The organism is Alteromonas sp. RKMC-009 (assembly GCF_003584565.2).
Taxonomy (GTDB): domain Bacteria; phylum Pseudomonadota; class Gammaproteobacteria; order Enterobacterales; family Alteromonadaceae; genus Alteromonas.
The window spans coordinates 2,768,232-2,825,902 of sequence record NZ_CP031010.1; the positions used below are offsets into that span (position 1 = coordinate 2,768,232).

Below are 57,671 nucleotides of genomic sequence, written 5' to 3' on the forward strand. Positions count from 1 at the left end.
ACATTGCCATGACAGAGCTTTTCGGCGCGTTTCCACAGGAATTTTACGCCGGATATAACCAGACATGGCCACTGGATAAAGGTTACCGGAACAGAAAGCACATCTATAATCTCTATCATTTGCTCAATCATGCATTACTTTTTGGCGGACACTATATACAATCGTGCAAAGAACAAATTTCCGCTATCCGGCAACCTGTTGAGTAATGCCAAAGACACTCCTGACATTCCTGAAAATACTGCTGTCTGTTATCGCCGCCCTGATTTTGAATGGCTGCGGGCTGGCGCCCCCGCTGACGACGGACCTTGAAGAATACGCCTCCCGCCTGGCACGGGTGCTGGATAGCAGCTTCCCTGATGTGGGATCTGACACAACGCTACCCTATCCTTCCCGGCAAACGTTGTTTAATCCCCTTGAAGAGGCTGAAATAACCTTACCCGATTTTTATTCTATTCAGTCCTGTGAATTAGGTACGCTGGTAGCAGAACGGAACACCACGCTTGGAAAACAACAGGATGCCGCTGCGAGCTGGGTATATGAATCCGCGCTGGTAACGGCGCTGGAAAATTGTGTCAGAAAACTAAAACAAACGGATGAAAACCCGTCACTTGCCAACCGGCTGGATGAACTTCGGGCAATGAAAGCAACACAACTGCAGAAAGTGTGGGCGAACCTGATCCAAACCAGTACCGAAACCCGCCAGGCGCTCTCTCAGAGCAAGGAATTGATAACCGCCGGTAATAACCGCGATGCCGAAAGCGGTATTAATGCTCTGGCCTGGTTAACAACCCTGCCTGATGCAGGAAATGTCACATCAGAACAAATTAACGGGCAACTTAAAATTCTGGAATCATCCCGCATTCCGGCCAAAGTCTGGAAATCTCAAAAAGTCTTCTCGGCACATTTATCTGCCCTGAACCGCTTACTCCCCGCTCCTCTGGCAGACATTAACTGTGATAACGGTAAAGCCTCTGAACAGGCAGAAATACTCAGAAATGTTTTTTATCTGTTCTTCATTGAACGCATACAACCTGCCGGCAGTCAGTTAAATCAGTACATGTATAAACTGCAGCCAACCCTGAACACGCTTCAGGCATCCCCTTATTTGTCTGAGGCATTCAAAGACTATTTAACTGAGCGTGAACTGGAGTTCCGGCAATACCGTGAGGTGATGGCAGAACATATCGGATTGTGGCAGCACTTCCTTGGACGGTGCAATTTATCGCCACAGGCGGGGTAATGTTACAGGGAATAAGTGTTCATCAGTCACTGTGGCGAAGACAGGTTAATTTCAGGCTTAACTTGCTGTACAACAAAAATGCCTTTGTCGGGTATAAACTCAAAGTCCGGCACCGGCAGATTGTCCGCCGCCTTTGTGACATAAACAACCCAGTATTCCACGTGAGGCGCATGACGGTCGGAATAAAATCCTACGCCGATAAACTGCTGTTCCCGATAAAAATCAAGCTCACCGAGCAGATGTTGCCGGTGAGACTTTGAGCCTTTAAAAGCACGCCAAACAGAATCCGGTGTCGTGTAGCCGCCGGCAATAGCTTCCACCTGATTACCCATAACACCGCTGTAATAGCGTGGCAGCGGAAAACCGATTTCCCGCAAACGGCTGTTAGGACTGCCTCCCACATTGTGCATGACCATACCAACCTCAGCCATGACCCGGGCTTTATCATCTGCGGCCTGAGCAAGCAGCGGATGACATTGAATGGAAGCGCGCTGCTGTAACGGATCCTGCTGTATGAGTTTTGCCAGAGCAATGGCCTGCGGGCTGAAGCCACAAGCCGTTACATCGTTTTCTGCAGTTTCCTCTGCCGGCATAACAGCAAAGGGCATGAGTAACATGGTAAGGAAAATTGACCTGAATATTTGCAATGCACTTCCTTATGAAAAGCCCATAAAACGGCGAAGCGTATCGCCTAACATATCGGGTCAGCCAAATCAGTCAAGCCTGAACGTCGAAAAACTAATGGCAGAGACGGGGCTGCCCTGGCTTTACATCCGCTGTTCTGTTGATACTTCAACACTTTCTGTTACACCACCACCTTCAATATTAAGCCACATCTGGCCATCCTGAACGGTAACCTGAATTTGCATTGAACGCTGAACTGCGTTTGCAAGCCTGGTCACCACAGATTCAGGCAAGGTGAAAACAGATAAATTTTTCCGGCTCTGAAGTTTGTTTTGCTCTTTTTTCCACCACACTTCGAAACTGTTATCGGCGCAGGCGTAAATAAGCATTTGCCGGCTCTGATTACAGCCTTTTTTAATCCGTTGTTCTGAGGGCTGGCCCAGTTCAATCCACAGTTCAATTTCATCACTCAGGCTTTTTTGCCACAAATCAGGTTCATCATCATCAGATAAGCCTTTGGTAAATTGCAGCCGCTCATGGGCATTGGCGATAAATGCAATGATACGCAACATCATACGTTCATCGTTTTCAGAGGGATGACGGGCAATGGTCAGGTTGTGGTCGTTATAATAGTTGCGGTCCATATCCGTTATGGATAGTTCTGCTTTGAAGATAGTCGCTTTCAGTGCCATGGGTTTTCCGGATAATCTGACGATGCCGGCAGCAAAATCACAGACTGCCAGACAATAATTTCCAGCTATCTTAACAGCTTATCCCGTTGACAGTGTGACTTCTTTAACACGTCCTCAGGGAGGAGAAATCACCAGATAAGATCCAAGACCAATGGTGAAAATAAAGCTGCCCCAAATCGCATGCTCAACAACGACAACCGGTGTAGAACGCGTCTGCATATACCGGTAACCAAACAGCGCACCACCGAACCACGAAAGTATCATGGCAATCCAGTTACCATAAACCAGATGCACCAGTCCGAAAACGAAGGTGCTGATCCCCCAACGCATCATCTTTGACGGCAAAATGGTCTTATAACGATGAAAAAAATACGTGCGGAAAATTATTTCCTGAGGGATCACCGAAACGATGGGATAGATCAGTAATGTCAGCATCCATAATTCAGGTTCGTTCAGGGGCCATTGCAGAAACAGTTCCGGCTTTATCAGATAAACCAGTGCGCCCAGCAGGCAGGCCCAGGGAATGAACAATTTTAATGTAGTACGAAGGTGGGTGAAAAAATCCTGCCAGTGCCACAATCTGAAACGCTTGAACTGTTTATCTGCGAGCAGTACCGCAAGGCAGGCAACACCGGTGAGTCCCAACAAAGGCATAAGGTATCCGGCGACCTGATTAACCCAGTAGGCAATTGCCAGCGGTAACATAAAGAACAGCGCAATCATTTCCGCCCACAAACGCATCTGAAAAGCCCTTAACAAATTAATATGACAGTACCGTGACATTATAATGCTATTCGTCCCGTTATGGTGAAAAAATCAGCGTTTATTTATCAATAATTGGTATGAAAAAAAGACAGCAGAAACGAAAGAGGCCTGGCGGCATTCACACTATCATTGCCGGCAGCTCCCTCTGGGGAAAAGGATTGAATTGCTAAAAGGTTGGCTCTGAAGCAATTTTGCATTACCTTTGTCCCGGTAATGATTAGAAAAGAGCGGGTTAAATGGCATCGCCAAAAGATTTATTAGGCCTGATTGAGCAGCAATACCCTTCTCTGTCGCCTTCAGCCAGGCAGATTGCTGCCTACGTTCAGCAGCATCCCATCGCACTGGTGAGCAAAAGTACTGCTGAAATCGCCAGACTGAGCGGCACATCCAAAGCTACCGTCAGCCGTTTTTTCCGTCAGTTAGGGTTTGAGTCTCACCAGGACGTGAAAGACGCCATGCTGTCGATGCGTGAAAAAGGCCTGCCATTACCGCTGGATGAAAATCAACCGGATCATTATCAACAGGAAATCCGCAATTTAGCCATGACCTTCGACGGACTGAAACCGGACACGGTGGACCAGGTAGTGTCGTTGCTGGCAGATTCTGAACGAATTACGCTGATAGGTTACAGGAACGCCTACCCGCTGGCGCTGCATTTCAGACAGCAACTGAAACAGGTACGCAGCACAGTAAGGCTTTTGCCTCAACCCGGCCAGTCGCTGGGTGAAGATCTTATTGATATTCCGGAAAATGAAGTGGTGGTTTTGTTGGGCTTTCGCAGACGCACCCGTATATTCTCCCGGATTGTAGACGCGCTGAATGCCCACACCACCGTTTTGATCACCGACCCCACGGGCCAGGTGTATAACCAGAAAGTGTCTCATCTGCTGGTTTGCCATCCCGGCCAGCAACATGCCTTCGACAGCTATGCAGCACCTATGAGCCTGATCTCTTTTCTCGCGAACAGAGTATTTGAAAGGCTGGGAGATAAAGCTGTAAAACGCGCCGCCCGCATTGCCAGTATGTATGATGAGCTCGACGAGCTTGAACCTTAATGCGTTTTCAGTAGTCGAACTAAAATGCGACTAAATGCGTAAAAAAATCGTCATTTTAAATTGATTATTTTTTAACCTTTGTGACAGTATACAAATTACTGGTCTGATAAGGCGGTGCCGGCCGCATTTGAACAGTGTAAGGACAACTGGCAATTACCTGCGCACAACGGACGTGATAAACAGGAGTAACATGCAAACATCAATTATCCCTTTGGAAGAAGCTTCCAGTGTTCTCGCTTTCTGGTTCAACGAGCTGGAATCAGAACAGTGGTTCCGTGCAGATGAGGGGTTAGATAATTTAATCCGGTCCCGGTTCGGGAAAGTTCACAACGCAGCCGCAAACAGTGAATTATGGCCCTGGCGTGCAACACCGTCAGGCAGACTGGCCGAAATTATTGTACTGGATCAGTTCTCACGTAATATCTACCGTAACGATGCCCGCGCTTTCGCTTGCGACAGTATGGCGCTGGCCCTGTCCCAGGAAGCGTTGAGAGTAGAAGCTGATAAAGCACTTACCGTGGCTCAGAAGACCTTTTTATTCATGCCCTTTATGCATTCCGAATCACTGGCTATTCATGACATGGCCATGGAACTGTTTAATATAGACGGTCTGGAGCTGGAATTTGAATACGAGCAGGAACACCGGGATTTATTGCTAAAATTTGGCCGCTATCCGCAACGCAATAAAGCGCTGAAGCGCAAATCGACCAAAGAAGAAAAAGCATTTCTTAGCCAGCACTTCATCGAAGCCTGACGTAACGCAATCCGGATACAACAGACTTCATTCTGCTGTATCCGGCTTCCCTTTAACGGGTATAAGGTTCCACCGGTAAACCGGCCACTTTCCATGCATCGAAGCCGCCTTCAATGTGGACGACATCTTCAAACCCCATATCCATCAAAGTTGCTGTTGCCAGCGTGGAACGCCATCCCGACTGACAATACAAAACAAAGCGCTTACCACCACCGAATACCGGTTTGTAATATGGACTGTCCGGGTCGACCCAAAACTCCAGCATACCGCGGGGAGCGTGGATTGCTCCCGGGATCTGCCCTTCCCGCTCAAGTTCTCTGACATCACGAATATCCACCAGTACAACGTCCGCTTTGTACACTGTTTCATTTGCCTGCTCAGGGCTTATGGTTCCGATGCGCGCTGATGCGTCTTCCAGTAACGATTTAAAGCCTTTTTTTAATGCCATGTGCTTCACTCCTGAATGAAACCGTATAAACGGACGGATCATTTGTAATTCCTATGCCACACCAGTGTGAACATAAGTGTCAAACATACTGCAGCGCAGCATAATTTTACAAATTCATAACATAAATAGTCGCCATCAATATGAAAACATGTGGAAAAAAGCATTTGTTTCTATTGACAGAATGGTGAAACGATTGTTTCATAGAACAACGCAATCCGACCGTTCCAGTCATGCATACCACAACAAACCCGTTTATGACTTTACCGCAAAAGTCAGGTGCACCACTGTGCATACAAAATAATACCGCTGTGCCTCTTGCCAGCTATCGCCTTGCCGTTAAGGATCTTTTCCATATGGCAGGGCTTCCTACATCTGCAGGCAATCCGGACTGGCTGAGCAGCCACCCTCTTCCTTTAGCAACGTCGCCGGTGGTAACTAACTTAATTCAGCATGGTGCCAGGTTTGTGGGCAAAACGCTTACAGACGAGCTGGCTTACAGTCTGAACGGACAAAATAAGCATTATGGTACACCGGAGAACCCGGCGGCGCCGGACCGGCTGCCCGGCGGCTCCAGTTCCGGTTCAGCCACAGCGGTCAGCCTGAATCTTGCTGATATCGGGCTCGGTACTGACACCGGCGGATCCATTCGCGTTCCGGCCAGCTATCAGGGTTTATTTGGATTACGTCCTACACACGGTGAAATCAGCACTGACCACATGGTGGCGCTGGCGCCATCCTTTGACACCGTAGGTGTGATGACCAGAGATCTGACAACCCTTGAGAATACCGTTGCGGTGTTGCTTCCCCACCTTCATGACACCGAGACACTGCCACTAAGTCTGGTAACCAACCTGACAGACGGTTGCGGACATAGAGAAGCCATTCTGCAGTGGCATGAAACACAAGCTTCACTGCATCCTGAACTGTTTATGCCGCCCTGCGAACTGACCACAGAAGCCTGGCAGACCGGTGAAACATTCAGAGTCATTCAGGGTTATGAAATCTGGCAACAACACGGACACTGGCTGAGTAATAACCGGCCGGACATTGCATCGGACATTCAATTGCGTCTGAATAGTTGTGCTGCGTTAACCAGCCATGAAGTTAATGAAGCAAAACAGCGCAGAGACGCTTTCAATGCCTGGTTTTCAGAGGTGGTGTCAAACCGCATTCTGGTGATGCCGACAACCCCCGGCATCAGTCCGCTATTATCTACACCGGCTGAATCATTAGCCGGATACAGAAACCAGCTACTCTCACTGACATCCCTGGCAGGTTTAAGCGGATGTCCCCAGTTACACCTGCCTCTGTTCACTTTAAACAATGCTCCCTGTGGCCTTTCTCTTCTGGGCCCGCGGGGAAGTGACAGGCAACTGCTGAAGATTGCCCGTACCCTATTATCAGGAAAACAAGAATAATGACTAAAAATACAATGAGCGGATTCACTGCCCCTCACTATGCTGCAGCGCAGGTAGGGAATGCCATCCTTGAAAAAGGAGGCACAGCGATTGAAGCTATGGTAGCGGCTGCCGCCTCTGTTGCCGTTGAATACCCTCATATGAACGGCTTAGGCGGTGATGGTTTCTGGTTGATCAGCGAACCCGGCAAAGCGCCGGTAGGCATTGATGCAGCAGGCATTGCGGCAAAGCATGCAACGCCGGCGTTTTATAAAGGCCTGAACGCCATCCCTGAACGGGGAGGTAAAGCAGCACTGACTATGGCAGGCGCTGTATCAGGCTGGCAGAAAGCGCTTGAAATCAGCGCACAATGGCAAGCACCTTTACCACTAGGCACCCTGTTAGACACAGCTGTCAATCAGGCAAGCTGGGGCATTGAAGTCACTCAAAGTCTGAGTGATGCCAGCTTCAAAACCTTTGACACACTCGCCGGCGATCCGGCTTTCGATCAGTTTCTGATTAAGGGGAAGGCTCTTAAGAAAGGCAAGATAGTTAAATTGCCGAAACTGGCCGAAACCTTAAAGCATCTGGCTGAAGCCGGTCTCGACGATTTCTACCGGGGTGAAACCGCAGAAAAACTGGCTACCGATTTGCAGGCTGCAGGGTCTCCGGTCACCCTTGAAGACTTTCACAGCTATGAAGCGAAACGGGTCGAGCCCCTGAGTGTCACCACCTCGAAAGGGACTTTATACAACCTGCCTGCGCCTACACAGGGTATTGCTTCGTTACTCATTCTGGCGTTGTACGACAGGGTTTGGCAGCAAGGTTCTGATGATGCCGACATGGTGCATTTACTGATTGAATGTACCAAACAAGCTTTCATCAAACGAAACCGCTATGTCACCGATCCAAGCCGCCTCAGCGTTGATTTGCAGAGTTTGCTCTCGCCGGAATCGCTGCAAGATATGCAACAGCATATTCAACTGGAAAGTGCACAGGCCTGGCCACATCCGGCCATTCCCGGCGACACCATCTGGATGGGCGCATGTGACAGCGAAGGCCGGATGGTAAGTTACATTCAGTCCCTTTACTGGGAATTCGGCAGCGGTGTAGTCAGTCCGTCTACAGGCATAGTGTGGAATAACCGCGGGACGTCATTTTCTCTGGATGCCTCCAGTCACCAGTATCTGCAACCGGGACTGACCCCTTTCCATACGCTGAACCCTGCCTATGCAGAGCTCAACGATGGCCGGCGCATCAGTTACGGCACCATGGGCGGCGAAGGGCAACCGCAAACCCAGGCAGCGCTGTTTGCCCGTCACGTTTATCACAATCAGCCGCTGGATAAATCCATTGCACTGGGTCGCTGGCTGCTGGGCCGGACCTGGGGTGATGTGAGCCATAATCTGAAAGTTGAACGTGACGTTAACGACTATGTGGGCGAAGCCTTACGGTCCAGGGGACATGACATGGTTGTTGTTGAAGCCTGTAACGAACTGATGGGCCATGCCGGCGCAGTAGTCAGACATCCTGACGGCAGTACCGAGGCAGCCACCGATCCCCGCAGTGACGGTAAAGCCTTTGCTACGGCGTCATCTGTTTCAACAGCATCAGCCGGTCAGGGAGAAATATAAAAATGGAATTTATCAGTGAAAATTTAACCATTATTTTGGCCATGATGGGCACCGGTGTTTTCGCCGGAATACTGGCCGGGTTACTGGGTGTCGGAGGCGGCATTGTCATCGTACCGGTGTTATTTTTCCTTTATCAGGCGCTGGGAATAAGCGCTGATACTGCCATGATTGTGGCAACGGCCACATCACTGGCCACCATTGTTCCTACATCGGTCAGTTCAATTATGGCCCATAACAGGAAAGGCAATGTCGACTTTGAGTTACTTAAACACTGGGCAATTTTCATATTACTTGGTGTGCTGGCCGGCAGTTATCTGGTGACAAAAACCGACGGAAAATGGCTTGCCATGATGTTCGGTATCATCGCTACCCTGTCGGCACTGAACATGCTGATTGGTAAGAAAAATGCCATCGCACAATCGCTGCCCGGCAAGGGCGGTCAAAGTATTATGGCTACCTGTATCGGCTTTTTCAGCAGCATGGTTGGCATCGGGGGCGGCACATTAACCGTTCCCACTCTGACCTTTTGTAACTATCCCGCCCACCGTGCGGTAGGAACAGCCGCAGCAGTGGGTCTGATCATTTCTCTCCCCGCAGCGTTAACTATGTTGATTGTGGGTGAACGCCCTGCTGACGCACCGTTTGCCACTTTCGGGCTGGTTAACCTTCTTGGCTTCGCCTGTATTGTTCCCCTTACTGTGCTGTTTGCACCTGTTGGCGCAAGCATCGCGAACAAACTCAATCCTGCAATGCTGAAAAAAGTCTTTGCCCTTGTTCTTATCATCACCGGCGTGCGCATGCTCGCGCAGACGATTATCCAGGAATTCCTATGAAACCGTTGTCTCTCCCTCCCCGATTACTCATGGGCCCGGGCCCGATAAACTGCTATCCGCGTGTATTACAGGCCATGTCTACCCAACTGGTGGGTCAGTATGACCCTGTGATGACAGGCTACATGAACGAAGTGATGGCCTTGTACCGGCAAGTGTTTAATACCCGAAATAAACAAACGCTGTTAGTTGACGGTACGTCACGGGCCGGCATTGAGGCTGTGCTGGTGTCCTGTATCGAACCCGGCGATAAGGTGCTGGTGCCGGTATTTGGCCGCTTCGGCCACTTACTGGCTGAAATTGCAGAGCGGGCCGGCGCGGAAGTTCATACTATCGAAACGCCCTGGGGCACAGTGTTTGAACCTGAACAAATTGAAGCAGCTATTCGTGAAGTCCGCCCGAAAGTACTGGCAATTGTGCAGGGCGATACATCCACAACGATGTTGCAGCCACTGGAGCATTTAGGCGAAATTTGCCGGAAATACGATGTACTGTTCTACAGTGACGCCACCGCCTCGATTGGCGGCAACCCTTTCGAGACTGACGACTGGGGCTTGGATGCGGTATCGGTGGGATTGCAAAAATGTTTAGGCGGCCCGAGTGGCAGTGCACCTGTGACTCTGAGTGAAAAATACGTAGCCTGCGTGCGCAAGCGTCACCACGTCGAAGCCGGAATACGGGACAGTCATCATCAGGCGGCCAGCGGCTCCAGGATCCGTTCAAACTATTTCGACCTGCCTATGATCATGGATTATTGGGGGGAAGAACGCCTGAATCACCATACTGAAGCAGCATCAATGCTCTTCTGTGCCCGCGAATGTGCCGTGAATTTGCTGGAAGAAGGACAGGATCAGGTGCTTAAACGCCATCAACTGGCGGGTAACGCCATGCTGGCCGGCGTACAGGCAATGTCTCTGAAACCTTTTGGTGATTTGAAAAACAAAATGACCAATGTCGTCGGCGTGACCATTCCTGACAACGTGGATGGCGAAGGGATAAGACATACTTTGCTTAACACCTTTAACATCGAGATTGGCACCAGTTTCGGCCCTCTGAAAGGTAAAATATGGCGTATCGGAACAATGGGCTATAACGCCCGTGAAGATGCGGTCTATCACACACTTCAGTCTTTAGAAACCGTACTTCGCCGTGCCGGATTCGCCCTGCGACCGGGCGCCGCGGTAGACGCAGCCATGGACGTTTATGCAGGTCAGCAACATGTCTGAATATCAGAGTCTTGCACAACTTGTGATGGCCAGACTGGACGAACTCGGGCAAATCAGCCAGTCACCTGACTACCTGGACAGACGCTATCTGACAGCCGAACACCAGCAGGCAAACCGGCTTGTTGCCACCTGGATGAGTGAAGCCGGCATGATTACCTGGCAGGATGCTGCCGGCAATTTGTGGGGACGACTTGAAAGTTCAGTCCCCGATGCGCCACGGTTTATTATCGGCAGTCATCTGGATACGGTTCCTAATGGCGGCAAATACGATGGCATGCTGGGTGTCATTGCGCCTGTTGCCATTGTGCAAATGCTTCAGGGCACACAATTCCCGCTGCCGTTTCACCTCGACATAGTCGGTTTCGGCGATGAGGAAGGCACCCGTTTCGGTTCTACGTTACTGGGTAGCCGGGCACTCACAGGACAATGGCCGGACGCCTGGTCGAAGCTTAAAGACGAAAATGGCCTGAGCCTGCCGGATGCACTCCGGTCTTTCGGACTGGATTTCGACAATGTGAAGCAGGCAGATATTACCGCCAGCCGTCCGCTGGGTTATCTGGAGCTGCACATTGAACAGGGGCCGGTGCTGGAAAATGCCAATCTGCCGGTAGGTGTAGTAACCGCTATATCCGGTGCCCGCAGATTCAATATTGATGTTACCGGTATGGCGGGTCATGCCGGTACCGTGCCTATGAACATGCGACTGGACGCGCTGGCAGCTACCAGTGAAATGATTCTGGCCGTTGAAAGTCAGGCCAGGACTCACGGCGTCGTCGCGACGGTAGGAAAAATTGAAAACCGCCCGAATGGCGTAAACGTGATATCAGGGAGTACCCGTTTTTCACTGGATATCCGCAGTGAAGACGACAACCACCGTGATGCAGTGCTGGAACAAATCATGCAGCAATTTAATCAGATTGCTGCCCGCAGGAAACTGACTCTGCATGTCGAGCAAACCCATAGTGCCGGCGCCGTGCAGTGCGATCACCGGCTGCAGTCCATCTTAAAAACGGCCATCGGTGAATGCGGGATCCCCACCTTTTCTCTGCCATCCGGAGCCGGACACGATGCCATGGCAATGGCCCTTATGTGTCCTGTTGCCATGATGTTTTTACGCTGCGACAAAGGGATAAGCCATCATCCCGCGGAGTCCATTTTAACAGAGGATGTGGCAGTGGCGCTTGCAGCGTTACATGCAACCATTAAGCATTTAGCAAACTAAGATCTTTTGACCGTAAACCACGTTGGAGTGACGATGATTATTAAACGTATCTATAATGATGAAGAAGGGAAAAGTCACTTTGGAGAAGTGGAAATACCATTGTCAGACGGTGGCCCCATCGGCCTTTTATCTGAACGTTTTGACGCCGGTACTGTGATATTCAGGGAAACCCCCGCCGATTACGATTTTAAATGGCACCCTGCCCCTGCGCGGCAACTGCTGTTTATCATTAAAGGTCGCGCAGAATTTAAAGTCTCCAACGGTGAGCGTCATGTATTCGGTGCAGGCGATGTACTGCTGCTGGAAGATACAGAAGGTGAAGGCCATTGCAGCCGCGCTATGTACAACGAAGTACGCCATTCTATTTTTGTCACCCTGCCGGATCATGTGACATTCTGATCGATGGATTATTAGTCGCAGGGCCCCGTGCAAAGATGAGAAATCGTGCCGGGGCTTTTTTATTCCCGCCCCGCTGCACCCGTACATGTCTTGAGCAGAGTAAACTCCCCAAATAAGAGCAAATTCACCAAACAAGTGCACCCGTTTTCCGTGCTTTTCCCCCTTTACCTGAATTGACTTATTAAATAAAAAATTTACTTATATTTTTCAATGAGATAAAAACTTACACCATAACATGACCACTTGGTCAGTTTATTGCAATCCTGTCATGCAAATTAACGCTCAATTACCGAGAATTTGCTACTGTGTTTCGTCGTTCTTATCACATTGTTTTTTGTCTGATTATTCTTCTGCAGGCAAACCTGTCTTTTGCGCAATCGTCCCCTGCGGACATGAACAACTGGTTCCGAAATTTTAAACAAACCGCTACGCCCGCAGAACTTTACCGCTTTCTTCATGCCATGCCCAAGGGCGGCGATTTACATCATCATCTTACCGGCGCTGCTTTTAGTGAGTGGTGGTGGGAACTGGCGACTGATACTGAGCGTAACGGTGGTTATGAGTACTTCACCCGAACCCGTCTGACATTATGTGATGGCTTCGACGCCAATGCCTTTTCACCGGCATCCCCTTACCTGCTGTTTAAAACCATACAGGCTTCAACGTTTGCATCCCTCAGTGAATGCGAAAAGAAAGGTTATACGCCCCTTGCTGCATTAACCGCCAGTCAGAAAGAAGCTTTCCTCGACAGCCTGCGACTGGATAAAGAGGGTGAAGGCCGTGATGAGTTCTTTCAGACCCACTGGCAACGGTTAAATGATCTGACCCGCAATCCTGTTCTGATCAGTGAATTATTGCTACTGAACATGGAAGCCTATGCCAGAGAAAATGTGCAGTATCTGGAAACGCAGGCCGGCGTGCACGGCATGCTCAAACCCGACGGGACCGGCTACTCTGCCGAAGAGGCTTTAGCCATTATGCAGGCAGCCCTTAGCAGTGAACGGGCTGTCAAAACCGGCGTGACAGTGAAATTTCAGTATGCGCTGCTGCGCTTTCTGCCCGACGCTGAAGACACCCTGAAGTCGCTTTACGCATTTGTCGACGCTCACCGGGATATCTACAGAGGCATTAACCTTGTCGGCCGTGAAGACAACGACAAAGGCTACCCCTTGCGTTTTCTGTCTGTCTTCCGGGCACTGCGCCAACAGTATCCTGCTATCCCGCTGTCAATTCATGCCGGTGAAGTGGATGAACCTAACCGCCATGTCCGCGATACGCTCTTACTGGGCGCTGACAGAATTGGCCACGGTTTAAATACCATTACCGATCCGGACACCCTGCTATTGATGCGCCACGGTCCTTACCTGATTGAAATTAATCTGATTTCGAATTTTTTACTTGAATATGTAAGCCAGTACAGCGAGCACCCCTTCGCCGAATATCTCCGCAGCGGTATTCCGGTTGCCTTATCAACGGATGACCGTGGTATGTGGGATTCTACGCTCACCGATGAATTCTATGTCGCCGTGTCTCAGTTTAACCTTTCATGGCAGGAACTGCGTGTTCTGGTAAATAACTCTGTTCAGTTCAGTTTCCTGACAGATGAAGAAAAGTCACCTCTGCTTAGCCGTCTAAACCAGCATCTGGATGCATTTGAGAAGAAAGTCATCGGTCAGCAAGCTTTGCCCGGCTATGCCGCACCCCGCCAGTTCATTTGCAAATTTGAACCACAAATATGCACGTCACCTCAAGGAGAGGACAGTGTCAGCAAACCCTGAATTGTTGTATGGTCTTGAAGACCGCCCCAACCTTCTGAAAACCTCCACGGCAGCATTTCAGCATGTCCTGGCGAGCTTTGTAGGGGTTATTACGCCCACACTGATTATCGCCGCAGCACTGGGTTTAGAATCACACATCCCGTTTCTGGTCAGTATGGCGTTGTTTGTCTCTGGCCTGGGAACGGTGATCCAGACCAAACGAATAGGCCGCATCGGCAGCGGACTGGTTGCCGTTCAGGGCACCAGTTTTGCTTTTGTCAGTGCGCTTATACTGGCCGGCACGACAGTGCGCAGCCGCGGGGGCAGCGACGATGAAGTAATGGCTATGCTGATGGGCATTTCTATGGCCGGCGCCCTGGTAGAAGTGGGCTTAAGCTTTTTTATTCACCGTCTTAAACGTCTGCTGAGCCCCGTCATCACCGGCATAGTGATTACATCTATCGGCTTGTCGCTGATTAAAGTAGGTATGACAGACCTTGCCGGCGGTTTCGGTGCCACTGATTTCGGTCAGATCAACCATGTTGGTTTGGGTTTATCCGTGCTTTTCATCATCATTTTCCTTAATGCATCATCGAACTTATGGCTGCGGCTAAGTGCTATTTTTATAGGCATGGCGCTGGGCACTTTGTGTGCGTGGAGCTTCGGCAATGTGTCATTTTCTCATTTGTCAGACCTGCCCGTTCTGGCGTTTCCGGCTCCTTTTCAATACGGTATTGCTTTCGACTTCAGCCTCTTCCTGCCCGTCGCGTTAATATACCTGTTCAGTGCCCTGGAAACCGCCGGCGATCTGACGGCTAACAGCGTATTTTGTAATCAGCCTATTAAAGGCCCGGTCTATATCAAACGTATTCAGGGCGGCATATTGGGTGATGGCATAAACTCAGTGCTGGCAGCCTGCTTCAACACATTTCCCAATACCACTTTCGGTCAAAATAACGGGGTGATTCAGTTAACCGGTATTGCCAGTCGACGCGTCGGCATTGCTATCGGCATTTTCTATCTGCTGTCAGGCATCTTTCCCGTTATCGGCGGAATTCTTCAGGCGATTCCCAAAGCCGTGCTTGGCGGCGCCACACTGGTCATGTTCGCTATGGTGGCAGTGGGCGGTCTGAAAATTCTGATGCAGCAAACTCTGAACAGACGAACCAGTTTGATAACAGCGTCGGCGCTGGGAATGGGTATGGGTGTAATGATGGTACCGGCGATGACGAATGGTTTTCCGGACTGGCTGGCAAACATCGTTGCCTCACCGGTCACCATGGCGGGGATCACTGCGGTATTTCTGGATGTGATTTTGCCGGAAACTGGCAAACCATTACCAAAAAAACACGTTTTTGACAATTCACCAAAAGAACAAAAGAAATTAGATCCCGATCTGGTGCAGAATACGCGCCTTTCGCACCATGAGGGTGCAAATTAACGCATCTGAAATCAATTTGCACGATAAATTTTCTGCCAAAATAATAATAACTAAAAAATAATTATAAAAATCATTAAGTTAAACCAAATAACTTTCTTGACCAATCGGACAACTTATTGGCACCTAATGTGCTTCTGCTGGTCTGGCAACGTTTAAGCCGCCCGTAGAGGCTGATTACTAAAACAGAGGAAAAACATGAAACACACTCTTTTTGCGGTATCTCCGCTTGCTAAAGCCATTGCATTTGGCCTGGTTTTAGCCCCGGCGTCGGTATTTGCTCAGGAAGCAAATACTCCTTCCGATGAAGAAGTTGAAAAAATTGAAGTGACCGGTTCACTGGGCAGCTTACCTGGCCAGGACGTTGAAGCCGTATTCGGTTTCGGTAAATCAATTTTAGAGACACCGCGTTCGGCTTCAACCATCAGCTCTGAGCAAATGGAGCGTTTCAATGTGTCAGACATTGATGAACTTGTGGCCTTCGCACCGGGTACATTTACCCAGTCATTCTTCGGTGTTGCAGGTTCACTGGATGTGCGTGGTAACCCCGGTGAAGCTTATTTCCGTGGCATGAAGCGTCTTGATAACCCGGGTAACTATCCTACCCCTATCGGTGCATCAAGCCGTATAGATATCGTTCGTGGTCCTGCTTCTCCCATCTACGGCCCGTCTAAAATTGGTGGTTACCTGAACTTTAACCCTAAATCAGCCCGTGCATCATCCGGCCAGTATCTGGATGCACCTACCGGCGCTATGTCATATACCCACGGAACATGGGATAAAAGCATTGTAACTGCTGAAGTTGGCGGTCCGGCTTCTATCGCAGGCAAAGAAATGGGTTATTACGTATATGGTGAAGTTGAGAATTCAGGAAGTTATTACGAAAACTCAGCCACAGATCAGTCTATCCTGCAGGCTTCATTCAACATTGATTTAACCGATAATCTGCGTGTTGAATTCGGTGGCATGTACCATAAGTACGATGGTAACCAGGTAGCAGGCTGGAACCGCCTGACTCAGGAGCTGGTAGACAACGGTACTTATATTACCGGTACTGCTCAACCTCTGGATACAGACGGTGACGGTTCTATCTCCCATGAAGAATACGGCGCAGTAAATCTGGCGGGTAACAGCTTCTTCTATGTACCGGCAGCTTCTTTCACTGATTCAGAAGCCACAGAGTTGATGGCGCTGGAAAACGTGGGTACTACCACACTAAGTGGTTCACAAACGCTGGTAGCGCCTGACGACCAGCTGGTCAATGAAGCCAACACCTTGTATTTCGATGTTATCTATTACGCTGACAGCTGGGAAATTAAGAACCAGTTTTTTTACGACGGCTATGACAACATCAACGAAAATGCCTACGGTTTCTCTCAATTCCACGACAGTTGGGTAATTGAAGACAAAGTAGTATTCTCTACGGAATATGAAACCAACTCACTGCTTGCACAGTTCCAGGTATCGCCTTCAATCCGCTATACCGACTTCCTGCACGGTGATGATTTCACTTATGAATACTTTAACCGTCGCGACCTGACCATGCCGTCTTCTGCACTGGACCGCCGTTTACTGGCAACCCGCAGTGGCATGAACTACGACAACTATGACGAAGGTAACTACCTGGACTTAGGTTTTGCAGCAATGACAGACCTGACCTGGGACTTCGGTCTGAACATCGTACTGGGTCTGCGTTACGATACCATTGATATCGAAAGTACGTCCCGCGAAGATCTGAAACTGCCTGCAGAACAGATTGTAGAAGGCAGCACTACACCAATCACTGAAGAAGAAACTGTTGATGGCGTGTCATGGAACACCAGTATCTCTTACACTACTCCATGGGGCCTGATCCCATACATTACAGTGGCTGAGCAGGCGACACTGGTTGCCGGTCAGGGTGCTGAAATTACTGTGGGTCAGCTTAACAATGCTGATGGCAGTGGTGCATTTGATACATCAGACCTGTTCGAATACGGTATTAAAGGTTCATTCCTGGACGACAGCCTGTACTTTGCATTGTCTGTTTATGAGCAGGAACGTACTGACTACAACAGCCAGGCCATTGTAACAAATGCGACAACTCATAACGAAGGTGTCGAGTTAGAACTGCGCTGGGTAGTAAATGAAAACCTGGTTGTTTCTGCCGGTTACACCAATGTTGAAGTTATCAACCTGACAGCCCGTGAAAATGGCAGCCAGTTTGGCTTCCTGGGTCTGGAAGACCTCACCGGTCTGGAAGATCCTTCACTGGTACTGGGCGGTAATGTTATCGGTCTGAACCTTGTGGGCGAAGGTACAAGTAATCCCAAAGCCAAGAAAGCCGGTATTCCGGATAACATCTACACACTGACAGCCACCTATGACTTCCAGAATGGTTTTGCCAGCAGTGTCAGCATCATTGATGCAGATGAAGCACCTTCCGGTTTCTCGGGTTCAGTGATGTTGCCGGCTTATACGCTGGTAAACGCAGGCCTGTCTTACCAGACAGAGCAATGGGATATCAACTTCACTGTTAAAAACTTAACGGATGAGCGCTACTTCCGCGCGAACTTCCCTGACCTGTTCGGTAGCCAAATCGTGTTACCTGAACTGCCTCGTCACTTCAACGTGAAGTTTGGTTATAAGTTCTGATCAAACTGACTCGTACCGCAACGGCATGCATTCGCATGCCGTTTTAATATGTGCAGTACCTTCAGTTTCATTCTGAGGCGATTGCTACATCAACAAGGAGCTATTTGTGAAAAATACTGTGTCAGCCATTCTTGGTTTCTGCCTGCTCAGTCTTACCACCCTCAGCCACGCTGCTGTACCGTTAAAGGTGAAAGCCGTGGTCGTTACGATGTTTGAAATCGGTGAAGACGAAGGTGATAAAGCCGGCGAATTTCAAATGTGGAAAGAACGTTATGGCCTGGATACCCGTTTTCCTTTCCCCCAGTCTTTCCACGACATCTACGCCAATGAAGACAAAGGTGTGCTTGCCATCGTAACAGGCATGGGCACTGCACGTGCTTCTGCAGCCATTATGGCACTGGGGCTGGACCCCCGTTTTGACTTAACCGAAGCCTACTGGCTGGTTGCCGGTATTGCCGGCATGGATCCAGAGGACGGTACAATCGGTTCCGCAGTCTGGACACGCCATCTGGTGGATGGTGATCTTGCCCATGAAATCGATGCCAGAGAAATACCTGCTGACTGGCCTTCAGGCTATTTCCCTTTATTCGCAAACGGCCCGCAAACCGATGCCGGCCGCCCGGCTGTTAACGGTGAAATGTACAAGCTGAATACCGGTTTAAGTGAATGGGCATTCAATATGACGAAATCGCTGAAACTTATGGACACTGAAGCCATGGCTGAATTGCGTGCACGTTATAAAAACTATCCCAACGCGCGGACCACGCCAAAAGTCATGATCGGTGATCATCTGGCGGCTTCCACTTTCTGGCATGGCAAACTGCTGAATGACTGGGCTAACGACTGGGTATCATTATGGACCCGTGGTGAAGGCAACTTTATGACTTCCGGTATGGAAGATACCGGCAGTTACCAGTCGATGATTTATCTGGACCGTGCGGGCAAAGCCGACAAGAACCGTATTATGGTGCTGCGCACAGCAAGTAACTTCACTATGCAGCCGGAAGGACTGACTGCCGCAGAGAATTTGGCGATGGAACGTGAAAACGGTGGCTATGCGGCGATGGTACCGTCACTGGAAGCGGCCTATCTTGCTGGCAGTACGGTGATAAATGAACTGGTTGAAAACTGGGATAAATATCAGAAACACATCCCGGGAGAATAAACGGCCCGCTAAACCCTGACGTCAGGCATTAAAAAAATGGCGCAGTCATGACTGCGCCATTTTTGATTGTTGATCCCGCTGACGTGCTACTGCACTGCTTCCACAGCATCATGCCAGTGAAGCTTTTCTTCCTCAGACAGGAAACTGGCTGTAAAACTGTTTTTCACCAGCTTACGTAACTGCTCTTCATTCATCCCCAGTGCAGATTCCAGGGCGTCAAAGTTCTCATTCATGAAACCACCGAAATACGTGGGGTCGTCAGAATTTACTGTTACCAGCAGTCCTTCTTCCAGTAACGACAGAATATTGTGCTTCGCCATATCATCTATGACACACAGTTTCAGATTGCTCAGCGGACAAACTGTCAGGGGGATTTGCCTGTGTTTGATGAGCGCCAGCAGCTCGTCATCTTCGCTGCACCGCACACCGTGATCAATCCTGTCGATATTGAGCAGATTGATAGCTTGCCAGATATACTCAGGCGGCCCCTCTTCACCGGCGTGGGCAACGACTTTAAAACCAAGAGAGCGGGCCTGACTGAAAACCCGTTCAAACTTTTCAGGAGGATGTCCCAGTTCTGAACTGTCCAGACCCACTGCATCAATATTGTCGTACCAGGGCTCTGCATCCTGCAATGTCTGAATGGCTGACTCTTCACTCAGATGGCGTAAAAATGAGAGGATAAGTTTCACACTCATTCCCCAGCCTTCCTGCGCCTCTCTGATGGCTTTCAGGAAACCCGTCATAAATGTCCGGTAAGATACATGACGTTCCGTGTGCGTTTGCGGATCAAACATGATCTCAGCATGAACAATGTTTTCTTCCTTACATTTCAGCAGGTATGCCATCATCAGTTGATAGAAATCGTCCTCAGTACGCAGCACATCCGCACCGGCGTAATACAAATCAAGAAAGCTCTGCAAGTCTGAAAACTGATAAGCAGCTTCGATATCCGCAACAGACTGATACGGCAATTCTACGCCATGGCGTTGTGCCAGCTCCCACATCAGAGACGGTGACAATGTACCTTCGATATGTAAATGCAGTTCTGCTTTAGGCAGAGCACGGATTAACGTTTTTAGCGACATAATGGATTTTCCTCTCCGTTGACACAACGGCAATGCACGGAGTATTTTTTCTTAGTGGTTTGCACCAAAATAACACACTATTGCACTCGTGGTGCAACTTCACCTGTTATCGTGACAGTATTGTATCTGTAACAACTGAAAATTTGCTACAATCCCGCCCCTTAAGTTTATGAAATGCCTGCTCCTTTCCGGCACCGCCTTCCATAAACTTCCGGCAAATCAATCACTGGCCGGACTGCACTACTGTATCAAGCTGAAAAGCAAGCACAAAACGAACCATTTCTGACTAAGTGGTCAGGATTTTGCTTTATCCGGCTTCAGATAATACGCATAAATAGAATAATCCGGGGAGACCCCATGTCACACGCTTTATTGGAACGCCTGTTTAAGCTGCAGGCACATGGTACAAATGTTAAAACCGAAGTCATCGCCGGTTTAACAACCTTTGCTGCGATGTCTTATATTCTGGTCGTAAACCCGGGCATTCTGGGGCTGAGCGGTATGCCCGTAGAAGGCCTTATTACTGTTACCGCCCTCGCCGCCTGTGTGGGTAGTTTGCTGATGGCTGCCATGACAAATTACCCGGTGGCACTGGCTCCCGGCATGGGCCTGAATGCGTTCTTCACTTTTACCATTTGTATGGGCCGTGACGTTCCCTGGGAAGCGGCGTTGGGTATCGTATTCTGGAACGGCATCTTGTTCCTTCTGCTCACCCTGACCGGCGTCCGGACGAAGGTTGCAGAGGCTGTGCCGCCCTCACTGAAAGTCGGCGTGCAGTGCGGTATCGGTCTGTTTATCGCTTTTATCGGATTAAAAAATGCCGGTCTGGTAGTGGATAATCCGGCGACGTTCGTCAGCTTAGGAGATTTATCCGACCCTGCTGTACTGCTTGCTTTTGCCGGTATTCTTCTGACCATCGTGGTAGTAATGCGCAACGTTACAGGGGGCATTCTGCTCTCTATCATTATTCTTTCCGTTGCCGGTACATTCATCCCCTCCGGTGACGGTTATCTCACTAACCATCCCGATGCTTTCTTTGGCATGCCGGATCCCATTGACGATACTTTCTTTGCTATGGATATCTGGTATCCCATCGAACATTTTGGTGAAACCTGGGACCTGATTTTTGCATTAATGTTTGTGAATATGTTCGACACCATCGGCACCCTCATCGGCGTGTCGCGACGTGCTAATCTGCTGGATGAAAAGGGCAAATTGCCTAAAATTGGCAGTGCGATGACCGCTGATGCGACCGCCAGTGTAGCCGGTGCAGCACTGGGTACATCACCGGTCACCAGTTATGTGGAGTCGGCTGCGGGTGTTTCCGCAGGAGGCCGTACAGGATTAACTGCCATCGTTACTGCACTGTGTTTTCTGTTTGCGTTATTCCTGACTCCGCTGATGAAAGTCATTCCTCTGATGGCAACGACACCGGCACTCATCATGGTGGGGATCCTGATGATGGATTCCATCCGCCAGCTTGATTTCGATGATCTCGGCGCTTTGGCAACCGCTTCCGTGGCCCTGCTGGCAATGCCGCTAACATTTAGTATTTCAGAAGGTATTGCATTGGGATTCATTACCTATGTGGTCACCATGGCCGGCAGTGGCAGATACAAAGAAGTGAGTAAAATAACCTATATTCTCGCGCTGGTTTTCCTGCTCAGATACATCTTTGATTTGAAATAAAAGAAATAAGGAGTCCCTCAGCGGACTCCTTTGTTTTTTCACCCCACCGTCGCGGGCAACGCGTTTATTCCATGTGCTTGTAGCCCATGCATTCCACTTCCAGCATAGCTCCCATCGCCAGACCGTCAGCGCCGAAAGCGCTGCGCGCAGGTAACTTGCCTTTTTCAAAGTAGGTAACGTATACCTTGTTAAAGTCTCCCCATTGACTGATATCGTCAATCATTACCGTGCATTTAAAAATATCATTCATTGTCAGGCCGGCAACCGCTGCTGCCGACTTAACATTATCCATGACCTGGCGGGCCTGAGCCGTCATGTTATCTGCCATCTTGCCTTGCTTATCCAGAGGTAGCTGACCGGACAGATACACGGTATTGCCCACCTGAGTGGCAACAGAAAAAGGCGCATCCGGCGATGATGAGGCAAAACGGGTGATACCGGCTGCCATGGAACTGGTTACCAGAGGAAGAGTGAGGAGTAAGGTGACCATACTGCGGGTTTTAAACATACATTTTCCTTGATGAGATAAAAGTGCTGCCAGCTTTTTATTAAACCTTATCTAAAAAAACTTTTAATTTTTGATAAGCCAAACTATGTTTAAAAGTTAACAACAGGGATACAAGTCAAACAGACAGGATTAATTGTGCAGTGCAAAAATCCGGGAGCCGGTCCACTCATCAAACGTGAACACTTTCCGTTTTTTATTCCGGCATTTTTATTGTTTCTTATCTGTTTACCATTCTTTGCACCGGCACAGGATGCAAAGATTGCGCCTGACTCCCATAGTCAGGATAAGCTGAAAATCGCCATCCTTCTTCCCAACGACACGCCATTCTGGATGCGCGTTCTCAGCATGACTGAGCAAGCTGCAGAAGATCTTGACGTCGAACTCATCGTTTACTCTTTCAATCTATCGCCGGAAAAAATGCGGCAAATGACCAGAGAAGCCCTGGACAGTGATATTGACGGTTTGATTTTTCAGGCCTGGGGTGATGCAGAAAAAGAGGTTCTGGCGCTGGCAGAAGAGCGTAAAGTTCCGTCTATATTGATAAATAACCGGATGCCGGACTCAACCCTTAAGCCACGAAAACAATTCAAATACTGGCTGGGCAGCATAACTGCGGATGATTATTCCATCGGAGAGCGGTTGATCAGTGGTCTGAGCCGCTTTACACATATTCACCGCACCGTAGACAGCCATAATGTACTCGCCATAGCCGGAGAGCCCGGCGATCCTTCCTCTACACGCCGCCTTGCAGGTTTACAGGCCTATGCAGACAGGCATCCTGAAATACAGCAGATTCGGGTTGAGTACGCTTACTGGAGTGAAGCCGAAGCCGGTGAAATTTTTGAGAAAGCCTGGATGGATAACCCGGATATCACAGAAGTGTGGTGTGTGAGCGATCTGATAGCAAAAGGCGTGGCGGATAAAATAGCTGAAATGGGGATCGCTGACCCGCCGGCAGTCGGCGGTGTCGACTGGGATACACCGACGGCTGACTATCTTGAATCGGGCCAGATAGTGGTCAGTATAGGTGGTCACTTTATGGATGGCGCCTGGGCAGTCGTGATGTTGCATGATTATCTTAACGGAGTGGATTTTGACAGCCAGAGAATTGAATTTGATTCTCTGATGATTACAGCGACACCGGATGATCTCACCCGTTACCTGCCCTTTTTTCAACTGCAACCGGACGGTATTCATTTTGACGGTCGCTCACTGATCAGAAACCCGCGCCTGATCAGCCACGATTTTACCCTCAGCGAGATCCTGAACACAGATGCTGTTTCAGAACCACTCCGGCTGACTGCACAGGAAAAAGCCTGGTTAACGGCAAATCCGGTGATAAACGTTGCCGGTGAAACCAACAATGTGCCATTCAATTACACAGATGAAAGCAACAACAGCACAGGTTTTGCCATTGAGTTGCTGCGCTATGTGGCCAGCCAGACGGGTTCGCAAATGAATATAATCCGCAGTGACAGCGCCGAATACCTCAAAGAGGCTACCGCTAAGGGGCAAATCCATATGATGCCGGTGATAAATCCAAAAGATACCCGGCCCGATAGTCTGCTGCTTTCCGACAATTATTTGTCTTTATCGCAGTATTTTTTTTCAAGACCCAATACAGCGCAAATAAGTCGTCTGCAGGATACCGGCAACCGCACACTGGCTGTACCTGAAGATGATGAGGTCCTCGCGGCCCGCGTATCCCTGATCCCTGAACTTCGCATTATCGAAGTGCCGGATTTAGAAGCAGCCATTATGGCTGTATCCTCAGGACAAGCGGATCTGCTAGTCAGCAATTATGCATCTGTAGCCTGGTATCTGGATAAACATTTTATTTCCAATATTAAAGTGAATGGTCTTCTGACTGAATATGGCAATGCAGAACTTCATATGGCTGCCGGTCCTGAGGCCGCGCCGTTTATGCAGGTTGTGAATAAAGCCCTTGCCACTATGCCAGCCAGTACGCGCAGTGCGCTGATTTATAAATGGCTGAGAGAAAACTCCAACGATTCATTTTATGCCGCAGAGCAAATCAGCCTGACAAGAGAAGAGCGTGACTGGTTAAAAACCAAAGAAACCATAAGACTAGGCGATGATTTTAAGACGCGGCCGTTAAGCTTCCTCAACAAAAACGGAGACTTCAGTGGTTTAAGTGCAGATTTCATCCGTCATTTTACCCGCCAGTTAGGAATACCGGCAGAACTGACGATAACTAAAACCAGTGTACCGGCAGAACAGCGTCTGAAAGAAAGGTCTCTTGACATCATGCCGGCTCTGATTAAACCTCTGCAGCCTGCCACAGATATCCTTTATACCGATCCGTACTTGCTTTTTCCTGTGGTCATAGCCACCAGCACCAGTCAACCGCCGGTAAACAACCTGTGGCAACTTGCCGGAAAAGAAGTAGGCATTATGAATAACCATCTTGCAGAGAAGCTGGAGAAAGAGCACGCAGACCTCACATTCAGGCGCTTTAAAACAACCGGTCAGGCGTTCTCTGCGCTCTCAGCCGGTAAGATTGATGCTGTACTGGGCAATCTTGCGGTGATCAGTGCAGCAGCGGCTGACAGCGAAAATCAAAGCTTTGCAATAACCGGAGCTACAGGTTATGCCGATGAAATAGTCATAGGCGTCAGAAGTGACTGGCCTGAATTTGTCAGCATGCTGAATAAAGCCATTGCCGCCATGGATATGCAGGAACGGGAAGCATTAAAAAATAAATGGCTGCGTGTGAACGTAGAGATCGGCACCGATACCCTGACCATTGTTATGTGGGCGCTGCCTGCCACTATACTGGCCTGCTCTGTCATCTTTTATATCTATTTGTCGAACCGCAGGCTGAGCCAGGCTAAAGCCCAGATATCTGCCAGAACGAAAGAGCTGGAGAATACGAATCAGTCTCTTGAAGACACACTGTCAGAACTGAAATTTTCACAAAAACAGATGCTTGAACAGGAGAAAATGGCATCGTTAGGCAGCCTGGTCGCCGGCGTATCTCATGAAATTAATACGCCCCTTGGCATATCGGTAACGGCAATCAGTCATGTTGAACACCTCCTTGCAGAACTCGAACAGCGTTTTGACAGCAACAAGGTGACCAAAACCTTCATGCAACGGTTTATCAAAGAAGCGCAGGAAGGCAGCCTTGCCACATCACTGAATTTATCCCGTGCCGCAAACCTGGTAAAAAGCTTTAAAAATATCTCCATGGACCACAATCAGGATTCGGTAAGAACCATTGACCTTGACCAGTATCTCAATGAAGTTCTCACCTCGTTACAGCCGCAGATCAAAAAGTCCGGTCATGAAATCGTGTCCGGTTGCGCTGAAAATATTATCAGTGAGACCAGACCCGGTGCCATCGCACAAATTCTGACAAATCTCATAATGAACTCCCTCACCCACGCTTTTTCATCCAATGAAAAGGGCATGATTACACTGCATGCCAGACAAATTGGAAGCACCATTGAGCTGATTTACAGTGATAACGGCTGTGGCATGAATGAAGAGCAGTTAAAGCGCATCTTTGAGCCTTTCTTCACCACCAAACTGGGTGCCGGCGGCAGCGGGCTTGGCGCCCATATTATTTATAATCTTGTCACCAATGCACTTCAGGGGACAATAAAAGTGGAAAGCTCTCCGGGTATGGGAGCCAAATTTGTGATTTGTTTTCCGGTCAGACTGAATCAAACAGATAACGGCGTCACAGACTGAAGCAGTAAGACGCCGTTATGCAGTCACAACACGTTAATCTCCGCTATACGGGAAGTGTGTTTGCCAGTGTTTTGCAATCTCTTCCCGCGTTGCCAGCCATACCTTGTCATGACTTTGCACGTATTCAATAAACCGCTTCAAAGCTGCCATACGGGCCGGACGACCCACGATACGGCAATGTAAGCCGATGGACAGCATTTTAGGCTGGCTGGCGCCTTCTTCGTAGAGAACATCGAAAGCATCTTTCAAATATTCAAAGAACTGCTGACCACTGTTAAATCCCTGCGGCGTGGCAAACCGCATATCGTTGGTATCCAGCGTGTAAGGCACCATCAGCAGCGGTGCACCGTTTTGGGTATCGTAATAAGGCAAATCATCCGCATAAGAATCTGCGCAGTAGAGAATATCGTCCCGCTCTGCAATCAGCTTTAACGTGTTGGGGCTGGTGCGGCCTGTATACCAGCCTGCAGGCTTTTTGCCGGTGAGTTTTTCATGCAGATTTACCGCATCTTCAATTTGCGCCCGCTCGGTTTCGATATCCATATCCTGAAAATGAATCCAGCGCATGGCATGACTGGCGATTTCCCAGCCGGCATTCAGCATTGCCTCAACCGCTTCCGGATGACGCTCCATGGCCATAGTGACACCAAATACAGTGACCGGTACCGCTTTTTCTGTCAGCAACCGGTGCAGACGCCAGAAACCCGCACGGCTGCCATATTCATAAAGCGATTCCATGCTCATGTGGCGGTCAGGATACGGCTGCGCACCGACAATTTCTGACAGAAAAATTTCTGAATGGGCATCACCGTGAAGCACACAGTTTTCACCACCTTCTTCGTAATTAAGAACAAACTGTACTGCAATTCTGGCTTTACCCGGCCACTGTGGATCAGGAGGATTGGCACCATAGCCTTTCAGATCACGGGGATAACTGTCACTAACGTCACTCATGCTGTCACAATCCTGTATTTTTCCGGTACCGTTAAACCGCAACCGGTCAACGTAACGGTTACCAGATGTCTGGTGGCTTCTTCAAAATCTGCTTTTTTCATTTTCGCGCCGCGAAGACGGGTAATTTGCGTTGAAAAGTCCGCGTAGTGCTGGGTACTCGCCCAGATATTGAAAAGCAGATAATGGGGGTCGATGGCCTGCATTTTCCCCTGCTCTGTCCAGGCTTTCAAAATAGCCACACGACCGGCCATCCAGTCGCTGTGTTCATCATCAAAATAGTGATTCAGGTTTGGCGCACCATTGATAATTTCCATGGCAAAAATCTTCGAAGCCAGCGGGTGTGTTCTCGATAACTCCATTTTTTCGGCAATGTAATCTGCCAGCATTTGCGCCGGATCATCATCTGCAGTGGCTTTATCGAAACTGGAATTCCATAACGACATGGTTTCCTTAAGGACTGCCAGATAAAGTTCCTGCTTGGACTTGAAGTAATACAAAACATTGGTTTTAGGGAGTCCTGCTTTATCTGCTACCTGCTGAACAGATGTCCCTCTGAATCCCTGAGCAGCAAATGCTTTCTCTGCTGCTGCCAGAATGATTGCCCTGTTACGGGCTCCCACACTGGCATCCACTTTTGATGCTTGAGTCATGACGCCTTTTTGTTCCTTTTGAAATGGTCAAACCTGACTATTCAGTCATAGTGCCACAGTTGCTTAAATCAGTGATAAATTTTTCATTTATAGAATATTCTTGCGCGTATAAAACATTGCGCATACATCTTGCAGCGATTTTCAAAACAAAGGTCAGACGGGCTTTGTAAGGGTGAGTGAAATGCTGCGCACTCATCTTTTAAACAGCTACTGAAGCGCAGTTGGTTAACAGAATCTGATTTTTAGCCGCTGACGACACGCTGATTAAAGAACAACCAACTTTGTAGGTGCGCACTATAAATGTGCACAAAATCGTGCAAATTGCACCGTAAAAATACACGCCACTCGCAATGGCCTTTTTTTAACATAAAAATCTGACCATATGGTCTACTTTTTAATTTAGAATACAGATATAGTAATGCATTCAAGCATTTTGAAATCTACATGGAGTTCGGTATGGTCCGTTTTCTGTTGAACAATGAACCTGTCGAATTGCAGGTGAGCAACCCGAATATGACGGTGCTGAATTACCTTAGGGAACAGCAACGAAAAACGGGGACAAAAGAAGGCTGTGCAGCCGGCGACTGCGGCGCCTGTACGGTAGTGGTAGCCAGTCCTTCCGACGATGGCAACAGCCTTAACTACACCACCATCAACAGCTGTATTGCGCTGATGTCTTCGCTGCACGGAAAACAGCTCATCACGGTAGAAGATTTAGCCTCTTTGCAAGCACAGCATCCGGTTCAGACTGCGATGGTGAACCATAATGGTTCCCAATGCGGTTTTTGTACGCCGGGTTTTGTGATGTCGGCCTTTGCTTTTTACCATTCTGATAATGCACCCGAACGGGAAAATGTGATAGATGCGTTATCAGGCAATCTTTGCCGGTGTACAGGTTACCGTCCCATTATTGATGCCACCATTGATGCCTGTTCAAATAAAACAGCAGACAAGTTCGATGAACAACAGGCAACCACCCTTGCCAGATTACAAGCGCTTAGCCGGGAAGACGTCACAGAGGACAGTCAGTTACTCATGCCTGAAACCCGCGAAGCATTGCAAAAAGCCATTGCAGACAACCCGGATGCAACGCTGGTTTCCGGCAGTACCGACCTGGCCCTTGAGATCACGCAAAAACATCAGTCTTTCAAAACACTCATCAGTTTAAGTCAGATGCGTTGCCTGCAGGAGGTGGACGTTTCTGAATCGCATATCATCATCGGCGCGGCTGTGCCTTTGTCGCGGGCAATGAAAACGCTGGTGAGCCACTATCCGGCATTAAAGGAATTATTCACCCGCTTTGCTTCTCTGCCTGTGCGTAATCAGGCAACCATGGGCGGAAACGTTGCTAACGCTTCCCCCATCGGCGATACACCGCCGCTGCTGCTGGCGCTGAACGCTGATATTGTAGCGGATAATGGCAGCGACACCCGCAGCATTCCGGCAAACGCCTTTTTTACCGGTTATCGCCAAACTGCGCTGCAGAGCAATGAATGGATCAGCGCCATTCATATCCCCTTACCTCAGCCGGACCAGTATCTGGCAGCGTATAAAATCTCGAAGCGCATGGAAGATGATATTTCTGCCGTGCTTGCCGTATTTAACGTGGGGATCAGCGATGGTGTGATCACCTCTGTTGCCAGCGGATTCGGTGGTGTGGCAGCCACACCTGTGGAATGTACAGCCCTGGCGGCGTCACTGGTGGGCAAGCCCTGGCGCGACGTACAAACACTCACAGAGGGAAGAAACCTTTTAACGCACGCTTTTAATCCTATTGATGATGTGCGCGCCACAGCAGCATACAGAAAACAGGTATTAGGCAATTTATGGCACCGGTTCTGGCTGGAGAATCAGCAAGACAACCTTATTCCGACGCGGGTGGTACATCATGCGTAAACTCATTCAAACCCCGGCGGTTGCAGACGCCCGTCAGGCACCGGCATCCAGTCCGTTAGGTAAAAACAAAGCGCACGAAAGTGCAGAACGCCAGGTAAGCGGTCAGGCAAGGTATGTGGACGATATGCCCGAACCGGCCAACACCGCGTACGCGGCCATCGGCGTAAGCAACTGCGCTGCCGGTGAAATTGAACATATTGATTTACAGGCCGTCCGTGACAGCGAAGGTGTTATTGATGTTATTACCGTCAGCGATGTACCCGGACATACTGATATCGCGCCGGTATTTGACGGCGATCCTGTGCTTGCTGACAAGCAAATCCTGTTTCACGGCCAGCCTGTTTTTGCAGTATTAGCCACAACTACGGAGCTTGCCCGGCGTGCAGCACTTAGGGGCACCATTACTGTGAAGCCGGGATCTGCTGTGCTGTCAGTGGACGAAGCCCTTGAGAAACAGTCCTTTGTACGCCCTACCCATGCTTTCGGTAACCCGGACGCCATTAATACGGTTAACGCTTCACCTTACAAAGTGTCCGGCAGCCTGAACATTGGGGGTCAGGAGCACATGTATCTGGAAGGTCAGGTCTCACTGGCTGTGCCGGAAGAAGAAGATCGCATGATGATCTACACCTCCAGCCAGCATCCCAGCGAAGTGCAAAAACTGGTGGCTGAAGTGCTGGGCGTAAAGCTGCACCGGGTCACTGTTGATATGCGCAGAATGGGCGGCGGTTTTGGTGGTAAAGAAAGCCAGGCCGCACAGTGGGCGTGCATCGCCGCTATTCTTGCGCAGCGCAATCAGCGCGCAGTGAAATGCCGCCTGCCCCGCTCTCAGGACATGTGTGTCACCGGCAAACGCCACCCCTTTGAAAACCACTGGCAAACCGGTTTTGATGAAGCCGGCATTATTCAGGGCGCGGACATCACTGTAAACGGCAATTGTGGCTACAGTGCTGATTTGTCTGATGCCATTGTCGACCGCGCCATGTTTCACGTAGATAACGGCTATTTTTTAGGTGACAGTCATGTTGTTGGTCACCGCCTGAAAACCTCTTATGTATCCCATACGGCTTACCGCGGATTTGGCGGTCCTCAGGGCATGATTGTGGCCGAAGCCATGATAGATAGCATCGCAAGAACCTTAAAAGAAGACCCGCTCACTATCCGCAAGCGTAATCTTTATGCCAAAGCGACGGGTAATATCACCCCTTACGGCATGGACATTGGCGATAATCTGCTACCGGAAATGATTGGGCAACTGGAAACATCCTGCGAATACTGGCAACGCAGAGAAACTATCACCAGTTTTAACCAGTCCAGTCCGGTGATAAAAAAAGGGCTGGCTCTGACGCCGGTGAAATTTGGTATTTCATTTACTGCCAAACACCTGAATCAGGCTGGTGCGCTGGTGCATATTTATACCGATGGCAGCGTACAGGTTAATCATGGCGGTACGGAAATGGGCCAGGGACTTCACACCAAAATTGCCCAGATCGCAGCCCATGAATTTGGTATCGACCTCGCTGATATTGAAGTTACCGCTACACGCACTGATAAGGTGCCGAATACCTCACCTACTGCCGCATCATCGGGCACCGATTTGAACGGTAAAGCCGTGCAAAACGCCTGTCTTGAATTAAAAGCCAGACTGGTTTCCTTTTGGGCGAAACAAAAGGGTCTGCATGCAGAAGAGGCGGTGTTCGCCGACGGGCACCTGAGACTGGGTAATGAGCGTATTGCGTTTTCAGAGCTCATTCAGGCGGCTTACATCGGCCGGGTTTCGTTGTCTTCAACGGGCTATTACAAAACCCCTAAAATTTTCTACGACCGGGCCACAGGTTCCGGTCGTCCCTTCTTTTACTTTGCTTATGGTGTCGCCGCATCAGAAGTCTCCGTTGACACCCTCACCGGTGAATACAAAGTGGACCGCGTAGATATTCTTCATGATGTGGGCGCCAGTCTGAATCCGGCTATCGACAAAGGCCAGATCGAAGGCGGCTTTATTCAAGGCATGGGCTGGCTGACATCGGAAGACCTGAAATGGGATAAAGAAGGCAAATTGCTGTCGAATAACATGGCGACCTACAAAATCCCTGCCATTGGTGATACACCGCCGGTGATGAACGTGGATTTATTCGACCGTCCTAACGACGAAGACAGTATTTATCATTCAAAAGCGGTGGGCGAGCCCCCCTTTATGCTGGCGATATCGGTGTGGTGTGCGTTGAAAGATGCCATTTCATCACTCAGTGATTACACCGTTGACCCTGTTCTGCCAACGCCTGCTACCCCGGAAAATGTACTCAATGCCATTACTGCTTTGCAGCAGGCTGAAGCGGAGACATTATCATGAGACATCCCCGTAACTGGTTTGATGCCGTAAGCTGGTGCCACCGTCATGCACAGGGTTACGTGCTGATCACCGTACTCACGGTGGCGGGTTCTGTGCCAAGAGAACAAGGTGCGAAAATGGTAGTTACCGGCGACCGTCAGTTCGATACCATCGGCGGTGGTCATCTGGAATTTGATGCGGTAAAAAAAGCCCGTACTTTTTTAGCCACCGGCCAGTCACAACAGCATATTGAATCCTACCCGCTTTCAAGTAAATTAGGCCAATGCTGTGGCGGAGCCGTTAAGGTGCTGTTTGAAATCAACGTCAGCCATTGTCAGACACTGGCCATTTTCGGTGCCGGACATGTTGCTCAGGCGCTGATCCCTGTTCTGGCACAACTGCCTTTAACTATTAAGTGGATAGACAGCCGCCCGGATGCCTTTGCAGAACTGGATGTGCCGCCAAACGTGACCACAGTCTGCGACCCCCAGCCCGAAGGTGAAATCCCTCTTCTTCCGGCGGACAGCTGGCTGCTTATTCTTACTCACGATCATCAGTTGGATTATTTACTGGCAGAAACAGCGCTGAAGATAAATCAATTTCCTTATGTGGGCATGATTGGCTCTGACACAAAAGCCAGACGCTTTCGTACCAAACTCGCCCATCGCGGGCTTGGCGAAGCTGCGGATAACCATTTTGTTTCACCGGTAGGTAACCTGGCTATTCCCGGCAAAACGCCCATAGAAGTTGCTGTGTCGGTCAGCGCTCAGATTATTGAACGACTGCACAGCCGGCCGGCGCCCGTTGCACCTGCCGGCATACAAAGCCGGACTCAGGAAAACGATAACAAGGATAACGTATCAGCATGAACATAAACACGCTTAACGCCCTGCCCTGGCAGGACGCCATGCGCTGGTTTTCACAAACCTGTGCAGCAGAAAAATGGGCATCCATGATGACGGACAAACGCCCTTATTGTGATGTGGCCAATATACAAAATCACGGGAAGGCAGTCTGGGAGACCATGGAAAAGGACGATTTGTTGCAGGCATTTGCCGCCCACCCCATGATTGGTGACATTAATTCATTACGCAGCAAATATGCCAGCACCCGCGCTTTAGCTGCCGGAGAACAAAGCGGCACGGCTGACGCTGACGAAGCCACCCTTTATGCGCTGAAAGAAAAAAACGAAGCGTATCTGGCCAGGCACGGCTTTATTTTTATTATTTGTGCCTCAGGTCTGCCGGCAACAACCATGCTGGAGGCGCTGGAAAACAGGCTGAACAACAGCACGGAAGCAGAGCTTAAAAATGCCGCAGCAGAGCAGATTAAAATTACCTGCCTGCGTATCAGCAAAGCGATTAACAGTTAAGGAACGGTTATGATTTCTTTATCCAGTCATGTTCTGGACACCACATCAGGTAAACCCGTAAGCCAGTTACCACTGACACTGACTTTTCCCGACGGAAAACAGGTTGACGGCATGACTGACAGCGACGGTCGCTGTAAAAGCTGGGGTGACGCAGATTTCCCTAAGGGAACTTACTCATTACGGTTTCACTGCCAGGATTACCTGACAGAAAAACACGGCGAAAGCTTTTACCCGTTTGTCGATATTGCTTTTACCATGCAGGAAAGTGGCGGTCATTATCATGTACCTCTGCTCATTTCACCCTTCGGCTTCAGCAGTTACCGGGGTAGTTAGTGAGTAATACGATTCAACTATTCCGTGCGAAGATACTGCATTTCCCGCAGCAAACAGATTCACCGCAACAGGATGCGGTGTGCTACCCCGACGGCGGACTGGCGGTCCGCGGCGAGCGGATCCTGGCCATTGGTAACTTTGCCGATGTAGTATCCGACTATCCTGAGAGCACGTTGCACGACCACAGAAATCACTGGATCATGCCGGGCCTAATCGACAGCCATCTGCACTTTCCGCAAACAGAAATGCTGGCCTGTTATGGCGAACAGTTGCTCACCTGGCTGGAAAATTACACCTTTCCCACCGAAAAGAAGTTCGCCGACCCGGACTATGCATCCGCGATGGCGGACGTATTTTTGCGTCAGCTTTTAAAAAACGGGACAACAACCGGCTTAGTTTACCCCACCGTGCACGCCGGTTCCGTTGATGCGCTTTTTGCTGCCGCATCAGCAAAAAATATGGCGATGGTAACCGGTAAGGTGTGTATGGATCAGAACAGTCCTGCCGGCCTCGCCGATTCGCCTCAGCAAGCGTATGAAGCATCACAGCAACTGATTTCATCCTGGCACAACAAGGGGCGTAATCTGTACGCGATTACCCCCAGATTTGCGCCTACCAGCAGCCGTGAGCAATTGTCTTTACTCGGGTCACTGGCCGCTGAACACAGCGACGTATTTATTCAGACCCATTTGTCTGAAAATCAGAAAGAAATTCAGTGGGTACAACAACTGTTTCCCGAACGTAACGGCTATCTGGACGTATATGACCATTATGGTCTGGTGCGTGAGCGCAGCGTGTTCGGACATTGTCTTCACCTGACAGAACAGGAATGGCTGCGCATGGCAGATGCGCGGGCGACTATCGCCTTTTGCCCAACGTCAAACCTGTTTTTGGGCAGTGGCTTGTTTGATTATCAAAAAGCGAAGAGCTTGAAAGTCCCCGTTACCCTGGCCACTGATGTGGGCGCAGGCACAACCTTTAACCTGTTCAGAACCTACGGTGAAGCCTACAAAGTGTGTCAGATGCAGCAACAGGCATTGTGTCCCTTAACCGGTTTATACCTGATGACCCAGGGTGCTGCCGTGGCGCATAAACTTCAGTACGAAATTGGCAATTTAAACCCCGGCACCTTCGCCGATTTTATTATTGTCGACCCCGCCTTTGATGAATTGACGTCCCACCGGTTACATGACCGTGATACCGCAGAAGAGGTGCTGTTTGCACTGTCCATGCTCGGTGATGACCGGATGATAATAGAAACCCGGATTGCCGGCACTGCGCAATACCGCAAAGAGGAGAGATAAGTATGGAAGGACTCGACTGGTTATCCCTTTTTGTCCGCTGGTTTCACGTAATTGCAGGCGTTGCCTGGATTGGCGCATCGTTTTATTTTATCTGGTTAGATAACAGCTTACGCACTCCGCCTGAATGGAAGCAGGAAAAAGGTATTAAGGGCGATCTCTGGGCGATACATGGCGGCGGCTTTTATGAAGTTGCCAAGTATGCCTACGGCCCGGAAAGTATGCCTGCGACATTGCACTGGTTTAAATGGGAAGCGTATACCACCTGGTTAAGTGGCTTTGCCCTGCTTATCATCGTGTATTACTTCGGCGCGTCTGCCTATCTTATCGATCCGTCAGTAAATGCACTGAGTTCGCAAACGGCCATTTTGTCGGGTCTCGGGATCATTTTTGGCGGGCTGGCCCTGTATGAACTGGCATGCCGCAGTCCGCTGGCTAAATCGCCAAAACTGTTTGCGCTGTTTCTTATCATGATGATTTGCTTTGCCAGCTGGCTGACCACCCAGTTGTTTAGTGGCCGTGGCGCTTATATTCATGTAGGCGCACTGGTGGGCACCATCATGGTGGCAAATGTATTTTTAAACATCATGCCGAATCAGCGAAAAATGGTAGCAGCGGTGGCAGCAAAAGGTGAAATCGACCCTGCCTGGGGCGCCAGCGCAAAATTACGCTCTGTGCACAACAACTACCTGACGTTGCCGTTACTGTTCATTATGATCAGCAACCACTATCCGATGACATATCAGCATCCGCAAAACTGGCTGGTACTCATTGCCATCATGGCCCTGTCTGCATGGATAAGACACTTTTTTAATTTGAAACATCAGGACATTAAAAAGCCGTCTATTCTGGTATCCGGTGCGGCGGGCATGTTGTTACTGGCAATTTGGGTATCTGTGCCCGTCAGCCAGCAGGAAAGCACGGCAGCGGCTTCAGCGCCACAGAATGACCAGACGGCATTGTCTGCTGATGACAAAGCCGTACAAACGCTTATTACCACCCATTGCACAAGTTGCCATGCTGCGAGCCCGACAGATGATATTTTCAAGGTTGCGCCACTGGGAGTGAAATTTGACAGCTGGCAGGATATTAAGCGTTATGCGCCGCAAATTTATCAGCGCTCAGCCGTAAGTAAAGACATGCCCTTTATGAATAAAACCGGCATGACAGACGAAGAACGTCAGGTCATTGCTAAATGGTTCAAAGAGCAATAAAACAAAACGCCCGCGTTTCAGCGGGCGTTTTATTATCAGACATTCAGTGATTCAAGCTTATGCACAAAAGGCTGCTCATAGAACCGTTCGCCGGTGTGCTGATACAAGGCGTTAGCCAGTGCAGCAAAAATTGGCGGGAACGGCGGTTCGCCTAACCCGGTTGGATCGGTATGACTTTTCACAAAGCTGACATCAACAGATGAAGGAATTTCGTTCATTCTGATCATGCGGTAGCGGTTAAAATTGTCCTTATCCGCCTGACCGTCTGTAAACGTCATTTCCCCGAACATCGCATTACCGATACCGTCGATAACCGCGCCCTGCACCATGTTAGATGCCGCTATGGGATTCACCACAATGCCGCAATCCACACAACTGAACACTTTATCAGCCCGTGGCGACCCGTTCTTCTCAGTCACAGTAACAACGTGTGCAGCATAGGAGTTGTGGCAATAATAAGCGCCGACGCCTTTTTTCACCGACGCCGGTAACGTATCCCAGCCGGATTGCTCCCGCACCTGCTTTAACACACCTGCATAACGGACTGCATCGTAATCATTGTGATCGCCCACCGGGGACGATATAGCTTTTTCAAACAATGCCAGCCTGAAATCTATGGGATCTGTGCCGGCAAGTTCTGCCACTTCATCAAGAAACGCCTGTTCAGATGCTCCCATGAAATTAGAACGCGGAGCACGGAATGCGCCGGTAGTAATATTCGACTGTACCGCATCACCACGGGCCAGATAATTGGGTACCGCGCCTGCCGGGAACCGGTCTGCGTGAACAGAATGCTCAGGCACGCCCACCCCGTCGACCTGATAAGCAATTAACTGATTATTTTCATCCAGCGCCGCTTTGAAACGTGCCATGTAGGTTGGCCGGTAAATGCCCATGGTCATGTCATCTTCCCGGGTATACATCAGCTTCACCGGCTTTTTCACTCTGGCTGAAATAGCCGCCGCTTCTACCAGATAGTGTGAATAGGCACGACGCCCGAATCCACCGCCCATCCGGGTCATCTCGATACGCACTTTGCCCGGCGGCACATTTAACCGGCTGGCTACAGAGTTGACGATAAAGCCGGGTGCTTGCAGCGGGCCCGCTACGTGGACACCGTCATCAGTCACATTTGCATAGAAATTCATTGGCTCCATAGTATTGTGAGCCAGGTATGGTGCATAGTAAGTGCGCTCTATGACTTTTTCATTGTTTGCAAATGCAGCTGCCGTATCGCCATCCTGCCGTAATACCGGCAAATCAGACGCTAACAGAGCTTCCATTTTTTCACGATGGGACGCCGTGCTTTCCAGTCCGCCGGGAATAGCCGTATCGACCAGAGTACCGAAACGATCCATTTTCTCTGAATAGCTGTCGAAGGTTTTCCACTTAACCTGCAGGGCTTTTTTCGCTTTTAATACCTGCCATGTTTTCTCACCCACAATAGCAATGAGTTTGGTAAACGCCGTGGTATCAAAATAATTGCGGGTGTAATCCGGCTCCATGGCATCAAACACAAACGCATCCACAATGCCGGGCATGGTCTTAATGGTTTCCAGGTCCGCGCTGTCCAGGGTTTTACCAAACGCAGGCGGGTGGACTAAACCGGCAATTAACGTCCCTTCTGTTTTATAGTCAATACCGAATAATGGCTGGCCGGTGACCACTTTATGCCCTTCCAGATTGGTTTTCGACTGACCGACAATGGAAAAATCTTCAGGCGCTTTCAGGGCAATTTCTTCTGGTAGAGTCAGTAATGCGGCGTCCTGCGCCAGTTCTGCAAAGGTGGCTGACTTTCCGCCGGGTCCGGATACCACGCTGTTTTGGGCTGTCAGTGAGGCAACAGGCACTTGCCACTTCGCGGCGGCCGCCATCAACAGGAGTGTCTTTGCGCCCGCACCGGCCATACGCAGGCTTTGCCATCCCTGCCGGATAGACTGGCTGCCACCGGTAAACTGGCGCTGATAATCATCAGGGCTGTAATCCGCCGTTTTCGCGGTTATATCTTCCCAGTTTGCGTCCATTTCCTCAGCCAGGATCATGGGCATTGACGTCATCACGTTCTGGCCAAACTCCGGATTCGGGACCATAGCGGTAATACCGCCGTCCGGTGAGACAAGAATATAGGCATTTAAACGCACAGGTTGAGCGTCTGTGGCCGTTTGTGCCTGCGCAGTGCCCAACCAGCTGAAATTAATCATCAGACCGCCTGAGGCTGCCGCAGAGGCTTTAAGAAATTGACGGCGCCCCATTGAGGTACGGAATAACCGCTGGCCCGTTTTTGACATAATATTTTCTGACATAACAGGCTCCTTACGCTTTTGCTGCGGTTTTAATGGCTTCTTTGATCCGCAGATACGTACCGCAACGGCAAATGTTCCCCGACATAGCACTGTCTATTTCTTCATCGGAAGGGTTCGGGTTACGTTTTAGCAGTGCTGCCGCATTCATGATCTGTCCGGTCTGACAATATCCGCACTGGGCAACATCCTGCTCTACCCAGGCAATTTGCAACGGGTGATCGCCTTTCTCTGACAACCCTTCAATGGTAGTGACAGCATTACTGCCTACGGCAGAAACCGGCACAGAGCATGAGCGGACAGCATTCCCCCCCACATGAACGGTGCAGGCACCACACATCGCCATACCGCAACCGAACTTAGTACCGGGCAAGTCCAGGTCGTCTCTCAAAATCCAGAGCAAAGGGGTATCTGCGTCAGCATCCACTTCTCTGGACGCGCCATTTACGTTGATTTGATAGGTAGGCATTAAAAACCTCATTTTTGTGGTGGTAACCTGTTGTTAACAATTTACTGCTTTGTGTCACGGTCTCAATTGATATTAATGGCATGAGTTAATGAATAAAGCTCATGAATAAAATACACCCCCTTCACGTTGCTCTTCTGAGGGTGCATCTGAGGGTTCAGACGGATTAATCTGAAAAATTCATTACTGCTTTCACAAAGCATCACTAATACTTCAAACCAGTACACGCTAGTGTAGTTAACAATTTGTGAAACGTCTTAATACAGGAGTCATGATGTCAGATAACCCGGTTAAACCAGAGAACACAGGTCGTCGCCAATTTATGAGAACCGCGTCGATGGCCACAGCGGGCATTGCGGCATCTCTTACCTCTGGCATTCAGCCTTCTCAGGCGTCGCCGGTAAACGCGCCTGCATCATGTAATACCACTGTTGGTGATAATCACCGCATGTTGGGTAAATTAAAGGTATCGCCAATCGGATTAGGCTGCATGAGCATGTCCAGTGGCAGTTACAACCCTCCCCGCACGGCAAAAGAAATGGTGCCTGTTATCAGAGGCGCTTTTGAGCGGGGTGTGACGTTTTTTGATACTGCTGAGGTATATGGTCCTTTTACCAATGAGACCATTGTCGGTGAAGCCCTGCAACCCATCCGCGATAAAGTGGTGCTGGCCAGCAAGATGGGCTTTAAATTTGATGAGAACGGACAGCGTGCCGGACGTGACGCCAGACCGGAATCGATCCGTAAGGCCGTAGACGGCATGTTAAAACGCCTCAGAACAGAATACATCGATTTACTGTATCTGCACCGTGTGGACCCCAACGTACCCGTGGAAGACGTGGCTGGCACAGTGGCTGAACTGGTGAAGGAAGGTAAAGCCCGTCACTTTGGTTTATCAGAGGTATCTCCTGCTACATTAAGAAAAGCGCATAAGGAATTCACGGTTACTGCGGTACAAAGTGAGTATTCCATCATGGAGCGTTCTGTAGAAAATCAGGTGCTGGCTACCTGCGAAGAATTAGGTGTGGGTTTTGTTCCCTGGGGTTCTGTCACCCGCGGTTTCCTCGCAGACAAGTTTAATGAATACAGCCGTTTTTCTGACGATTCCCGCTTTGCTTCTGTCCCTTACTTTACCCCGGAAGCAATGGTCAAAAACCGGGAATTACTCGATATGATCAGGCAACGGGCTGTTGAACGCAACATGTCCCCTGCGCAGTTTGCCATTGCCTGGTTATTATCAGTAAAACCTTTTATTGTGCCTATTCCCGGCACCACAAAATTGCATCACCTGGAAGAAGACATTGGTGCAGTACATACCCGGTTTTCCGACGCAGAAATGGCAGATTTCAGACGGCAATTTGCAGGCATCGAACTGGTAGGTATGCGCCCTGATGACGCCGCCGAAACTGATAAGTAAGCAGGTCTACTCCGGCTTTTCTCTCATCGCTTCTACAAAAAGAGAAAATGCCGGAGAATACTGACTCCGGTTGGGGAAGTAGAGATAGTAGCCCGGGAACTCATCACACCATTCATCTAAAATACGTTCAAGCCGGCCAGCTTTGATATCTTCCAGCACCATGCCTTCCGGCAAATAGGCAATACCCACTCCTGCTAACACAGCATCATGAATGAAGGTGGTTTTGTTTGAGGTAAATTGCCCCTCAACCCGCACGTTTACGTCGTGGCCATCTTTTTCAAAATCCCACACCAGCAGGCGTCCGTAGGTTGGCAAACGTAAATTAATACAGTTGTGATCTGACAAGTGGCGGGGTTCAGCAGGCTTTCCCGCTTTTTCGAAATATTCCGGTGTGGCCACCACCGCCATGCGAAGCGGCGGCGAGATGCTCACCGCAATCATGTCTTTTTCTACACTTTCTCCCAGGCGGACACCCGCATCATATTTTTCCGCCACAATGTCAGTCAGGGAGTAATCAATGGAAAGTTCGATATTGATATCCGGATACTTCACCATAAAACTGCGGACTTTGGGCCAGATGACGGTGCGGGCCGCATGTTCTGCGGCTGAAATTCTGATGGTACCGGCCGGCTTATCTTTCAGGGCGTTCAGTGAATCCAGTTCGTTCTCAATTTCGAGTAATCTGGGCGCCACGGAATCGTACAATTTTTTACCAATTTCAGTGAGGGACACACTGCGGGTTGTGCGGGTAAGCAGACGTAAACCCAGCCTTTCTTCAAGCCCCTTAATGGTATGACTTAACGCAGATTGAGAGACGGATAAACGCGCCGCTGCACGGGTAAAACTTTCTTCCTCGGCAACGGCGGTAAAAGCAATAAGATCATTCAGTTTTGTTTTCATAATTCAGATAGTTATCCGGAATTAGCTGGAAACCTGCAAGACCCGAATTTTAGCACAAAACCGTGTTTTCTCTTATCGTTATTTGTCCAAATTTTCCTTTTTCAGCGCAGAAAACCAGGGAACAAGCGCCTGTGCCCAAATCCGGTATCCTGCTTCATTCGGGTGCAATAAATCGGGCATGATATCTTTACTCAATTTATTGTCTCCGCTCAAAAAAACATCGTTGATATTGGTGTAATGAACGCCTTTTTCTTTAGCAAGATGTGCCAGAAGACCATTTGTTTTCTGATTATTAATTCGTTCGGGAGACGTGGCATCTTCTCCCCTGGGAAATATGCCGGTAAGTAAGACAGCACTGTCCGGCATTTTCTGCTTTATCCGGTCAATAATGTGACTTACCCCACGGGCAATATGTTCCGGCGGCTCCATCCGGTGACCTGTATTGTTGGTGCCGATCATAAGAACCGTGATAGCTGGAGACAGGCCGTCTAATTCACCCTGTTCAATGCGCCAGAGCACATTTTCGGTTCTGTCGCCGCCGAAGCCCAGATTTAACGTGGGAACATCCGGAAAATACGCTTTCCAAACCGTTGCGCCCTTGTCTTCCCAGCCATGGGTAATTGAGTCGCCAATGAGCACAACCTCTGGCCGGATGATCTGCTTTTCTGCCAGTTTCTGTTGATGGCGCTTCATCCACCATTCATCAGCCCAGAATGCCCGTAGCGGGGCCGGCGTAATGCTTTGGGTATCCTGATCCGGACACAGGATATTTCCCGGCTCATTCGTGGTAATGTTTACCCCTGACACGGCAATATCTCCGGAACCGTAAAAGAATAATCTGAAAGGCTCGCTGACATTAGAAAAGTCGGCAAATTTGCCGGAAAAACACTTAACCGGGATGCTAACGTGCTGCCATCCTGCACCTTGCCATTTTACTGCATCAGGCCATAAATCGACGACATAGTGGCAGTTCTCACCACAATCTATGCCCGCCTGCAACCCGGCCTTGTTGACATCGTCTACCCTTAAGTCAAACGTCAATGCTGCCGCTTCCGGTTGATGTATCAGATTCAGGTTAACAGGGCTATTCACTTTAAGATAAGCCCGTCCCTCCCAGGCTTCAGTAAACACGATCCTGCTCACCGGCTGTCCGGCCGGATGGCTACTTTCCTGTGTAACGGTCACTCCGGGGATCTCAGTGGTGAGGCCGGACACCGCCACGCTCTCACCGCCGTTTTTTATTTGCAAATCGGATAACGAAAAAGTGACTTCTTCCGGTACTTCATGGGTGTCGGCACTCCTTTGCGCCGCACAGGCACAAAGGAGCAGTACCCCGCTAAGACAAATTAACGTCCGCATGGTTACTTCGTCCGTTCCACAGTAAGGGCATCACCGGAATAAGTGACAGTGACGTCCGGCTTCGCTTCGTAATTTAATAGGGTTTCACCTTCGGAAATAAACCTGACATGCCAGGTACGGGAAGTGACCATATTATCAAACTGCCCTTCACGTTTGCCGATGGTGAGCTTACCTTCACTGTCATCATACTCAATGCGGGTGTACGAATACGCCCCGTTCTCGTAGTCGTATGACTTGCCGTCGTCGTGATAGAGTTCAAATTCGCCGTCAGCACCGGTAAATACGTTTATGGTATAGTCGCCATCCGGCTTATCGTAAACATATTGAATGGCTTCACCCGCCGGAATAATTGATCCGGCTTTTACGTATAGCGGCATTTGCGTTAACGGCGCACTGGCATTAATCGTTTGCCCTCCCTGATACGTTTCACCGGAGTAAAAGTCGTACCAGCTTACGCCTGCGGGCAGATAAACATCCCGTTCCCGCGCCTTGTACTCATACACAGGGTTAACCAGAATGGCCGGCCCGAACATGTAGGCATCATCGATATCCTGCGCTTTTTCATCTTCAGGGAAGTCCATCACCAGACCGCGCATTAAGGTACCGTCTTTATGGAACATGTCCCCTGCCTGCGAATAAATATAAGGCATCAGACGGTAGCGTAATTCGATGGTGGATATCAGTGCGTTATACACTTCCGATCCTTCATCGGCCAGATTAAACACTTCCCTGAAAGGGTTTTGACCATGGGAGCGGAACAGCGGCACAAATGCGCCGAACTGGAACCAGCGCATATTCAGCTCCTGCCATTCCTGCTGATATTGTTCAGCCATTTCACTGTAGTGACCCACAACCACATCGCCGTTGTAACGATAGTGATCTTCCGGTGTGAAGCCACCGATATCCATGGTCCAGTTCGGCATACCGGACAATCCTGTACCTACACCAGCAGCAATCTGCTCTTTAAGATTTGACCACCGCGGCACGGTGTCTCCGCTCCAGATTGCACTGCCCGTACGCTGAATGCCGCCGAACCCGCTGCGGGTAAGAATAAAACTACGCTTGTCAGGGTCTGACTGCCGCTCACCTTCATACACGCCTTCTGCGTTTGCCAGCGCATAGGAGTTAAAATACTCAGCACCTGAACCTATCGGTAACGGCGTCATGATTTCTTTTCGTTTGGTATACGACAGGTTCGAATGGATGTCCGGCTCGGATGCGTCCAGCCACCAGGCATCAATACCGAGCACATTCAAATTTTCGTCTAATTGCCGCCAGAAAATTGCCTGTGATTCTTCAGGGTAAGGGTCGTAAAACCCGTTCAGATAACCCTCCCCAATCCAGTCCAGATTGCCCTCCTGATCCACGTTCTTATTCAGCATGTAGCCTTTGGCATTCAGCTCTTTGTAATTGTCAGTTGTGCTGTAGAATTTCGGCCAGACGGAAATCATAATATTGGCATTTAGTGCATGAACTTCGTCTATCATGCCTTTAGGATCGGGGAAACGGGCCAAATCGAACTTATGGCTTCCCCATGCATCTTCCGGCCAGTAAGACCAGTCGAGCACAATATTATCAATGGGGATCTGCTTTTCACGGTAGGTTTTCAGCGCCCCTAACAGTTCATCCTGCGTTTTGTAACGTTCACGACTTTGCCAAAACCCATAGGCCCATTTGGGCAGCATCACGGCTTTGCCGGTAAGTTTGCGGTAACCGCTTATTACCTCGTCGGTGTCGTCACCGGCTACAATGTAATAGTCCAGCGACTTTCCGGTTTCTGATGCCAGCGACAAGCTGTTCTCGTCGGCCTTCGACTGAGGATTATTGTGTAACAGACGGAAGTATCCACCCTGCGAATCCCAGTCGACTTCAATGTCCACCTTTTCACCGGCGGTGAGCATCATTTCAGTATTGTGAAACCAGGGATTCCAGTTCATCCGCCACCGGTCCAGCAGCTTTTCACCGTTTATGGTCAGTTTGGCATAGCCACTGGAGTACATACGGAACTTGTGAAGTCCGCTTTGCTTCGCGCTTATCTGCCCTTTCCATACGACCCGGGGCTGGCTGACATCACCAAGCTCTGCAGGAAATGGTATTTCCCGGGTGGTATTGTGAGCAAGAAACTGATAATCAAGATCGGCTTCTGTGCGTTTAAGCAGCAATTTATCTCTATCGTAGTAATACGCGGTTAATCCCCCGGCGTTGCCGTCTTCATCATAAAGCGTAAAGCCTGCGTTCAGCGGCGCTGACTCCACCGGATTTCCGAACCGTGTAATGGCGGCGTTGTCCCATAAAATCCCGTAATGTTTGGTAGAGACAACAAAGGGAATCGAGATTTGCAGGTTATGGGTGCTCAGCTCAACATTATCTCCGGCATGATTAATACGGCCATCCTGATGCTGCCCTAACCCGTAAAAACCCTCATCTGAACCAGTATTCCACTGCTGGTGAATAGCGAAATTGTACTTATCGGCACCGGCAGGATCGGCGGTCACCGGCGCAAATTCGCCGCTGTTCACACTCTCAAGCAATACCTCTCCGGCACGGTTTTTTACCACCAGATTACCGTCAGTCAGCGATACTGAGGCTGTCATAGCGGGTGTAGACAATATCACCGCACCGGCGGATTCTTTGATATCGTAAGGGGTATTCCCCGCAGAGGCAGTCACCATCAGGCTCTCTGCAACCCGACTGAAATCGTCATGTGGCAGCGCCGTGACGCGAATGATTCCTTCATCAAATACTTGTAGGCGCACGGCTTTAGCCTGCCCCTGAGCAGGCAAAACAAGCAGGCCGTGTTCTGTCGCCTGATAGCTTCCCGCTTGAATAACTTCAGCACTGCCGGTGCTGTTTTCGCAGCCACTGAGTACGGTTGCTGACATTAACGCAACGGCCACACTGGCTGCAATTCGATGGATTTTTTTCATGGTGTTATTCCTTTTACCTTTGTTCATAGTTGCAAGGTATTCATTCTTGCCAGGTGGTCATTTTTACTTTGAGAATATGCGGCTCATCGTTGAAGTTAAGTCCCCAGTCAGTTTGATCGCCATTCCAGACGCGTTCAAATATCCAGTTACCTTGATCATCAAAATGGCCTTCTTCCACCCTTTCAATCATTACAGGGAGTGATGCGATTTCTTTTGACGGTGTAAAGGTGACCCGTGCACGCAGCGCAGTCACTAAAAACTCATCGTCGGATAATTTAGCGATAAGTGCGCCGCCGGAAGCCGGATGATTTCCTGCAGGCGGGTCAATCCAGAACATAGGTCGTCCGTAGGAAACTTCTGCATCCCAGTTTCCGAGATCCAACAGTTGACTGTAAGCGGGAGACTCCCCTTTTGCTTGCGACACATTGGCATTCCACACTTTTTCATCTTTTGACGAGTCGTGAGGCTCTGCGACTCCCCAAACCTGATGCTCGAGGCTGAGCGTTGCCCATACGCCGGACCATGACTGCATCAGCCCGTATATTTCAGCAAAAGGAGCGATGGTGTCGTCGTTAACCGTTTTCGCGCCGAGGGGATAATTGGCATAACCGGTGTAGTCCATGCCGAATGGCGCAAACCCGAACCCCTGATGCCCCAGGGTACTGAAAAAGTAGCGGGCATAGGGCTGGTCGTTGCCAATCTCCGCTACAAACAAGGGGTTATCTTCACGGCTGTACAATTCCAGCACCCGTTTTACCGTTTTATGGTCACGAAAATAAATATCTGGCGAAATCATATCGATGTGCGGGGCGCCGGCTTTCCAGACGTCGATAACATTGTCTGTAGGACCGCCCATGGAATAGCCCGAGCCGGGATTGAAAGGATTTCTCAGCGCCACATTAACGTTCATCGGCAAAGGTTTAATTGCTTTACCGGCCTGTGCAATCTCATCGACATAACGGGCAATAGACCAGGCATGAAAGATTTCATCAGCGTCATCACCGAATACCTCAGCCCATGTACCCGGCTGTTTGTTCATCCGGGCCAGTAAAGTGTCAGGGACAGGCTGTTTAAAAAGAGAATTTGCCAACGGGGAGTAATCACGTTTTGAGCCGTAGGTGCCGGTTTCATTTTGCACCTGTACCATGATGACCTGATGAGCCGGATCATTATCACGCAAATATGTCATCAAGGCTTCAAAGGCGCGCTTGTCAGCGGCCAGCGTCTGTTCGCCGTGAGGCGACAGAGAGTTCAGGGTTCGCCCGTCGCGTGTGATCACTCTGGGGAAACGCTGATTATTCAGTTTGATCCAGGCCGGCGCGTAATGAGGCGCGTTGTTTTTCCAGGTGGCAAACCACAGCAATACCACTTTCACTTCCCGTTCTGCGGCCTGGCGGATCAGGACATCAAGGTAGCTGAAGTCGAAATGTCCTTCTTCCGGTTCGATTTGCTCCCACGCCACCGGAATACCCAGGGTGTTAGCATGCATGGCATCAACAACCGGCCACACTTTATCCAGCGCTGCAGGATAGTTAGCGGAATTATTCGTTTGCGCACCCAGCATCAGAAAAGGCTTACCATCGACGAGAAAGGCATGGCGGCCGTTTTGAGTGACCACTTGAGGTAAGTCGTGCCGGGATTGAGAAGCTGCGGCGGGCTTTACCCCCGCATTCTGGCAGGCACTTAGCGTACACATTGCACAAAGAAGAAGACCTGCAAAATAATAGATTTTCATAGTGTCCAAATATCAATTCAGGGTTGGGAAAAGCGTTGCACTGCACCGGCAGGTAATACCAATATAAAGCCGGTGCAGTGCGATACGCGCGGGTACTAGAAATTGCCCCGCAGAGACAGCGCATAACGGATATCGTTGACGTGATAAGCACTGTAGTGATTACCCGGGCCGTTCTGACGCATCTCATTTTTGGTCACCGCATCATTGAGATTGTTCGCTTCCAGAACCACCGCGTAATTGTCGTTGATACGATATGTCACAGAGCCGTCCAGGTAAGCAGTCGCCGCATTGAACAGCGGCAAGCCATAAGTGATGCCATTTTCCGTGCCGGTGAAACCATTTGCATTAGTTGCAATCAGGAATTCATCCCGCCAGTTGTAGGCCAGGCGCGCGGAAAACGGACCTTTCTCGTACATTAATACCAGGTTTACCGCATTTTCTGACAAGCCTCTGAATGGCATATCCTCGTAGCCTGAACCGTCTGTATCCACCGGCTGAGAGCTTGAATCAGCATCAATTTCACTGTCTATCCAGGTGTAGTTCATTTGCACGCCGAAACCGTCAAAAGGTGCAGGAAGTGAAGAGAAAAAGTGGTTCAGAGAAAGCTCGACACCCGTGATTTCAGCATCAGCACTGCTAACTGGCCACCTGGCATTATAGGTATAACCACCAAATTCAACCTGAGACAATTGGGGCACCTGATAGCCGGAAATATCCTTAGTAAACAATGCCACATAAGCAGAACTGTCTTCGGCGTAATACCATTCCAGAGACACATCAAACTGGTTGGACTCCATAGGGTCGAGATACGGATTTTGTGTGGAGTCCAGTGTCAGCACGTAATCTTCCACTTTAGGCGGATTGCCGGCATTCTGGCTGGCCTCTCCTGCACTGGATAAATTCGCGTTCAGTACAATATTGGCACCTAAATCTGCAAAATTTGGCCGCGCCATCGCTTTGGCGGCAGCAAAACGCAGCAGCAAATCATCGGTCAGTTCTACTTTTACGTTTAAGCTGGGAAGCCAGTTACTGTAATCATGCTCCGCATCCAAGGCGGTGAAAGCACCGTTGCCAAACAGCGCATTGTTCGGATATTGCAGATAACCATGAGCGGTATTTTCGGTTTTAACGTAACGCACACCCACATTGCCCGACACGGGTTTGCCCAGTGCGTCAGTAAAGAAGTCGAGCATCACATAGGCGGCGGCCGTTTCCTCTGTCTGATCATTGGTATACTGATCATCATTTAAATCACGGCGGTTCCAGTACGCCCAGGCAGACCAGTCTGCATACACGAACCGGTCCTGTAACGCCTGAAAACTCTGCGGATAACCAAACGCAAAACTGGCATCAGGTGCATACACGTTTGCCGGCGCCGGCACATCACCACCAAAGAAGTTATCAAAGGAATTCAGGTTCAGCTCACTGACATCAGGGACAATATTCTCCTGCCCTTCCACAATGGCAGCTTGTAACCAGCTTGGTGCTAACGGACTCCAGTTATAACCGGTATCGGCGTTATCAGATGATGTTTTGCTATAGCGGGCGCCAAACTTCACGGCTTCGAAGAAACCGTCAGATAAAAAGTACTGAACATCAATATCTGCCGCAGTCATATCCGCCTGACGGTCGTACTGATTATCCATGATGAAATTCCAGACATAGTTGTCCGGGTTTCCCAGATAAGAAGCATCTGATGTCACAGTGGGCAAGCTGCCGGTTAAATCGACATCTATGTAAGGTACGCTAATCTGTGTGGCCACCGTGTTATCAAGCCCTGCAGAATCAGAACTTACCCGCTGCAGCGACGTTTCCACCAGAAATTGCTCACCGGCGTACCGGTAACGCAGCGCGATATCTTCCGTTTTCGCCTGCTGGGAAGAGGCCCTGACATCGGCCCCCATGGGAATACCGCCATCCTGTACCAGCCGTCCTTTTTCCAGTACACCGCTGTCACTGAACTGTGCACCGCTTTCCACCTGCACACCATAGGGCCAGTTATCTACGAATATGGCATCCTCATTCCACTGCATATCGTAGTCGCTGGAAAAGTATGTCAGGGTAAATTCGTGGTTTTCAGACGGAGCATATTGCAGGGCCGCATAAGCGCCGTTACGTTCGCGGTTAAAATACATGGTACGCCAGTCTGCACCTCTGGGCACATAGACCGTTGACCCTTCGTATCCGGCAATGTCATCACGGTAGAAAAAAGGTCTTACGTACATGGAATCGTTACGGGTAGACAATTCAGAGACGGCAATATCAAACAAAAAGCCGACTTTACCGGCAGAGGTATCCCAGTTATTGGAATATAAAAAAGAATAGCCCGGCTTGGTTTCTTTTATCACATCACCATAGTTGGCACTGATATCAAACGCGATTTGCTGACCGTCGCGGTGAAAAGGCAGACGGGTTTCCAGATCGATGGTACCGGCAAGGCCGCCTTCAATCTGATCCGCCGACGGACTTTTATACACATTCACAGCATTTAACAGTTCAGGCGGCACATCACCAAAGCTCAGCGTCCGGCCCCCGTCAGCACTGAACGTTCCCCGTCCGTTCAGTTCCGACCGGACCTGGGTAAGCCCGCGCACAATCACACCATTACCTTCCACCGAGAAATGTTCAGGATCACCTAACGACATGTACCGGTCGATAGCAACACCCGCCACCCTTTGCAAAGTTTCAGTGATACTGCGGTCAGGCAGTGCGCCGATGTCATCGGCACTGATCCCGTCCATGATTTTATTGGAGTTCATTTTTGTTGCCTGAGCAGAAATGACGCTGGCCCGCATGCCTTTTACTTCTATAACTTCAAGTGCCTCACTGTCTTCTTCCTCAGAGTCAGTCTGTGCCAGACCCGTGGCGGGACAGGCCAAACCTAAGGATGCCAGTAGAAAAGCGGTAAGTTTTGCGTGCTTAAACTGTTCAAGTCCTGAATGTGTAGTTTTCATATTTTAAAAGTCCATGTTGCGTTGAACCATGCCACTATGCACCTCTTCGTGGCTATTGTTGTTACTCAGCAGCAGAAACGGCATACTCCTGCTGCGCTGAGGTGGTGAAACTAATGACGCCCTGCTCAGGCGAAGTAAAAGCAACGTGTTTTCCGTTAGCTGTTACTATAATCTTGTCGTCAAAACTGTCACAACGAATGCGGATTTCGCCGTCTGTGAAGGTTTTAATAATCGCTTTATTAAGGCGCCCGTCAGACCATCCCATACTGACTTCACGATTCCCCCGCGCCTTGAGGCCGGTTACCCTGCCGTGCTCCCACGCATCGGGCAGCGCTGGCAACAAATGCAGTTCACCTCTGTGACTTTGCAGCAGCATTTCCGCAATACCAGCCGTTGCACCAAAATTACCGTCGATCTGAAAAGGCGGATGAGAACTCCAGAGATTACTTAACGTGCTGTCCCGCAATTGTGCCCGGAGCAATTTATGGGCACGGTTTCCGTCTGCCAGGCGGGCCCAAAAGTTGATTTTCCAGGCACGGCTCCACCCTGTGCCGCCATCGCCTCTTGCGTTAAGTGATACCGCAGCGGCTTTCGATAAGACCGGTGTATCAACCGGCGAGATATGATTGCCCGGATGCAATGCAAACAGGTGGGAGATATGACGGTGGCGGTTTTTCCTATCATCAATATCCTGACGCCATTCCTGCAACTGACCCCAATTACCAATCCGCAGTCCGGGTTCGAGCCTGTCAAGTGCGCTCTTTAACGCAGCGGCAAACTCCCCGTCGCCAACCTGCTCTGCAAGTGTTAGCGTGTTTGCAAACAGATCCGTGACGATTTGCTGAGACATAGACGCACCGGCCGTAAAATCACCGTGTTCCGGAGAATAAGAAGGGGAAATCAGTAGCGTGTCTGAATCCGCGCTTTCAACCAGGTTGTCCAGCCAGAACTGACTGGTTAATTTGAGAAGCGGCCAGGCCCGTTCTTTCAGGAAGCTTTCATCAGCATTGAATGCGACTTCTTCATAGAAGTGTCTTGCTATCCATGCAGCCGCTTCCGGTTGCCAGAATGCGGTGGGCCAGTCAATTAACCCCGTTGAGCCCCAGGGATTGGTATTCAGGAAGACCACCCAACCTGCTGAACCAAATAAGCTTCCGGCGACTTCCCGTCCGGGTATTGTGAGGTTCTCTACAAAATCGAAAAGCGGCGGCAGTGTTTCGGGCAGGTTTGTGGTGTGAGCCAGCCAGTAATTCATCTGTAAATTGATATTCAGATGATAGTCAGCACTCCAGGGAGCCTGAATGTCTTTATTCCATATTCCCTGCAGGTTCGCCGGCAGCGAGCCCGCTCTGGATGAGGCAATTAAAAGATAGCGACCATAGTGAAAATAGAGACTTTCCAGCGCGCGGTTCTGCGACTCATTTTTAGAAGGATAAGCTTTGAGCGCAGCGGTCAGTTCACCGGTTTCACCATCACCAAGGTCCAGCTTGACGCGGTTAAATAAAGGCTGGTAATCATTGAGGTGGCGGGTTAAAAGCTCATCAAAAGAGAAGTTTCGAAGATGAGCGAGTTGCGAGGTGGCTTTATCTTTTGCATGTCCCAGCCGGTAATCCGGGTGACGTAATGCATAATTGGTAGCCGCGGTAAGCAAAATGGTCACGCTGTCAGCGTTTCTTACGCTGAATTCTGCGTCTTTCACATCTGTGTTGCCACCCTCATGCAAAATACGCATGCCGGCTGCAAATTCAAGGCCGTTGTCGGTTAATGCTCCGCTGTATAGTAACGAATCCTGACCGCGCCCCTCTGCCGACCAGGTTCTATTTTCAGGAAAGCGTAACTTGCCGGATACGTTCAGCGCGCCTTTTTCAGATGCCTTCAGCCTGATGACAATGCTGTTGTCGGGATAAGTAACAAAATAATCTCTTTTGTAGTCAATTTTGTCTGCGGAATAACTCACTGTCGCCACAGCCGTGCTCAAATCAAGGCTTCGATGGTAATCGTGAATTTCCCCCGTCATGTCAGGAAACGACAGCACCAGATTAGCGAAGCTCTGATAGCTGCCATAGTCCGGCTGTTGATGACCCAGTTTGCCAGCCACATACTCAGGTGACAGCGAGCCTTTTTCCGCAATCTCTTTGACTACGGCTTCTACCTGCTCAGCATAACCGGATGTATCGTCAGGTAAGCCGGATTGATACGGACCGTTTTTGCCGGGGCCGCCTGTCCAGAGTGTTTTTTCATTAAACTGAATAACATCTTCTGTTACGCCACCGGCTATGGTTGCGCCGAGTAAACCATTGCCCAAAGGAAGCGACTCAGACTCCCAATCTTCGCCGGGAGAATTAAAAACAAGAACTGCATGTTGGTTAAAAGCGGTTTTATCCGGAGGGCTGACCGGCGAATTCTGCCCGTAGCTTAGCGGCGAACCGGACGCAAAAAAGAAAGCGATGGCAACGGCGATAAGCAGACGACCATTGTTTACTTTTTCTTTAAAGGCTTTTGCTTTTTTCATTTTATTTGCCAGTAAACCCAAAACATAAAAGTTATCTTTGAACACGTATCGCCTTCATGTTGTTACCACGATCGGGATACGATGTTTGTTTTTTGTTAATGACGATAAAACTAATGAGAATGCGGGTCCGGAGATATCTGAAAACGCAAAAAAGCTAGCAATGTGCAAAAAATAGAAGAAATTGTGGCAGAAAATATAACTATGTTTAGCATGTAAATATTCTTACATGTCGCACCCTTGCGCTCATTGACGAATGGTTGTGAGTTTGATTATATAAACCTATCCCTATTTGCAGACTGGCACGTGGTTACAACGGAAAGTATGTTTGGCTACCATAAAAAAGTTATTTATTCGTTAACGGCATACGCTATTTTCGCCGTAATACTGGTAGCCATTGCATATCATCAGTCTTTCCCCGAAGAGTCTCTGCTTCCCCGCGCTGCTGAGGAAAACAAACTGAAGTGGAAAAGCCTGACTTACGATGATTCGCAGGAAGGTGGCGCATCCACTATTTCGGTTATCGATGACGGGTTCAGTTACACACTCAGCATGTTACTGAACGAACAGAAAGACTATCCCTTTGCCATGGGCGAAATGCTGTTTCTGAACAGTCAGGGACAGCCTGGTCTCGTGGACCTGAGTGCGTTTGATACCTTGTCGTTTATGGCAAAATGTTCACCGGAAAGTACCCTGACCTTCTCTTTATTCACTCTCGATAAAAATGCCAGCAAAATTGATGATGCAAGGTCTGATCGTATTTCCACCCGGTATTTTCACTGTAAAAGTGAGTGGCAGCGTTACGACATTGATATCACCCGGCTGGAAACACCGGAATGGTGGTACAAGTGGTATAATCAGGCGCTCAGTGAGCAGGAATACAGCCTGGCAAGAGTAAAGAAAATTTCATTTGGCAGTTCCATTCAGAGTCCGCTGAATGTGCAGTCCACCATCAGTATCCGCGAAATTGTGTTTAACGGTAAAGACTGGTCTTACTTATATACTTGCGCTGCTATTTTACTTGCCTCAGGTGCAATGCTGGTCGCATGGCTGTTTAAAGCCCACAGCAAATATCTGATGAAAGAAGTGAAAAATAAACTTCAGAAGGACCGGCCGTTAATTGACTGCGAACACCTTTCACTGGAAAGCCACAGAGACAAAGATAAAACGGCCATTTTGAAATTCCTTGCCAAAGAGTACGCAAATCCGGGGCTAAATCTGGAGTTTATTGTCCGGGCGTTAGGCATTAACCGGAATAAAATTAACGACATTCTGAAAAGTGAGTGCGGGTACACGTTTTCAACCTATTTAAACAAGTTGCGGCTGAACGAAGCGGCACGCCTGCTGACGGAAAATAAGGATGCCAACGTCTCTGAAATCGCATACTCGGTAGGTTATAAAAACGTGCCTTATTTCAATAAGCTTTTCAAAAACGAATACGGATGCAGCCCCGGCATGTTCCAACATGGAAGTGACCATTTCCACGCCAAAACTGCGTCCGGATAAACGAATTCGCGTAATCGCAAATACGTTACCAGTTCATCATTTCTTTCAAATAATCCGTCAGCTTCGCGGCATTTTCTCTGTGCTGTTCCACACGCGGATGAGCACCGTAACCGGTAAAATCAAAGATCAGGGTATGGACTCTTTGCCCGTCTCCGGATGAATCAGGTGACGCTTTAATTGCATCAACAGCACTGGCAATGTAATCCGGCCACACACTGGTTTTTGTTGCATCCATACTGCCGATAGCACACACGAACTCAGCATCAGGATGATGCTTCATCAACGTGCGGATGAATTCTTCATAGGATTTTTTGATCTCCTCAGGCCCGGCGTTTAAACGCTTTTCGTTTTCAATCAGCCAGCGATCATTCTGGCCAAGATTCACCACCACCACATCCGGCTGCCAGTCATCAAAATGCCATGAAGAGTTGTTGTTACTTTCCGCTGTAAGCTGGTCATAATATTCCGGCATCGTAAAATCAAACCAGCTGATCATAAAACCGATACCGCTTTTCGCAATTGAATGGAATTCCGCATCGAGATGCCGGGCCGTGATAGCCGCATAGGAAAGATAGTGATTTTTCTCAGAAGGCTTATTATCCGGGTCATTATGGGCAGCTTCATTGCCCATGCCGACGGTAATCGAATCGCCATAAAACAGGATGCGTCTTGACGGCGGCACCGGTTTTGCCAGCAGCTTCCCGTCGTCTGCCAGCGTCACGCCCTGAAAATAGGTTCCGCCTTCTTCGCCTTCAGTACGTTTGAACAGTGTCACCTGCGTTGTATCGTTGCGGACCATGTGACTCAGATCATACTGATGCAGACCCCTTTGCGTATGAATGACATAGGGTGAAATGTCCTGACCATCAAAAATGACGTTGTAATAATTCCTGCCGGTTTGATCGTCTAACGTCAGTACCAATTTATTGCCGGAGAAAGAAAACGTAACACTGTTACCCGGCCAGCTTAAAAAGGCACCCTGCTCTGTATAAGCCACTCTGCCAGAGTAAGTAAACCCATCATTTGCAGAAGTGACGAAACGGTCAGCGAAAGCCCGTACAGGGTTAAACAGTATGAAAAAAAGAAACAGAAGGTGTGAGTAACGCATTGTTGTAAGTCATTCCCTTAGCGTCTGAGTAATCCGAAATACTATCGTTACCCGCATCGACTTACCATACACAACCACTCACATCCCGTTTTAGTTTCTTATTTTAACTCTGCTGCCCGTTTACCACGCGAACCACGTCTCCATTTTCAATGCCATCAGGTGGATTGGTGATCACCCGGTCAGTGGCATCTATCCCGCTGGCTATTTCAATATCGCGGCCCAAATCTCTGCCGGGTTCAATGGCTTTTAGTGAAACAGTGGTATTGTCGCCGGCACCGGACACTGTCGCCACAGACAAGCCGTTGGCATTAAAAATTAAAGCACTCACGGGGACGGTGAGCATGGCTGCATTAGCTGATAATGGCAAATTGACACTGGCATAGCCCCCCGGCAATAAGCTGTTATCCTGATTATCGAGTATTAACTGCACCAGCATGGTCCCGGTATGGCGGTCCACCGCTGAATTTGAGCGCACCACTTCCGCCTCATAACGGCTTCCCGGGCTTTCCGGTACTGACACCTCAGCCTGAGTACCTTTTTGGATTTGACGGGCAAATTTTTGCGGCACCTGAACATTTAAGCGCAACGGGTGGGTCGACGCCAGCATGAATAAAGGCTCGCTGTCATCCGAACCGGCATTAATAAGATCGCCAATATCCTTATTTCTTGCCACCACGACGCCGTCAAAAGGCGCAGGGATCATGGCTAAATCCTTTTGTACCTGTAAACGGTTAACATTGGCTTTGGCTGATGCCAGCTGCGCCTGTGCAGCGCGGTAACTGTTTTCACGCTGCTCCAGTTCCTGAGCAGTCACGGCATTGGTCGCCACCAGCTTTTTCCATCTGTCCAGCGTTGACCGGGCAAGAGCAACATCAGCGCTGAACCTGTCTACATCGGCCTGCGCCTGGATAAGCTGCTGATCCAGCTCTGGTGTATCGAGCTCTGCCAGCACTTCGCCTTCTGTTACAAGCGCGCCGATATCGTGATGCCACTCTTTCACATAACCGTCCACACGGGCGTAGATAGACGCCTGTTTAAACGCCTGGAGCCGTCCGGCAAGGGTTAACGACTGTGTTGCCTCGCCGGTTACCGGCTGCGTCACGGAAACAGCCGGGAGCAAACGCGCCTGCGTCCATTCAGCGACCTGTTCACTGTTCGCCTGACGGCTCATGATCCCCGTTACAACAATAATGGCGGCTAACAGCAGTAGACCAATAAATGCAATTTTTCCCATAACCGTTCCTGATGTATGTCTGTTCGTGCCGGTCATGCTTAGTTCTGCCCGGTGTGTTTGATTGATTCGTCGTTATCGTTGCGGTGTAAGACACTGAAGATAACGGGTACAAAAAATAATGTGGCAACCGTCGCAAACAGCAGCCCGCCAATAACGGCTCTGCCCAGCGGCGCATTCTGTTCACCGCCCTCCCCCAGGCCCAGCGCCATGGGCAGCATGCCCACAATCATAGCAAGGGCTGTCATTAGTACAGGGCGAAGTCTTGCAAACCCTGCTTCCAGAGCTGCCTGCGTAGCATCTTTCACTTCTGCCAGACGCTCTCTGGCAAAACTGACGACCAGCACACTGTTCGCAGTAGCCACTCCCATACACATAATCGCGCCGGTCAGTGCCGGTACACTGAAGGTAGTGCCCGTGGTAAATAGCATCCATACAATGCCGGCGATAGCAGCAGGCAATGCCATGATGATAATGAAAGGGTCCCGCCAGGACTGAAAATTAATCACAATAATGAAGTAGACCAGTCCGATGGCACCGATTAATCCGGTAAGCAAGCCCTGATAGGCACTTTGCATGGTACTTACCTGCCCTTTCATCTCAACCGTTGCACCACGGGGCTTCTCAGCGTCATACCGGTTGATGATTTGCTGAATATCTTCAGCTACAGCACCCAAATCCCGGCCCTGTGTGGTAGCAAAAATTTGCACCATGGGCTCGATATTGTACTCCGTAAACACGCCGTTCAACTGCGTGCGGCTGAACGTCGCCATGCCTCCAAGAACTGACGGCTCACTGGCATTACCGTTAACCGGAATATTGTTCAGCTCAGCCAGTGAATCAACTTTATATTGAGGTGTTTGCATAACAATGGGGTAAGACACGCCGTTGGCAGGGTTCAACCAGAATGTGGGAGAGACCTGTGCAG

At 49.6% G+C, this 57,671-nt stretch carries 44 protein-coding genes (2 of these 44 cut by a window edge); 25 read left to right on the forward strand and 19 right to left on the reverse strand.

Features of this window, described 5'->3' with window-relative positions; translation table 11 throughout:
* Together DS731_RS12265 and DS731_RS12270 are read left to right on the forward strand one after the other, a co-directional pair.
* On the forward strand, window positions 1-206 hold the 3' end of the coding sequence (locus DS731_RS12265; protein ID WP_232373354.1) for a fructosamine kinase family protein. It extends 691 nt beyond the left edge of the window; 206 of the gene's 897 nt are visible here — the last part of the coding sequence; its start codon lies off the left edge, out of view; the stop codon is at window positions 204-206.
* Window positions 206-1,240, forward strand: coding sequence for a DUF3080 family protein (locus DS731_RS12270; RefSeq protein WP_119501598.1), 1,035 nt, complete (start codon window positions 206-208; stop codon window positions 1,238-1,240). Before DS731_RS12265 ends, DS731_RS12270 begins: the two co-directional genes overlap by 1 nt.
* A 26-nt stretch (window positions 1,241-1,266) precedes the next feature.
* On the opposite strand, the gene DS731_RS12275 is transcribed toward DS731_RS12270, so the two are convergent.
* The 3 genes from DS731_RS12275 to DS731_RS12285 all read right to left on the reverse strand — a co-directional run bounded on the left by DS731_RS12275 (window position 1,267) and on the right by DS731_RS12285 (window position 3,297).
* Window positions 1,267-1,887, reverse strand: coding sequence for a CAP domain-containing protein (locus DS731_RS12275; RefSeq protein ID WP_232373355.1), 621 nt, complete (start codon window positions 1,885-1,887; stop codon window positions 1,267-1,269).
* A gap of 120 nt (window positions 1,888-2,007) precedes the next feature.
* A complete protein-coding gene (locus DS731_RS12280; protein ID WP_119501599.1) occupies window positions 2,008-2,556 on the reverse strand; it encodes a YaeQ family protein in 549 nt (182 codons plus the stop codon).
* 114 nt (window positions 2,557-2,670) lie between these two features.
* Window positions 2,671-3,297: a CPBP family intramembrane glutamic endopeptidase gene (locus tag DS731_RS12285; protein WP_119501600.1), complete on the reverse strand. Its 627-nt coding sequence runs from the start codon at window positions 3,295-3,297 to the stop codon at window positions 2,671-2,673.
* A gap of 260 nt (window positions 3,298-3,557) precedes the next feature.
* On the opposite strand from DS731_RS12285, the gene DS731_RS12290 reads away from it, so the two are divergent.
* A complete protein-coding gene (locus DS731_RS12290) occupies window positions 3,558-4,376 on the forward strand; it encodes a MurR/RpiR family transcriptional regulator (protein WP_119501601.1) in 819 nt (272 codons plus the stop codon).
* A gap of 190 nt (window positions 4,377-4,566) precedes the next feature.
* On the forward strand, window positions 4,567-5,130 hold the full coding sequence (locus tag DS731_RS12295; RefSeq protein ID WP_119501602.1) for a DUF924 family protein: 564 nt from the start codon (window positions 4,567-4,569) through the stop codon (window positions 5,128-5,130).
* 52 nt (window positions 5,131-5,182) lie between these two features.
* On the opposite strand, the gene DS731_RS12300 is transcribed toward DS731_RS12295, so the two are convergent.
* Complete coding sequence (locus DS731_RS12300) at window positions 5,183-5,578, reverse strand: rhodanese-like domain-containing protein (RefSeq protein WP_119501603.1); 396 nt, start codon at window positions 5,576-5,578, stop codon at window positions 5,183-5,185.
* A gap of 230 nt (window positions 5,579-5,808) precedes the next feature.
* Between DS731_RS12300 and DS731_RS12305 the strand changes: the two genes are divergently transcribed.
* The 10 genes from DS731_RS12305 (at window position 5,809) to DS731_RS12350 (ending at window position 19,280) form a co-directional block, all read left to right on the forward strand.
* A complete protein-coding gene (locus DS731_RS12305) occupies window positions 5,809-6,996 on the forward strand; it encodes an amidase (protein ID WP_119501604.1) in 1,188 nt (395 codons plus the stop codon).
* Window positions 6,996-8,609 (forward strand): gamma-glutamyltransferase family protein, encoded by a 1,614-nt coding sequence (locus tag DS731_RS12310; RefSeq protein WP_119501605.1) that lies wholly within the window; start codon window positions 6,996-6,998, stop codon window positions 8,607-8,609. Before DS731_RS12305 ends, DS731_RS12310 begins: the two co-directional genes overlap by 1 nt.
* A 2-nt stretch (window positions 8,610-8,611) precedes the next feature.
* Window positions 8,612-9,442 (forward strand): sulfite exporter TauE/SafE family protein, encoded by an 831-nt coding sequence (locus tag DS731_RS12315; protein ID WP_119501606.1) that lies wholly within the window; start codon window positions 8,612-8,614, stop codon window positions 9,440-9,442.
* Entirely contained in the window at window positions 9,439-10,665 is a 1,227-nt protein-coding gene (locus DS731_RS12320; protein WP_119501607.1) for a pyridoxal-phosphate-dependent aminotransferase family protein, read from the forward strand. Before DS731_RS12315 ends, DS731_RS12320 begins: the two co-directional genes overlap by 4 nt.
* Window positions 10,658-11,887: an allantoate amidohydrolase gene (locus tag DS731_RS12325; RefSeq protein WP_119501608.1), complete on the forward strand. Its 1,230-nt coding sequence runs from the start codon at window positions 10,658-10,660 to the stop codon at window positions 11,885-11,887. Before DS731_RS12320 ends, DS731_RS12325 begins: the two co-directional genes overlap by 8 nt.
* A 33-nt stretch (window positions 11,888-11,920) precedes the next feature.
* Window positions 11,921-12,286, forward strand: a complete 366-nt coding sequence (locus DS731_RS12330) for an AraC family ligand binding domain-containing protein (RefSeq protein ID WP_119501609.1) — start codon at window positions 11,921-11,923, stop codon at window positions 12,284-12,286.
* Between the two features lie 392 nt (window positions 12,287-12,678).
* Window positions 12,679-14,064, forward strand: a complete 1,386-nt coding sequence (locus DS731_RS12335) for an adenosine deaminase family protein (protein WP_119501610.1) — start codon at window positions 12,679-12,681, stop codon at window positions 14,062-14,064.
* Entirely contained in the window at window positions 14,048-15,484 is a 1,437-nt protein-coding gene (locus tag DS731_RS12340) for a uracil-xanthine permease family protein (protein ID WP_119501611.1), read from the forward strand. Before DS731_RS12335 ends, DS731_RS12340 begins: the two co-directional genes overlap by 17 nt.
* Before the next feature lie 195 nt (window positions 15,485-15,679).
* Complete coding sequence (locus DS731_RS12345) at window positions 15,680-18,115, forward strand: TonB-dependent siderophore receptor (protein WP_119501612.1); 2,436 nt, start codon at window positions 15,680-15,682, stop codon at window positions 18,113-18,115.
* Between the two features lie 106 nt (window positions 18,116-18,221).
* Window positions 18,222-19,280, forward strand: a complete 1,059-nt coding sequence (locus tag DS731_RS12350) for a purine nucleoside permease (RefSeq protein ID WP_232373356.1) — start codon at window positions 18,222-18,224, stop codon at window positions 19,278-19,280.
* 86 nt (window positions 19,281-19,366) lie between these two features.
* Here DS731_RS12350 and DS731_RS12355 read toward each other — a convergent pair whose 3' ends face one another.
* Window positions 19,367-20,368 carry an adenosine deaminase gene (locus DS731_RS12355; protein WP_119501614.1) on the reverse strand — a complete coding sequence of 334 codons (1,002 nt, stop codon included), beginning with the start codon at window positions 20,366-20,368 and terminating at the stop codon, window positions 19,367-19,369.
* A gap of 357 nt (window positions 20,369-20,725) precedes the next feature.
* Here DS731_RS12355 and DS731_RS12360 point away from each other — a divergent pair, with 357 nt between their 5' ends.
* Entirely contained in the window at window positions 20,726-22,057 is a 1,332-nt protein-coding gene (locus DS731_RS12360; protein WP_119501615.1) for an NCS2 family permease, read from the forward strand.
* A gap of 64 nt (window positions 22,058-22,121) precedes the next feature.
* Here DS731_RS12360 and DS731_RS12365 read toward each other — a convergent pair whose 3' ends face one another.
* A complete protein-coding gene (locus DS731_RS12365; protein WP_232373357.1) occupies window positions 22,122-22,565 on the reverse strand; it encodes a RidA family protein in 444 nt (147 codons plus the stop codon).
* Between the two features lie 135 nt (window positions 22,566-22,700).
* Between DS731_RS12365 and DS731_RS12370 the strand changes: the two genes are divergently transcribed.
* Entirely contained in the window at window positions 22,701-26,282 is a 3,582-nt protein-coding gene (locus DS731_RS12370) for a transporter substrate-binding domain-containing protein (protein WP_119501616.1), read from the forward strand.
* A 33-nt stretch (window positions 26,283-26,315) separates the two neighbouring features.
* On the opposite strand, the gene puuE is transcribed toward DS731_RS12370, so the two are convergent.
* Together puuE and DS731_RS12380 are read right to left on the reverse strand one after the other, a co-directional pair.
* The gene (gene puuE / locus DS731_RS12375; protein ID WP_119501617.1) at window positions 26,316-27,236 is read right to left on the reverse strand and encodes an allantoinase PuuE; all 921 of its coding nucleotides are present in this window, start codon (window positions 27,234-27,236) and stop codon (window positions 26,316-26,318) included.
* Complete coding sequence (locus tag DS731_RS12380) at window positions 27,233-27,886, reverse strand: TetR family transcriptional regulator C-terminal domain-containing protein (protein ID WP_119501618.1); 654 nt, start codon at window positions 27,884-27,886, stop codon at window positions 27,233-27,235. Before DS731_RS12380 ends, puuE begins: the two co-directional genes overlap by 4 nt.
* A gap of 456 nt (window positions 27,887-28,342) precedes the next feature.
* Between DS731_RS12380 and xdhA the strand changes: the two genes are divergently transcribed.
* Genes xdhA through DS731_RS12415 form a run of 7 tightly spaced genes read left to right on the forward strand, consistent with a single transcriptional unit; the run spans window position 28,343 to window position 36,331 of the window.
* Window positions 28,343-29,782: a xanthine dehydrogenase small subunit gene (gene xdhA, locus DS731_RS12385; RefSeq protein WP_119503412.1), complete on the forward strand. Its 1,440-nt coding sequence runs from the start codon at window positions 28,343-28,345 to the stop codon at window positions 29,780-29,782.
* The gene (xdhB, locus tag DS731_RS12390; protein ID WP_119501619.1) at window positions 29,775-32,132 is read left to right on the forward strand and encodes a xanthine dehydrogenase molybdopterin binding subunit; all 2,358 of its coding nucleotides are present in this window, start codon (window positions 29,775-29,777) and stop codon (window positions 32,130-32,132) included. Before xdhA ends, xdhB begins: the two co-directional genes overlap by 8 nt.
* Window positions 32,129-32,980, forward strand: a complete 852-nt coding sequence (gene xdhC, locus DS731_RS12395; protein WP_119501620.1) for a xanthine dehydrogenase accessory protein XdhC — start codon at window positions 32,129-32,131, stop codon at window positions 32,978-32,980. Before xdhB ends, xdhC begins: the two co-directional genes overlap by 4 nt.
* The gene (uraD, locus tag DS731_RS12400) at window positions 32,977-33,483 is read left to right on the forward strand and encodes a 2-oxo-4-hydroxy-4-carboxy-5-ureidoimidazoline decarboxylase (RefSeq protein WP_119501621.1); all 507 of its coding nucleotides are present in this window, start codon (window positions 32,977-32,979) and stop codon (window positions 33,481-33,483) included. Before xdhC ends, uraD begins: the two co-directional genes overlap by 4 nt.
* A gap of 9 nt (window positions 33,484-33,492) precedes the next feature.
* On the forward strand, window positions 33,493-33,816 hold the full coding sequence (gene uraH / locus DS731_RS12405; protein ID WP_119501622.1) for a hydroxyisourate hydrolase: 324 nt from the start codon (window positions 33,493-33,495) through the stop codon (window positions 33,814-33,816).
* 11 nt (window positions 33,817-33,827) lie between these two features.
* Window positions 33,828-35,120, forward strand: a complete 1,293-nt coding sequence (guaD, locus tag DS731_RS12410; protein WP_119503413.1) for a guanine deaminase — start codon at window positions 33,828-33,830, stop codon at window positions 35,118-35,120.
* A 2-nt stretch (window positions 35,121-35,122) separates the two neighbouring features.
* Window positions 35,123-36,331 (forward strand): urate hydroxylase PuuD, encoded by a 1,209-nt coding sequence (locus DS731_RS12415; RefSeq protein WP_119501623.1) that lies wholly within the window; start codon window positions 35,123-35,125, stop codon window positions 36,329-36,331.
* 35 nt (window positions 36,332-36,366) lie between these two features.
* Here DS731_RS12415 and DS731_RS12420 read toward each other — a convergent pair whose 3' ends face one another.
* Window positions 36,367-38,634, reverse strand: a complete 2,268-nt coding sequence (locus DS731_RS12420; protein WP_202980659.1) for a xanthine dehydrogenase family protein molybdopterin-binding subunit — start codon at window positions 38,632-38,634, stop codon at window positions 36,367-36,369.
* A gap of 10 nt (window positions 38,635-38,644) precedes the next feature.
* Window positions 38,645-39,100, reverse strand: a complete 456-nt coding sequence (locus DS731_RS12425; RefSeq protein ID WP_119501624.1) for a (2Fe-2S)-binding protein — start codon at window positions 39,098-39,100, stop codon at window positions 38,645-38,647.
* Between the two features lie 268 nt (window positions 39,101-39,368).
* Here DS731_RS12425 and DS731_RS12430 point away from each other — a divergent pair, with 268 nt between their 5' ends.
* The gene (locus DS731_RS12430) at window positions 39,369-40,514 is read left to right on the forward strand and encodes an aldo/keto reductase (RefSeq protein ID WP_232373358.1); all 1,146 of its coding nucleotides are present in this window, start codon (window positions 39,369-39,371) and stop codon (window positions 40,512-40,514) included.
* 6 nt (window positions 40,515-40,520) lie between these two features.
* Here the strand turns inward: DS731_RS12430 and DS731_RS12435 are convergent, their stop codons facing one another.
* The 6 genes from DS731_RS12435 to DS731_RS12460 form a co-directional block, all read right to left on the reverse strand.
* Window positions 40,521-41,414, reverse strand: coding sequence for a LysR family transcriptional regulator (locus DS731_RS12435; protein WP_232373359.1), 894 nt, complete (start codon window positions 41,412-41,414; stop codon window positions 40,521-40,523).
* 78 nt (window positions 41,415-41,492) lie between these two features.
* On the reverse strand, window positions 41,493-42,773 hold the full coding sequence (locus DS731_RS12440) for a GDSL-type esterase/lipase family protein (protein ID WP_119501627.1): 1,281 nt from the start codon (window positions 42,771-42,773) through the stop codon (window positions 41,493-41,495).
* Window positions 42,774-42,775: 2 nt separating this feature from the next.
* Window positions 42,776-45,700 (reverse strand): glycoside hydrolase family 31 protein, encoded by a 2,925-nt coding sequence (locus tag DS731_RS12445; protein ID WP_119501628.1) that lies wholly within the window; start codon window positions 45,698-45,700, stop codon window positions 42,776-42,778.
* Window positions 45,701-45,740: 40 nt separating this feature from the next.
* Window positions 45,741-47,396, reverse strand: a complete 1,656-nt coding sequence (locus DS731_RS12450) for a DUF5597 domain-containing protein (protein WP_119501629.1) — start codon at window positions 47,394-47,396, stop codon at window positions 45,741-45,743.
* A gap of 134 nt (window positions 47,397-47,530) precedes the next feature.
* Window positions 47,531-50,389 carry a TonB-dependent receptor gene (locus DS731_RS12455; protein ID WP_119501630.1) on the reverse strand — a complete coding sequence of 953 codons (2,859 nt, stop codon included), beginning with the start codon at window positions 50,387-50,389 and terminating at the stop codon, window positions 47,531-47,533.
* 61 nt (window positions 50,390-50,450) lie between these two features.
* Window positions 50,451-52,901 (reverse strand): glycoside hydrolase family 95 protein, encoded by a 2,451-nt coding sequence (locus DS731_RS12460; protein WP_150154281.1) that lies wholly within the window; start codon window positions 52,899-52,901, stop codon window positions 50,451-50,453.
* 303 nt (window positions 52,902-53,204) lie between these two features.
* Between DS731_RS12460 and DS731_RS12465 the strand changes: the two genes are divergently transcribed.
* Window positions 53,205-54,404, forward strand: coding sequence for a helix-turn-helix domain-containing protein (locus DS731_RS12465; RefSeq protein ID WP_150154283.1), 1,200 nt, complete (start codon window positions 53,205-53,207; stop codon window positions 54,402-54,404).
* Window positions 54,405-54,429: 25 nt separating this feature from the next.
* On the opposite strand, the gene DS731_RS12470 is transcribed toward DS731_RS12465, so the two are convergent.
* The 3 genes from DS731_RS12470 to DS731_RS12480 form a co-directional block, all read right to left on the reverse strand.
* On the reverse strand, window positions 54,430-55,512 hold the full coding sequence (locus DS731_RS12470) for a GDSL-type esterase/lipase family protein (protein WP_119501633.1): 1,083 nt from the start codon (window positions 55,510-55,512) through the stop codon (window positions 54,430-54,432).
* A 103-nt stretch (window positions 55,513-55,615) separates the two neighbouring features.
* Entirely contained in the window at window positions 55,616-56,746 is a 1,131-nt protein-coding gene (locus tag DS731_RS12475) for an efflux RND transporter periplasmic adaptor subunit (protein WP_161599151.1), read from the reverse strand.
* A 38-nt stretch (window positions 56,747-56,784) separates the two neighbouring features.
* Window positions 56,785-57,671, reverse strand: the 3' end of a protein-coding gene (locus tag DS731_RS12480; protein WP_232373360.1) for an efflux RND transporter permease subunit. 2,272 nt of this gene lie beyond the right edge of the window; only the last 887 of its 3,159 coding nucleotides appear in the window; its start codon lies beyond the right edge, outside the window; its stop codon occupies window positions 56,785-56,787.

What these genes read in the sequence shown, in the direction of transcription:
- DS731_RS12270 (WP_119501598.1), top strand. Translation starts at nt 206, where the DNA reads ATGCCAAAGACACTCCTGACATTCCTGAAAATACTGCTGTCTGTTATC.
- DS731_RS12280 (WP_119501599.1), bottom strand. Translation starts at nt 2,556, where the DNA reads ATGGCACTGAAAGCGACTATCTTCAAAGCAGAACTATCCATAACGGAT.
- DS731_RS12285 (WP_119501600.1), bottom strand. Translation starts at nt 3,297, where the DNA reads ATGCGTTTGTGGGCGGAAATGATTGCGCTGTTCTTTATGTTACCGCTG.
- DS731_RS12290 (WP_119501601.1), top strand. Translation starts at nt 3,558, where the DNA reads ATGGCATCGCCAAAAGATTTATTAGGCCTGATTGAGCAGCAATACCCT.
- DS731_RS12295 (WP_119501602.1), top strand. Translation starts at nt 4,567, where the DNA reads ATGCAAACATCAATTATCCCTTTGGAAGAAGCTTCCAGTGTTCTCGCT.
- DS731_RS12300 (WP_119501603.1), bottom strand. Translation starts at nt 5,578, where the DNA reads ATGGCATTAAAAAAAGGCTTTAAATCGTTACTGGAAGACGCATCAGCG.
- DS731_RS12305 (WP_119501604.1), top strand. Translation starts at nt 5,809, where the DNA reads ATGCATACCACAACAAACCCGTTTATGACTTTACCGCAAAAGTCAGGT.
- DS731_RS12310 (WP_119501605.1), top strand. Translation starts at nt 6,996, where the DNA reads ATGACTAAAAATACAATGAGCGGATTCACTGCCCCTCACTATGCTGCA.
- DS731_RS12315 (WP_119501606.1), top strand. Translation starts at nt 8,612, where the DNA reads ATGGAATTTATCAGTGAAAATTTAACCATTATTTTGGCCATGATGGGC.
- DS731_RS12320 (WP_119501607.1), top strand. Translation starts at nt 9,439, where the DNA reads ATGAAACCGTTGTCTCTCCCTCCCCGATTACTCATGGGCCCGGGCCCG.
- DS731_RS12325 (WP_119501608.1), top strand. Translation starts at nt 10,658, where the DNA reads ATGTCTGAATATCAGAGTCTTGCACAACTTGTGATGGCCAGACTGGAC.
- DS731_RS12330 (WP_119501609.1), top strand. Translation starts at nt 11,921, where the DNA reads ATGATTATTAAACGTATCTATAATGATGAAGAAGGGAAAAGTCACTTT.
- DS731_RS12335 (WP_119501610.1), top strand. Translation starts at nt 12,679, where the DNA reads ATGAACAACTGGTTCCGAAATTTTAAACAAACCGCTACGCCCGCAGAA.
- DS731_RS12345 (WP_119501612.1), top strand. Translation starts at nt 15,680, where the DNA reads ATGAAACACACTCTTTTTGCGGTATCTCCGCTTGCTAAAGCCATTGCA.
- DS731_RS12355 (WP_119501614.1), bottom strand. Translation starts at nt 20,368, where the DNA reads ATGTCGCTAAAAACGTTAATCCGTGCTCTGCCTAAAGCAGAACTGCAT.
- DS731_RS12360 (WP_119501615.1), top strand. Translation starts at nt 20,726, where the DNA reads ATGTCACACGCTTTATTGGAACGCCTGTTTAAGCTGCAGGCACATGGT.
- DS731_RS12365 (WP_232373357.1), bottom strand. Translation starts at nt 22,565, where the DNA reads ATGTTTAAAACCCGCAGTATGGTCACCTTACTCCTCACTCTTCCTCTG.
- puuE (WP_119501617.1), bottom strand. Translation starts at nt 27,236, where the DNA reads ATGAGTGACGTTAGTGACAGTTATCCCCGTGATCTGAAAGGCTATGGT.
- DS731_RS12380 (WP_119501618.1), bottom strand. Translation starts at nt 27,886, where the DNA reads ATGACTCAAGCATCAAAAGTGGATGCCAGTGTGGGAGCCCGTAACAGG.
- xdhA (WP_119503412.1), top strand. Translation starts at nt 28,343, where the DNA reads ATGGTCCGTTTTCTGTTGAACAATGAACCTGTCGAATTGCAGGTGAGC.
- xdhB (WP_119501619.1), top strand. Translation starts at nt 29,775, where the DNA reads ATGCGTAAACTCATTCAAACCCCGGCGGTTGCAGACGCCCGTCAGGCA.
- xdhC (WP_119501620.1), top strand. Translation starts at nt 32,129, where the DNA reads ATGAGACATCCCCGTAACTGGTTTGATGCCGTAAGCTGGTGCCACCGT.
- uraD (WP_119501621.1), top strand. Translation starts at nt 32,977, where the DNA reads ATGAACATAAACACGCTTAACGCCCTGCCCTGGCAGGACGCCATGCGC.
- uraH (WP_119501622.1), top strand. Translation starts at nt 33,493, where the DNA reads ATGATTTCTTTATCCAGTCATGTTCTGGACACCACATCAGGTAAACCC.
- DS731_RS12415 (WP_119501623.1), top strand. Translation starts at nt 35,123, where the DNA reads ATGGAAGGACTCGACTGGTTATCCCTTTTTGTCCGCTGGTTTCACGTA.
- DS731_RS12420 (WP_202980659.1), bottom strand. Translation starts at nt 38,634, where the DNA reads ATGTCAGAAAATATTATGTCAAAAACGGGCCAGCGGTTATTCCGTACC.
- DS731_RS12425 (WP_119501624.1), bottom strand. Translation starts at nt 39,100, where the DNA reads ATGCCTACCTATCAAATCAACGTAAATGGCGCGTCCAGAGAAGTGGAT.
- DS731_RS12430 (WP_232373358.1), top strand. Translation starts at nt 39,369, where the DNA reads ATGATGTCAGATAACCCGGTTAAACCAGAGAACACAGGTCGTCGCCAA.
- DS731_RS12435 (WP_232373359.1), bottom strand. Translation starts at nt 41,414, where the DNA reads ATGAAAACAAAACTGAATGATCTTATTGCTTTTACCGCCGTTGCCGAG.
- DS731_RS12440 (WP_119501627.1), bottom strand. Translation starts at nt 42,773, where the DNA reads ATGCGGACGTTAATTTGTCTTAGCGGGGTACTGCTCCTTTGTGCCTGT.
- DS731_RS12445 (WP_119501628.1), bottom strand. Translation starts at nt 45,700, where the DNA reads ATGAAAAAAATCCATCGAATTGCAGCCAGTGTGGCCGTTGCGTTAATG.
- DS731_RS12450 (WP_119501629.1), bottom strand. Translation starts at nt 47,396, where the DNA reads ATGTGTACGCTAAGTGCCTGCCAGAATGCGGGGGTAAAGCCCGCCGCA.
- DS731_RS12455 (WP_119501630.1), bottom strand. Translation starts at nt 50,389, where the DNA reads ATGAAAACTACACATTCAGGACTTGAACAGTTTAAGCACGCAAAACTT.
- DS731_RS12460 (WP_150154281.1), bottom strand. Translation starts at nt 52,901, where the DNA reads ATGAAAAAAGCAAAAGCCTTTAAAGAAAAAGTAAACAATGGTCGTCTG.
- DS731_RS12470 (WP_119501633.1), bottom strand. Translation starts at nt 55,512, where the DNA reads ATGCGTTACTCACACCTTCTGTTTCTTTTTTTCATACTGTTTAACCCT.
- DS731_RS12475 (WP_161599151.1), bottom strand. Translation starts at nt 56,746, where the DNA reads ATGGGAAAAATTGCATTTATTGGTCTACTGCTGTTAGCCGCCATTATT.